Origin of the sequence: Streptomyces sp. NPDC091289, from assembly GCF_044757365.1 — a bacterium.
Taxonomy (GTDB): Bacteria; Actinomycetota; Actinomycetes; order Streptomycetales; family Streptomycetaceae; genus Streptomyces.
The window spans coordinates 1-56,255 of sequence record NZ_JBIVUT010000028.1 but is presented as its reverse complement, the minus strand read 5'-3'; the positions used below and the strand labels follow the sequence as shown (position 1 = coordinate 56,255).

Below are 56,255 nucleotides of genomic sequence, written 5' to 3'. Positions count from 1 at the left end.
CCCCGCTGTTCCACACCCACCGGTTCACGGTCGACGCCGAGCAGGTGACAGCGCTGCGCAGCCTTGCCGCACGTACCGGCTCCACCCTCCACGCCCCGGTGCTCACCGCCTACTACCGGGCGCTCGTAGCCGCCACCGGCCAGGCGGATCTGCTGCTCGGTCTCGCGGTGAGCGGCCGGGACCCTGCCCTGCCCGACGCGCACCGGGTGTTCGGTCCCTTCGCCACGGCCGTTCCCCTACGGCCGGCCGCTCCGGCGTCCGGCCGGACCGACGACGCGGGTTTCGAGGACGATGTGCGGCGCGTCGCGGCCGAGGCCGTCGCGGCGCAGACCCACGAGGGGGCCGTGCCGCTGCTGCCCAACGGGCTGCCCCTGACCTCGCAGTTCTTCTTCACCTATCTGGACTTCTCCGCCCTGGGCGCGGAGAGCGGCGGGGCGCTGACGGTCACCCGGGAGGACGGCGACAGCGCGTACACGCCGCCTCCGGCCGGTACGGATGTGTTCCTCGCGGCCCGTCCGGACGGCGGGCGGCTGCGGATCACCGTCCGTGCGGCGGCGAGGGCGTTCACCCCGGAGGAGCTGGCCGCGTTCGCGGACTCGGTACGCGAGGGTCTCGGGCGGGCGGCGGCCTCGACCGTGCCCGGTCCAGTGCCCAGTCCCGACCCCGTGCCCAGTCACGGTCGCGGTCCCGGCCGCCTCGACCGGCCGGGCGGCTCCGGCCATGACCAGCCGATGGACGCGGCGCTCGTCGGCTATCTGCCGTCCCCGGCCGACCTCGCCCGGCTGGCGGGCCTGCCGGAGGCGGCGCTGCCACGCGAGGAGTTGCGGACCCTGCTGTTCCCCGGCGGGCGGCCACGGCTCCTGGAGACGCTGCGTACGCCGCTGGGCCGTTCCGGGTTCGTGTGTGTCCCGCTGTTCGCGGACGAACTCGTCCCCGGTGACGGCCTCCTCGGGCACACCACGCGGGGAGTGGGACTCGCCTCGTCCCTCGGTGCGCGGACCGTGTCCCTGGCCGGAATGATCCCGTCGCTCACCGGTTACGGCTTCGACGTCCTGCGGGCCGTCGGCGGGACCGGATCCGGTCCCGCTGTGCCTGCCGTCACCACGGGCCACGCGGCGACCGTCGTGTCCGTCGTCAGGACCGTGCACGCCGCTCTCGACGCGACCGGGCAGGAACTGGGCTCTCTCACCGTCGCGTTCGTGGGGCTCGGCTCGATCGGCTGCTCATCGCTGGAGTTGCTGCTCACCCGGGCCCAGCGGCCGCCCGCCCGGCTGCTGCTCTGTGACGTGCCGGGCAGCGGGCCGCGCCTGAAGGAACTGGCCGAAAGCCTCCTGGAGCGCGGCCTCGCCGAGGTCGTGGAGGTGGTCGAGTCGCACCAGGGGCTGCCCGACGCCGTGTACGGGGCCCGGCTGATCGTCGCGGCGGTCAGCGGGGGCGGCACGCTCCTGGACGTCGACCGGCTCGCACCGGGCACGACGGTGGTCGACGACTCCTTCCCGCACTGCTTCGACACGTCTCGTGCCATCGGCCGGATGGACCGGGCGAAGGACGTCCTGATCGTCGGTGGCGGGCTGTTGAGTGCCGGCACCACGGAACGGCAGGTGGCCGAGGGGCTGCCGGCCGCCGCCGTGGCCGGATATCTCGCGCAGCCGATGGTGCCGGACACCCTCGCGTCCTGCCGGCTGGAGTCCTTGCTCCATGCCTCGGGGGCCGATGTGCCGCTCGTCCACGGTCCGGTCGACGCGGCCACGGGCCTGGCCCACTGGGAGGCGGCGGAGGCGGCCGGTGTCCGTGCCGCGCCCCTTCACCTCCTCACTCGCACCGTCGACCCGGACATGCTCGCGCGGCACCCCTGGAGTTCATGAGCGTCTCAGCGTCTCAGCGTCTCCTCGTGCCGGACGCGGGAGCTCACGGGCTGCCGGCCGCGTTGTCAGTGGTCGGGATTAGGTTCGTTGATGTCCCGCCGCGATGGCGTGGACATCCCCTTTCGCATGATGGGAGTTGGCGCGTTGTCGGTCTGGGAGAAGTCGAGTACCGCGCGGGTGGTGCCGCCCGCGCGGCCGCGGAAGCTGGCCAAGGTGCCGTTCGTCGAACTGGCCGACGGCCGGTTGCAGGGGGTCGTCTCCAGCGGATCGGACATCGGGCGGGTGTACGTGTCGTCCGTGGCGGCCCGGACGTACGCGTTCGCGTGCAGCACCAACAACAATCGGCCCTGCGGCGGTGCGCGCGGCACGTTCTGCAAGCACATCCAGGCGCTCGTCGGCGAGGCGGTCCTGCAGTACGGCGCGGAGCGCGTCGCCCGCTACCTCGCGGTGGACACCCCGGACGGAGAGCCCGACGCACAGACCCTCACCGCCGCCATGACTGCCGCGCGGCCGGAGCGGGGCGATTCCTCGGCGGCCGCACAGGTGTTCAGCCGCTTTCTGCGGCAGCTGGCCTATCTCGAGCTGGAGCCGGTCACCGCGCCGTTGCCCGAGATGCAGTGGTTCCCGCCGACGCGGGCGGTGGCCTGATGCGCGGCGACCTGCTGTCCGACCCGGTCGACGGACTCGACGAGGCACTCGCCGCCGTGGACGCCTTCGACGGGGCGCTGGTGGCCGGTCTGCTGCGGCCGGGGCCCGCCCAGGCGGCCGCGGTCGCCGGGCTCGCCGACGCCGTCGCCGGGACCCCGCTGGCCGCGCGGGTCGCGGAGGCAGCCGACAAAGCGAAGGCCGGAGCCGCCGGGGAGGATCACTTCGTGGCGCTCGCGGCCGCCCGCTGCGCACTGCTGGGCTCCGTGCACGACGCCTTGACGCACCGGATCGACGAGGCCGTCGGCCGGCCCACCGCCGAGCAGGAACAGGAGCAGGCGGAGGCGCAAGCCTCTCCCCCGGCGTCCGCCGTGCCGGAGCAGGGCACGAACCTCCTCGCGGCGGCCCGCAGTTGGCTGTGCGATCTCGCGCGCGGCGGCTGGCGGGGCATCGACCACGAGCTCGTCGCCGGGGCAGCGCCGGTGGTCTCCGCGATGCTGCCCGATCCGGGGCTGCGCCGCCGGGCGACGCTGCTCGACGGGTTCGCCGCCGAGCTCGCCGCGTCCTGTCCGGGGGCGACGCTGGAGCGTGTGCCGGTCCGCCGCTGGGCCGATCTGTGGTCGCGCGCCCTGCTGTTGACCGTGCCCGGCGCCGCCGGGGGGCCCGCGGTCGCCGCGGCGACCGGGCGTCTGCTGCCGCTCGGCGTCGATGTGCAGGAGCACGCGACGGCCGTGCAGGCGCAGGTCCACGCCGTGTTCGAGCCCGCGGACGGCGGGGCGCCGCGTCTGGTGCGCGCCGGGGTCGCGGCGCCCAAGCCCGACACGGTCGTCGGAGCGGGCCTGTGGCAGCTGCTGCGTCCCCGTACGGCTCTGCTCGGGGCGGTGAGCGAGGGCCGCTCGATGGAGCTGGACGCCATGCCGGTGACCGCCGAGGGGGATCTGCTCTGGGACGACGAGCGGGCCCGTTCGGGTGAGCCGGCCGACGCCTTCGCCACGGCGCGCGTGATACTGTCCGCCGCGACGGCCTCCCGTGTCGCGCCGCTGGACCGGCATCCGGTCCGGATCGCCGTTCCGGTGCTGCTGGAGGGTTACACCGCCCGGACCGAGGACGACCGCCTCACGTTCGACGTGGCCGGACAGCCCTTGGCCGTCGACACCGACCGGCTGCCCGCCGCCGGGCCGCTGACGCCCGAGGCGGTCGCGGCCTCCCACGCCTGTGTCGGGCTGCTGCGCTGGGATGCCGGGGAGTTCTTTCTCCAGCCGCTCGCGGTCGAGGCGACCGTGCGGAAGAAGGCCGTCGCCGTGCACGCCGGGGCATGGGCGGGCGGTACGACCGACAAGGCCGGTGTCCGGGCGGAGAAGGCCGCCACCGACGCCGTCGCCGTGCTGCGCGAGCGCGCCGGAAGGCTGTTGCGGAAATGACCGAGGACCTCACCGGGCTCACCCCCGGTCCCGCCGGGCCGCCGGAGCAGGCCGGGCCCGATCCGTACGACAACCGCCGTCAGGTGCTGTACTGGCGGCTCCTGGCCCGCCTCTTCGACGGTGAGGAGCAGCCCGCGCTGGAGTCGGCGAGCCTGGGGGTGGTCGAGGACATCGGTCTGCCGTCCGCGCTGCTGGATCCCGGGACTTCGCTCGACTCGGTCGTGCAGCGTCACCCGGAGCTGGCCGCCGAGTTCGACGGGCTGATGACACCGGAGGACGACGCGACCGGCGACCGTGACCGGGCGGCGGAGGTCCGGCGCGCCGCGCTGGTCTCGAAGGTGCTGCTGAATGTCTACGCGACCGGTTCGAGCACGGTGACCGCCGAGCAGCTGGCGCGCTGGCAGTCCGACGCGGGCTGGCTGGAGCGTGCGCTGGGCGGTCCGCCCGGCGGGCTCCGGGGCGGGCGGGCGGCGGGCGCGGGCCTGGACGCCGGTGGCCTCGGGCCCGAGCTGGCGGCGATCGAAGCGGACCTCGTGGGGCGCATGCGGCTGCGGGAGGTGTTGGCCGACCCGGCGCTGGCCGCGCGGCTGACGCCCAGCATGTCCCTGATCGAGCAGTTGCTGCGGGACAAGGGCAACCTGTCGGGTGTGGCCCTCGCCAACGCCAAGTCGCTCATCCGCCGTTACGTCGACGAGGTGGCCGAGGTCCTGCGTACGCAGGTGGAGAAAGCGACCGCCGGAGAGCTGGACCGTTCGGTGCCGCCCAAGCGCGTCTTCCGCAATCTCGACCTGGACCGCACGATCTGGAAGAACCTCACCAACTGGAGTCCGGAGGAGGAGCGGCTCTACGTCGATCGCCTCTACTACCGGCACACCGTCCGCAGGACGGCGCCGCAGCGGCTGATCGTCGTGGTGGACCAGTCCGGCTCCATGGTCGACTCGATGGTGAACTGCACCATCCTGGCCTCCATCTTCGCCGGGCTGCCGAAGGTCGACGTCCATCTGATCGCCTACGACACCCGCTCGATCGACCTCACACCATGGGTGCGCGACCCGTTCGACGTGCTGCTGCGCACGAATCTCGGCGGCGGGAACGACGGCCCCGTCGCGATGGCGATGGCCCGCCCGAAGATCGCCGAGCCGAAGAACACCGTCATGGTGTGGATCTCGGACTTCTACGAGTTCGACCGTTCCCAGCCACTGTTCGAAGGCATCGAGGCCGTTCACCGCTCGGGGGTGAAGTTCATTCCCGTCGGCTCGGTGACCAGCTCCGGACGGCAGGAGGTCAACCCCTGGTTCCGGGAGCGGTTCAAGGCCCTGGGCACGCCCGTGGTCTCCGGGCACATCGCCAAGCTCGTGCACGAACTCAAGACGTTCCTCACGTGAGCCCCGGGGACCCGGCGTCCCTGGGCTCCCTGGGCTCCCTGAGCCCTTTGACCTCCTTGACATTTTTCCCGCCTGTTCAGAAAGGCCCTCTCATGTCCGATGTGTTGCGTGCCCCCGCCGAGACCAAGTACGCCGAGGAGCTCGACTGGCTGGAGTCGATCGACGACAGCCCCAAGCCGTTCTCCTGGCGGCTCTCCCCGAAGATGGTCCGGCTGTTCGTCCTGGGGTCCGAGCGCGCCGACGGCCTGGACCGGGAGATCTCCCAGAAGTGGTTCGGTGACCGGAGCTTCGTCGAGCGCTCGATCGTCACCCTCGCCTCCGACCGCGGTCTGCTGCTGATAGGAGACCCCGGCACCGGCAAGAGCTGGCTGGCGGAGCTGCTGTCCGCCGCGATCTCCCGCAACTCCACGCTGGTGGTGCAGGGTACGGCCGGCACGACCGAGGACCACATCAAGTACTCCTGGAACGTGTCCATGGTCATCGCCAAGGGCCAGTCGCGTGAGTCGATGATCCCGTCGCCGATCATGACCGCGATGGAGACGGGCGCCATCGGCCGTTTCGAGGAACTGACCCGTTCCACCAGCGACGTCCAGGACGCGCTGATCTCGATTCTCTCGGAGAAGTACATCTCCGTCCCCGAGCTGCAGAGCGACGGTACGGACGGGGGCGACAACATCGTCTTCGCCAAGCCGGGCTTCTCGATCATCGCGACCGCCAACAGCCGTGACCGGGGCGTCAACGACCTGTCGTCCGCGCTGAAGCGCCGGTTCAACTTCGTACGCATCCCGGTCGTGACGAACAAGAAGAGCGAGGCGGAGATCGTCCGCTTCCGCACCGAGGAACTGCTGCGCCGCCACGCGATCGACCTGGACGTACCTCCGACGCTGCTCGACATCCTTCTCCGGAGCTTCGCCGATCTGCGGGCCTCGGCGGCCTCGGCGGGCAGCGACGACGAGAGGCTGGAGTCCGTGCTGTCGACGGCGGAGCAGATCGGTGTGCTGGAGGACGCCGTCCTGCACAGCAACTTCTTCGGCGAGAGCACGCTGACCGCCCGCACGCTCGGCTCCTCGCTCGTCGGCTCCCTCGCCCGGCGGGACCCCGAGGACCTGGCCATCTTCAACAAGTACCTGCACGGTGTCGTCGAGCCGCGCAGCAAGCAGGAGGGCGGCTCGTGGCCGGAGTTCCTGGACGGCGGCCGCGACACGATCGCCACGCTGTCATGAGCGGGTCCCCCACGGACGGCCCCGGGGAGAACGGCTCCGGAGAGAACGGCCCCGGGGAGGCGCCGTTCACCGCGCTGCGCGGGCAGTTGCACGAGGCCGCCACCGCCTTCGCCGGCGGGCCCGACGCGCTGGAGGGCATCCTCCTCGGCATGGTCGACGACGTCGACCGGGCGGTGCGCGAGCCGCTGGAGATCTTCCCGGTCTGCCACCACTCGCCCGCCTCCGCCCTCGCCATGGCCCGCCGGCTGCGCGAGAAGCAGCCCAAGGTCGTGTATCTGGAGCTGTGCGAGGACATGGCGCCGCTCCTCGGCGAGCTGCGCAACTGCCGCCTGCCGGTGGCCGTCCAGGCCTTCGCGAGCGACATCGACGGGTTCCCCGCCGAGTGGGCCCCGCTGTCGGTCGTGGCCCCGGTCACCGAGGCGTCCGCCGAGTATCAGGCCATCGCGTACGCCCTCGACACCCCGGGCGTCGAGCTGGTCCTCGTCGACCGGTCGTCCGACCACGTCTTCCAGTGGGACAGCCGCCACGGCGAGCGGGCCCCCGAGGAGGCGGCCGGTCCGGCGGCCGGGACGGCGGAGCCCGAGGCCGCGCTGCACGGTGAGGCGGTCGGCGTGGAGATCGGCGATCTGCGGCCCCGCTTCGCCGAGCTGGAGGAGCATCTGCTGCGCCACGGCAAGGTGCGGCACTGGTCGGAGTGGTGGCACCAGTACGTCGAGGTCCCGCTCGGCGACAGCGACCACGCCGCCTACCGCCAGGTCATGTTCCTCATCGGCAGCCTGTTCCGCCGGCTCGCCCCGGGCGACGGGGACCGGGTCCGGGTGGACGAGGAGCGCGAGCGATACATGTGGACCCGGATGCGCGAGCACCTGGCGTCGAGCGGGGCCGACCCGGAGGACTGCCTGTATGTGTGCGGCGCCTTCCACGCGGCCAGCCGGGTCGAGGAGTTCGGGGTGGCGGGCAGCGGGTCGTATGTGATCTCCCCGCGATCCGCCACCACCTGGCAGCACGGTCTGATCCCGTCCAGCCATGCGGCGATCGAGGCGCAGTTCGGGTTGGCTTCCGGCTCGGTGTCGATCGCCGCGACGCAGTGGGCGACGAACCTCAAGCGCACCCGGGTGCGGCCCTACCGGCTGGCCGGGCAGGACGGGGCGAAGAAGCCGCGCGCGGCGAAGAGGGCGGCCCCGGTCGTTTCCGCTCCCCCGGAGGAGGCCGCCACGGACCGGCTCTCCGGGTTCCTGCGACGGCCCCCCGTTCTCGACACGCTCGACGAGGCCGAGCTGCTGGGGTGGTCGGTGGACATCGTGCGCGCGGCACGGCGCAGCGGCTATCCGGCCTCCACCGCCGACGCCATCGCGGTGTTCGAGACGTCGATCCTGCTGGCCGGGATGCGGGACCGGGCCAAGCCGACGCCGTACGACTTCCAGGACGCGGCGATCACCTGCATCGAGAAGGACACGGTGCCGGGCCGGCGGGACGTGCGCCGTCTCGTCGAGATCATGATGGGCGGCGACCGGATCGGCCGGGTCGGCTACGACGCGCTGCCGCCGCTGGCCCGCGATGTGCACGACCGGCTCGCACCGCTGGAGTTGAGGCTCCAGCAGCGTGGTGTGCAGCGTGCGCTGCTGGACATGAACTCCCGCCCGGAGCTCGGGGCGTGCTCCGACGTCCTGTGGATGCTGCGCCGGCTGATGCCGCACGGCGCGGCCCGGCCGATCATGGGTGAGCGGAAGCTCGGCGAGCGTTCGATCCAGGAGTCCTGGGACCTGGCGCTGGGCACCCATCAGCGGGCGCTCATCGAGCTCGGTTACGAGGGGGTGAGCATCGAGCAGGTTCTGGAGCAGCGGCTGCGCCGCGATGCGTACGGGCCACGGGCGACGACGGCGGTCGTCCTCGCCGCCGTCGAGGACGCGACGCTGTATCTCCGCGGCCGCCGTCTCGCCGATGAGCTGGGCCACCGGGCCCTGGAGGTCCTGGCCGCCGAGCGCACCGTGGACGGGGCGCCGGAGGTGCTGCGGCGGGTGCGGGGGCTGCTGGCGTACTACCGCACCGGTGAGCCGGTGCTGCCGCCGTGGGTGGAGTCGTTCGTCAAGGCCGGTTACGCGCACTACTGCACCTTGCTGCCGACGGCGTTCACGGACGAGGACGTGACCGTGGGGCAGGTGGCGGCGATGCTGGGCTTCCTGTTCAGCATGGAGGGCCTGGCGCTGTCCCTGGGCTGCGACCGGGCCCAGCTGGAGCTGGCCGTCGCCCAGTCGCGCCCCACGGACCCGGAGCGGACGGCGCTCCTGTGGGCGGCGCAGGTGCAGCTCGGCGCCCTGTCCCGGGCCGAGCTGCGGGAGCGCTGCGGCGAGCTCCTGGCGAACCCGATGGTGGTGCCCGCCTATCCGCGTTATCTGAGCGGCTTCGTGCACGCGTTGGTGCCGGTGCCGGGGTTGGCGGACGTGGTGGTGGAGGCCGTGTCGAACGCGTTCGGGCGGCTGCCGGATCCGGTTCTGCTGCCGTGGCTGCCGACCCTGATCTCGACGCTGCGCGCCGGAGCGGCGGACCTGGCCCCGCTGTTGGTCCGTGAGGCGGGGCGGATCTTCCCGGCCCGGCTCGCCGCGCTGGACACGTGGGTACCGCCGTGGCGTGAGGTGCCGGAGGCGCATGCGCCGGCCACCGGCCGTGCGGAGGCGGCCGGCGGCGGGAGCCGTGGCGCCGCCCTGCTCTTCGCCCACCCGGGGACACTCGACGCGGTCGCGGAGCTGCTCGGCTGCGACGGCGTCTGGGCCACGCCCGACGCGGATGCCGCGGGTCCGGCGGGCGCGGTGCTGTCGGCCCGTCACCCGGACACCGCGATCGCGTGGGAGTCGCTGCTCATGAGGCCATGAATGACGTGAGGGATGTGTGCGGTGCCGGGAGTCCGATCGCCCCGGCACCGCGCCCGGCGGCACGAACCCTGCACCCGTCTGCTTGATATTGCTCGAAACGCTCGCCTAATATGCAGCTTCGAGCATTGACCGTCGAGAACGGGAACAGGGAGCGCAGATGACGCACGTGGCTCAGGAGCTGGCCAGCCAGCCCGACTGCTGGCAGGTGGCCGCCGGCATGGCGGACGGGCTCGCCCACCGGCTTCCGGCGGCCGGCGAGCGCATCGCCGTGGTCGGCTGCGGTACGTCGTACTTCATGGCCCAGGCCTACGCGGCTCTTCGGGAGGGCAGTGGCCAGGGCGAGACCGATGCCTTCGCCGCGTCGGAGTTCCCGGCAGGCCGCCCGTACGACCGGGTCCTGGCGCTGAGTCGCTCCGGCACCACGACGGAGGTGCTCGGACTCCTCGGGCAGATCGGTGACACGACGCGCCGCACGGTGGTCATCGGTGACCCCGACACCCCGATGGCGGCGATGGCCGACGACACGATCGTGCTGGAGTTCGCCGACGAGAAGTCCGTCGTGCAGACCCGCTTCGCGACCTCGGCGCTGACCCTGCTCCGCGCCCATCTGGGCCTGCACACCGACGCGGTCGTCGAGGACGCCCAGGTGGCGCTCGCCGAGCCGCTGCCCTCCGGTCTTGTGGAGTGCAGCCAGTTCACCTTCCTCGGCCAGGGGTGGAGCGTCGGGCTCGCCAACGAGGCGGCGCTGAAGATGCGCGAGGCCGCGCTCGCCTGGACCGAGGCGTACCCGGCGATGGAGTACCGGCACGGCCCGATCAGCATCTCCACCCGCTCCACCGCGACCTGGATGCTCGGCGAGGCCCCCTCCGGGCTGATGGACGAGGTGCACGCGACCGGCGCCCGCTGGGTGGCCGGCGGACTCGACCCGCTGGCGGAGCTGGTCCGGGTGCAGCGTCTGGCCCTGGCCATCGCGAACGCCCGCGGTCTCGACCCGGACCGGCCGCGCCACCTCACCCGCTCGGTCATCCTCAGCACCACGGCCTGACAGCCCGGCCACTCCACCCTCCCTTGCCTCTCTCCCGTCTCCCGCCGACGGTCCCTCATCCCGGAGTCGCCATGCCCATCGCCGCCACCGGCGATCTGATCGCCGAGGCCGCCGCGCGGCAGCGCGCGGTCGCCGCGTTCAACGTCATCACCCTCGAACACGCGGAAGCCATCGCCGAGGGCGCGGAGGCCGCGGGGTCGCCGGTGATCCTGCAGATCAGCGAGAACGCCGTCGCCTACCACCGGGGCCGGCCCCGTCCGCTCGCGCGCGCGGCGGCGGAGGTGGCGGACCAGGCCGCCGTGCCCGTGTCCCTGCACCTCGACCATGTGCAGTCGACCGAACTGCTGCACCGGGCGGCGGACTGCGGTTTCAGTTCGGCGATGTTCGACGCCGCCAAGCTGCCGTACGCGGAGAACCTGGCGGCCACCCGCGCCGCCGTCGTATGGGCGCACGAGCGGGGCCTGTGGCTGGAGGCCGAGCTCGGGCAGGTCGGCGGGAAGAACGGGGAGCCGGCGCTCGACGCCCATGCGCCCGGGGCCCGTACGGATCCCGACGAGGCCCGGTCGTTCGTGGCGGCCACCGGGGTCGACGCGCTGGCGGTGGCGGTCGGCACCTCGCACGCCATGACTTCGCGGGACGCCGTCATCGACCACGGTCTGCTGGGCAGGCTGCGGGAGGCCGTGCCGGTCCCGCTGGTGCTGCACGGTTCGTCCGGCGCCTCCGACGAGGAGCTGGCGCGCGCCGTGGCGGGCGGGATCCGCAAGGTCAACATCGGTACCGCGCTCAACATCGCGATGACCGGAGCGATACGGGAGCGGCTGGCCCAGGACGACCGGGGCGTGGACCCGCGCCGCTATCTGGCGGACGGGCGGGACGCGATGGCCCGCACGGTGGCCCGGATGATCTCGCTGCTGCCTTCGGGGAGGGCGCACGCCGCGTGACGAGCAGGAAGGTGAGATCCGCCCGGACCTGACGTCCGGGGGGGGCGGAGGTGATGGGCTCCGACGAGGGCACGGCCGGCACCCGGCGCGGCAAGGCCGACACCAGCGCCGCGGGCAGTCCGTCGCGAGCGAAGCGACTTCCGGCCCGGCAGCTTCCGGACGGGCGGTCTCCGGCCACAGTCGTACGAGAAGGGCGGCCGAGTCGGCGCAGGCGCGGCCGAGGGCTCCGGCGCCCTCCCCTCCTCGTCGGTGGGGGTATGGCCGAGGGCCGCCGCCACGGTGCGTGCCGCCTCCGGTCAGAGGGGTTCGGTGTCGACGAGGGCGCCGTCCCTGTCGAGGAGGACCGCGCGCGGCACGGTGGGTATCCGGCTGCCGTCGAGCGTCCAGTGCGAGTCGGGCGTACGGTCCAGGGCCGCGTACACCTGGGCGGCGACGTCCTCGTGCCGGACCGGGCGGGCGGGGCGGGCCCCGGCCGTGATGTCCGGGCCCGCGCAGGCCAGCCACGCGGTGCGTTCGGCCGGGCTGTCACCGCCGTGACCGCCTTCGTCGCGGTGTCCGTGGTCGGTGACGACGAGGACGGTCCAGGCCTCGGCCTCGTACGAGGGGCGTGAGCGCACGGCCGTCAGGAGCTCGCCCAGGCGGCGGTCGGCCGCCCGGATCGACGCCTCGTACGCGTCGCCGCAGCCGAGGTGGTGGGCCGTCTCGTCGGGGGCGCCGAGGTAGACGAAGGACGCCTCGGGGTCCTCGTGGGTGAGGACGCCCACCGCGTCGCGCACGGTCGAGGCGTCGGCCTCCTCCCAGGCGGCGGGGGTGTCGGCGGCCGGTGCGTGGTGGGTGAGCCGCGTGGGCCTGCGGAGCATCGGGCCGCCGTCGGCGACGGTGACCAGGGGTTCCCACGCGGCGGCCGCATAGGTGCGGCGGCCGTCCTGGCGGGCCAGGCGGGTCGTGAAGTCCGGGAAGACGCCCAGCCGGTGGCCGCTGAAGTCGTTGCTCCACACGGCGTGCTTGGTGACGCTCACACCCGTGAGGATCGTCGCCCAGCACGGCCCGGACATGGTCGGCGTGCCCTCCCCCACGGCCACCGGGGCCAGGAAGCCCGCGTCGGCCACCGTGTCGAGGTGCGGGGTGGGCACGCGGTTCAGGGTGTCGAGGCGCACTCCGTCGATGCCGACGACGAGCACCCGGCGGGCACGGGACATGGCGGGTCTCCCGGGAGGGGTACGAGGGGTGTACGGGTACGGGGTCAGGCCTGCTGGTGCAGGGTGCGGGGGTCCACGGCGTGGGCGAACGGCAGGCCGTGCGCGTAGCGTTCGAGCTCGTCGACGGCGGCGTCCGCGAGCCGGTGGAGTTCGCCGCCCTGGGACCCGGCGATGTGCGGGGTGAGCAGCACGTTCGGCAGGTCGTAGAGGGGCGAGTCGGCGGGCAGGACTTCCGGTTCGGTGTGGTCGAGCACGGCGTGCAGCCGTCCGGAGACCAGTTCCTTGACCAGCGCTGCGGTGTCCACCAGGGAGCCGCGCGCGGTGTTGACGAGGGTCGCCCCGTCCCGCATCAGGGCGAGGCGTCCGGCGTCGAACAGGTGCCGGGTCGCGGGGAGTTCGGGGGCGTGGATGCTCACGACGTCGCTCTCGGCCGCCAGGGCGTCGAGTTCGACCCGTTCCACGCCCAGGGTCCGGGCGCCGGCTTCGTCCAGGTACGGGTCGTGGACCAGGACGCGCAGATCGTAGGGGCGCAGCAGTTCGACGACGCGGCGTCCGATGCGGGAGGCGCCGACGATGCCCACGGTGCGGCGGTAGTTGCCGACGGCGGGGAACCGTTCGAGGAGGTTCACCCGGGTGCGTGCCGCGCGGTAGACGCGGGCGCTCTCCAGGATGTTCTTGTTGGCGAAGAGGATCGCCGCGACCGTGTATTCGGCGACCGGGAAGGCGTTGGCCGTCGCGGCGGTGCTGACGGTGATGCCGCGGTCCCAGACGTCCTGGGTGATGTGGTGCTTGACGGAGCCGGCGGCGTGGATGACGGCGCGCAGCCGGGGCATGGCGCTCAGGGCGGCCGGGCCGAGCGGCGGGCAGCCCCAGCCGGTGAACAGGACCTCGGCCTCGTGGAGCCCGGTGCGCTGGGCGGGGTCGTCGGCGTCGAAGTCGGTGACGAGGAGGCCGGGGACCAGGTCGGCGACGCGGGCGAGCCGGTCCAGGGCCTCGGGGGCCAGGATCGCCGCACGGGTCTCGCCGCTCATCGCCAGGACGGTGCGGGGTCGGGTCCGCTGGGGCGTGGCGGGGTGGCTCACTTGACGGCTCCTGCGGTGAGGCCCGAGCGCCAGAAGCGCTGGAGGCAGAGGAAGGCGACGATCAGGGGGACGACGGCGACGAGCGAGCCGATGATGACCAGCGGGTAGAGCTCCGGCTGCTGGTTGACGTTCTGGTTCCACATGTAGAGGCCCAGGTTGACCGGGTAGAGCTGGTCGTCGTTGAGCATCATGAGCGCGCCGTAGAAGTTGTTCCAGCTCGCGGTGAAGGAGAACAGGAAGATGGTCACGAAGCCGGGCGCGAGCATCGGCAGGGCGACCTTCGTGAAGGTCCGCACCTCGCCCGCCCCGTCCATCCGGGCCGCTTCCAGGACCTCGCCCGGCACGTACCCCTCGGAGAAGACGCGGGCGAGGTAGACGCCGAACGGGTTCACGAGGCTGGGGACGAGGACGGCCCAGTAGGTGTTGACGAGGCCCAGTTCGGAGGCCATCAGATAGAGCGGGAGCTGGACGACCGTGGAGGGGATGAGGACGCCGACGAGGACGACCCCGAACCACTTCTCCCGGCCGCGGAAGGCGTATTTGTCGAAGGCGTAGCCGCAGGCCACCGAGATGAGGGTGGAGAGCCCGGAGGCGACGACGGTGTACAGGAGGCTGTTGAGCAGCCAGCGGACGAACACCCCGTCGTTGTATTCGAGGAGGGCGGTCAGATTGGCCAGGAACCGGAAGTCGCCGAGGCTGAACGGGTTGGTGGCGAACAGGTCCCGGTAGCTCTTGGTGGAGGCGATGAGGAGCCAGGTCAGCGGCATCAGGGTGTAGACGGCGACGACGGCGAGCACGCCGTTCACCATGACGCGCGAGGTGAGGCTTCCGGTGCGGCCCCGGCATGCGGGCGGCCGTGGTGTGGTGCGGCGGTCGGCCCGGTCGGGTCGTGTGGTGGCGGCCGGTGCTTCGCGGTTGGCTGTCTGGATGCTCATGAGGCCTTCCACCGGTTGCCGAGCTTGGTGACGACGAAGGACAGCAGGCCGGCGAAGAGGGCGAGCAGGAGGGAACTCGCGGCGGCCAGGCCGTAGTCGTGGCCCTTGAAGGCCGCGGTGTAGATGAACATGGTCGGCGACCAGTCCTCGCCCATGGTGTTGGCGCGGAGCTGTACGAGCTTGGGGGCGTCGAAGAGCTGGATGGCGCCGACGCAGGTGAAGAGCAGGGTCAGGACGACGGTCGGCCGGATCATGGGGATCTTGACCTGGAGGGCGGTGCGCAGGGCTCCGGCTCCGTCGACGGTCGCGGCTTCCAGGACCTCGCGGGGCACGGCCTGGAGTCCGGCGTAGAAGATGATCATGTTGTAGCCGGTCCACTGCCAGGCGGAGATGTTGACGACCGAGAAGATCGCCTCGTCCTGGCCGAAGAAGTTCCAGTTCGCGCCGAGGGCGTCGAGGGCTTCGGTGACCGGGCTGAGGCCGGGTGTGTAGAGGTAGAGCCAGATCAGCGAGGCGATCAGGCCGGGCACCGCGTGCGGCAGGAAGTAGGCGATCTGGAAGAAGCGCCGGGCCCGGGCCATGGTCGAGTCGACGAGCAGGGCCAGGATGAGCGCGCCGCCGACCATCGCGGGGATGTAGAGCGCGCAGTAGAGGGCGATGTTGCCGAACGAGCGGAGGAACGCCTCGTTGCCGAGGGCTTCGGTGAAGTTGCCGAACCCGGCGAAGACGCGCTCGGTTCCGCCGAAGCCCAGGCCGGAGGACTCCTCGCGGTAGAGGCTCATCCAGGCCGCGTAGATCATCGGCAGGACGGTCACGGCGGTGAAGAGCGCGAAGAACGGCACCGTGAACAGGGCGAGGGCCCGGCGCTGTCCGCGTCGTGTGCCGGGGCCGCCCGGGGGTGCCGGGGTCGTGCCCGGCCGGGCGAGTGGGGCTGCCACCTGGTGCTCCTTCGGCGGGATGGGCTGGACGGGATGAGGAGACGGGCCGCCCGGAACGGTGTGCTCCAGGCGGCCGTACGGCTACTTGTCGAGCTTCAGACCGCGGTCGGTGACCGCGCTCTCGCCCTTCGCCTGGCCGGAGTTCAGCATCTTCGTGTGGTCGCCGCCCGCGGCCATCTGCGCCGAGGTCACCTGCTGCTGCACCGGGCCCCAGGTCCAGCCGGGCACGATGGTGTCGGCGGCCTCACCGGCCACGGCGTAGACGTCCTGGTCGCCGAAGTAGGAGTTGTCGAACTGCTTGGCCGCCACGGCGCGCATGCCCTCGTTGGCGGGCAGGGCGCTGCTGGGGGTCTTGAGTGAGCTGAGGCGGGCGGTCATGGCCTCGGGGTCGGTGGTGACCCACTTGATGAACTCGGCGGCGGCCTCGGTGTGTTCGCTGCCCTTGGGCACGATGTAGGAGGTTCCGCCGTACATGCCGGTGCTCGGCTTGCCGTCCCAGGTGGGCAGGGGCGCTATGCCCCACTTGCCCTTGGCGTCGGGGTAGCTGACGGGGAAGTTTCCGGCGCTCCAGGCGGCGCCGATGATGGTGGCCACCTTGCCGGTGGCGCGTTCCTTGTTCTCGCCCTCGCCCCAGAGCGGGGTCCTGGAGGCGAGACCGTCCGCGAGGAGGCCGTCCCAGTAGGCGGCGACCTTGCGGGAGGCCGGGTCGTCGATGTTCACCTTCCAGGCGTCGCCGCTGGTGCCGTACCACCGGGCGCCGGCCTGCCAGGCGAGACCGGAGAGCAGGGCGGGGTCGCCGCCGCCGAAGTTGGTGATGGTGACGCCGGGGTCGCCCTTGTGGATCTTCTCGGCGGCCGTACGGTACGCGGCCCAGGTCGTCGGCACCTCGACGCCGTACTTCTTGAACAGGTCCTTGCGGTAGAAGAGCTGGATCGGGGTGACGTCGAACGGCACCGCCCAGGTGGAGCCGCCGAGGTTGACCAGGGACTGGACGGCTTCGGGGAACTCCTTCTTCACCAGCTCGCCGGAGCTGGGGGTGAGGTCCTCCAGGTTGCCCTCGCTGGCGTACTCGGGCAGGGCGGAGTAGTCCATGGTGGCCACGTCGGGGGCGTTGCCGCCCTTGACCGCGTTGGAGAGCTTGGTGACGCCCTCGGGGCCCGCGGGGACCATCGAGAACTTCACCTTGATGTCGGTGTGCGCCTTGTTGAACGCGTCGGCCGTTTCCTTGGCGCCCGCGGTGGCCGACCAGAAGGTGAGGGTGACGGGCTTGCCGTCCCCGGGGCCCGAGGCGTCCGATCCCGATCCGCCGCAGGCGGTGACGAGCAGGGCGAGTGAAGCGGCGGACGCCGCCAGGGCGAGGCGGGACGTGCGGGCGATACAGGGCATGGGCCGGCTCCTACGGGACCTCGAACTGCGGGAGATGAGGTGAACGGCACACATCATTTTGCGCAGAACCGATCGCCGTCAAGAGCAAACGACCAAATCAATCGAATCGATCACGAGTGACTCGCCCGGGCGTCCGTGCGGCCCGTCGAAGCCCGGGAACGCGAAAAGCCGCGCCCTGGGGGCCTGTTGGCCCGGGGCACGGCTCGCGGCGTCGCTCTTCCTGAGCCAGTGGCTCGTCCTGGGTCAGGAGGCGGCAGCGGCCGCCCCGCAGGAGACGCGGATCCGCAGCGTGGGCAGGATGTCCAGGTGCCGGCGGGCGACGGAACCCCCGCCCGCCGCACCTGCGCCTGCGCCCGCGCCAGGACCCGCATCCGTCGCGCCGGGTTCGGCCACGCCGAGACGGGACAGCAGGAGCCGGGCGGCGGCGGCCCCCACGGCGTGTTTGTCCGGGGCCACGGCGGTGAGCGGCAGATCGGCGAGCGAGGCGACCTCGTCGTCGTACGCGATCACCGCGAGGTCCTCGGGCACCCGTACTCCTCTGGCCTGGAGCCGGGGGATGAGGACGATCGCGTCCGCGTCGCTGTGCACGATCGCGGCGGTCACGTCACCGCTCGCCACGCCCTCGCAGAGATACTCCAGCGTCCGCTCGAAACGATCGGCCTCCGACCGCGACGGGGCGTCGTCCAGCGGCGAGGCCGACACCGGGGTCAGCCCCAGCGCCTCCACGGCGGCCCGGTAGCCGACCCGGAGCCGGGGAGCGGTCGGGCTGTCCTGCACGGCGAGCGCGATCGCCCGGTGCCCGAGCCCGGCCAGGTGCGCCACCGCTTCGGCGGCGCCGTGCGCATGGTCCGAGCGCACCCGGTCCAGGCGCGCCGCCGGATGGCCGAGGGGCGCCGAGCGTTCCACCAGGACGACCGGGGTCTCCTGCTCGACCGTCCACAGCCCTTCGCCCTGCTCCGGGCAGCCGCGCTCCCAGCTCGGCGTGAGCAGGAGCCCGTCGGCGCCGGTGGACAGCAGCCGGCGGGTCTGGGCGGCGTCCTCGTCGGGGAGGTAGCGGGAGAGCCCGATCGTCAGCCGGGCGCCCGCCGCCTCGACCGTCCGCCGGGCGCCGCGCACGACATCCGCGTAGTAGTACTCGGTGGTCGGCACCACCATGCCCACCACCAGCCCTTCGGCGGGGGGCGCGGCGGCGGGTGCGGGCCGGGACTGCCCGGCGGGCCACACCACCGCGCCGTGCAGCCGATCCACCAGCCCCTGGGCGGCCAGGGCCTCGACGTCCCGGCGCAGGGTGACGGCGGACATGCCGAGCTCCTCGGCCAGTTCGGCGACGCGCAGGCTGCCGCGCTCGCGGACGAGTTCGAGCACCCGCTCGTGGCGCTGATCGACGTGCAGTCGCATGGATCCCCCTGGGCTCGGAGACAGCTGGGCCGGGCCTGGCTGGCCTGCCCCAACCATATCGATCACATGCGCTCGAAACGATCCGAGCAGGTTTTTGCCCCGGTGCGACGGGCGCGCGCCGGTTCGCACCCGGCAGCGTCATACACGCCCCAAGAAACGATCGATACGATCAATTCGGCCAAAGTCATTGAGCGAGTCGTCCGGCGGCTGCTAGAAAGTGCCCGCCCGCTCAGAACAGTCGGATCCCGGGTTCAGTTCAGCGCCCCACGCGCGCCGGGTTCCCGCCGGAGACACCTCACCGACCCGGAGCTCTCCCATGACTTCTGCCTGGTCCCGCCGTACCTTCCTGGCCACCTCCGCGGCGCTCACCGCCGCGGGTGGCGGCGCACTGACGCTCGCCGCGCCCGGCGCGGCCACGGCAGTCGCCGCCGCCGAGGACGATCCGTACGCCGCGCTCCGCGCCACCTGGAGTGCGCTGATCCTCGGCGAGGGGTTCAGCCCGACCGCCGAACCCTTCAGGAGCCGGCTGGCCGACCTCGGCGCGAAGGCCTCGCAGTGGCTGGATTCCATGGCCCCGGCACAGGGCTCGCTCTGGCCCGACGCCGTGTTCGCGGATCCGGACCCGGACACGGACCCTGAGTCGTACGTTCTCTCGGGGCTGATGGCCGACAGTTTCACCCGGCTGAACACCATGGCCCAGGCCTACCGCCAGCAGGGCACCGGCCTGACCGGGAACACCGGACTGCGCGATGCGGTGCTCACCGGCCTGGAACATCTCAACACCCAGGTCTACAACGACGGGCAGACCCGATACGGCAACTGGTACAGCTGGCAGATCGGCGCGCCACAGGCCCTGCTGGACGTGTGCGTGCTGATGTACGACGCCCTCACCCCGGAGCAGCTGACGCGCTACTGCGCCGCCGTCGACCATTTCGTACCGGACTCCGCCGTTGCCTCGTACACCGGGACCAGCACCGGGGCGAACCGGGTCGACCTGTGCCGGGTGCTGGCGCTGCGCGGGGTCGTCGGAGCGAACGCGGCGAAGATCGCGCTGGCCCGGGACGCCCTCTCCCCCGTCTTCCCGCTGGTGGACAAGGGTGATGGGCTGTACGCCGACGGCTCGTTCATCCAGCACACCACCGTGCCGTACACCGGCAGCTACGGATCGGTGATGCTCGGCGGGCTCGGGCTGCTGTTCGCGCTGCTGAAGGGGACCACATGGGAGGTCGCCGACCCGAAGCGGCAGGTGGTGTTCGACGCGGTGGAGAACGCCTGGGCCCCGTTCCTCTTCAACGGCCTCGTGATGGATTCCGTCGCGGGGCGCGCCATCAGCCGGGGCGAGGTCGACGACCACCGGCGCGGGCACCCGATCCTCGCCTCCATCGTGCTGCTCGGGCGCGGCGCGTCGGACGCCGAGAACGCGCGGTGGCGGGCGCTCGTCAAGGGCTGGGCGCAGCGCGACTACTACAGCCCGCCGCTGAGCAATCCCTCGCTCGGCCTCACCGCGCTGGCCCGGATCAAGAGCGTCCTGGACGACACCTCGCTCACCCCGGTCCCCGAGCCGGACGGCCATCGGCTGTTCCCCGACATGGCGCGGGCCACGCACCGCCGCCCGGGCTGGGCGGCGTCGCTGAGCATGGCCGACCGGCGGATCACCTATTACGAGGTCGGCAACGGCGAGAATCTGCGCGGCTGGCACACCGGTTCGGGGATGCTCTCCTGGTGGGGCGACACCTTCGCCAACGGCCAGTACAGCGACGCCTTCTGGCCCACCGTCGATCCGTACCGGCTGCCCGGCACCACGGCCTCGCGCAAGGTGCTCGCCGACGGGGCGGGCGGCGACTGGGGTGTTTCGCTCCCCGATGTGAACTGGGTCGGCGGGGTCACCGACAAGAAGCGCGCCACGGTGGGGCAGTACCTCAAGGGGCTGTCCAGCACGCTGATGGCGAAGAAGTCGTGGTTCTTCCTCGACGACACCGTCGTGTGCCTGGGCGCGGGCATCCACGGCCGCGACGGCGCCGCTGTGGAGACCACCGTCGACAACCGCAACCTCGGGCCGACGGGCAACGCCCCGTTCACCGTCGACGGCTCGGCCAAACCCCTGACGCTGCCGTGGTCGGCGACGCTCACCGACGCGTCCTGGGCGCATCTCGCCGGGCACGGCGGTTACGTCTTCCCCGGCGGGGCGACCGTGAAGGCGCTGCGGGAGAACCGGACGGGGAGCTGGCGCGACATCAACACCGCGGGCTCCACGGATCCGGTCTCCCGGAAGTACCTCACGCTCTGGTTCGACCACGGCCAGGACCCGTCGGACGCCACGTACGCGTACCAGCTCCTGCCGGGCGCGTCCGAACAGCGCACGGCGGCGCGGGCGGCGGACAACGGCTGGCTGCGGGTGCTCGCCAACACGGATGATCAGCAGGGGGTGGCGGTGGACTCGCTCGGGCTGACCGCCGTCAACTTCTGGTTCGGCGGGAGCGTCGGGCCGCTGGTGGCCGATGCACCGTGCTCCGTGATGGTCACCGAGCACGCCGACGGGACGGCGACGGTGTGCGTGAGCGACCCGATGCGGATGCGGACGAGCCTGACCCTCACCTGGAACCGGGCCGTCGCCTCGGTCGTGTCGAAGCCGGCGACGGTGACGTCGGCGACCGCGGGGGCGTCGTTGCGCCTCGTCTTCGGCGATCTGTCCGGGACGCGCGGGGCGACGCAGACGATCAAGGTGCGGCTGTCCTGAACCGCGTCGGCGGACGGGAGTTCACGACGGTGGGTTCAGGTGCTCCTCGATCCAGCGGACGCCGAAGTCCACCGCGGGTCCGGCGTCGAACAGACAACTCCTGGCCGCCCCGACGAAACCCTCCCGCCCGATGCCGGCGGCGAGCATGCTCCCGACGATCGCCGCGAAGGGGTCCTGCCCCTCGGGCACGACCGGGGAGTAGTCGAACGCGCCGTGCTCGGAGTCGATGTCCCGGAAGGTGCGCCAGACCCGCTCGCCCGCCACCCGGATGGGCTGTTCGTACGTCACGAACCGTTTGCCGGGGGCCTGGGCGAGCGCCTCGGCGTGGTGCAGGAGCGTCATCGTCTCCAGGGGCGCGCCGAGGAGGAGCACCCGGCCGCCGAGGGCCACCAGGCGCGCCAGCGGGCTGCCGGGGCCGTGCGGATCGTCCCAGGGATGGGCGTCCACCAGCTCGGCGGCCGAGGCGCCGAGCGCCGCGATGCTCACGTCGGGGTGACGGCTGCGTACGGCCCCGGGCCGGTGGCGCAGGGCTTCCGGAAGGCGTCCGTTGGTGTGCTCGGCCTCGCTCAGTTCCGGGTCGTACGCGGGGTGGTGGGCGCGCAGGGCCTCCTGCCAGGCACGGGGCCAGGTGGTGAAGTCGTAGGGCGGGGCGTCGTTCCAGCCGCAGGTGACCACCAGGGTGCCGGTGGGTCCCACCACGTCCAGCAGGGCGTCGATGACGGTCCGGGGGCCGCCGGGGACGTAGCCGATCGCGGACAGTCGCGTATGGAACATCACGGTGTCGCCCGGCGCGAGGCCGAGGCCGGTCAGATCGTCCCGGATCCGTTCCCGGGTCACCGGGCCGCCGGAGTGTCGGAGCAGTTCCGTCTCGTCCATGCCTCACCACCCTAGAGGCCCGGAGGAAACCCGCCCGCCCGGTCGGGCGCGGGCCGGTCATACTGTCGGCCGGGCGCATGGACCGGGAAAGCCGAGGAACATCATCATGACGAACGACGACCGGGTCGGGCCTCCTCTGCTGGGGAGCGAGCGGGAGACGCTGCGGGCCTTCCTCGACTACCACCGGGAGACCCTGGCCATGAAGTGCGCGGGGCTGAACGACGAGGAGTTGCGCGAGCGGTCGATGCCGCCGTCGGCCTTGTCGCTGCTGGCTCTGGTGCGGCACCTCGCGGAGGTGGAACGCACCTGGTTCCGGCGGGTGTTCGAGGACGGTGCCGCCCCGATGGTGTGGTCGGAGAAGCTCTACGACTTCCAGGCGGCGTACGACGCGAGCGCCTCGACCCGGGCCGAGGCGTTCGCCGCCTGGGAGGCGGAGGTGGAGACCTCGCGCCGGATCGAGCGGGAGGCGGCTTCGCTGGACCTGGTGGGGCATCAGCCTCGGTGGGAGAAGGACGTCTCGCTGCGGATGGTCATGGTGCACGTCCTGCTGGAGTACGGGCGCCACAACGGTCACGCGGATCTGCTGCGGGAAGGGGTGGACGGGACGGTCGGTGCGTGAGACCGCGGCCCGGGGCCGGTCCCGCCGGTCCCGTACGCCCTTCGACGGCGGCGGGCGCGCTCGTAGACTCGGCTCCATGACTCAGCAGCCGATCTCTCCCGCTCTCGTCTCCGCGTTCGCGCCCGGCGGCACCCTGCGTGCCTCGATCAACCTGGGCAATCCGATCCTGGCCCACCGGGATCCGGCGAGCGGCGAGCCGGCCGGGGTCTCCGTCGACCTCGCGCGGGAGTTCGGGCGGCGGCTCGGGGTCCCCGTCGAGCCGGTGGCCTTCGAGAGGGCCGCGCTGTCGGTCGACGCGGTGCGGGCCGGGCGCGCGGACATCGGATTCTTCGCGGTCGACCCCGCCCGGGGCGAGGGGCTGCGGTTCACCGCCCCCTATGTCCTCATCGAGGGCAGCTATCTCGTGCCGGAACCGTCCTCGGTCTCGGAGAACGGCCAGGTGGACCGCGAGGGCACCCGGATCTCGGTCGGGGCCGGGTCGGCGTACGACCTCTTCCTCACCCGTGAGATCCACCGGGCCGAGATCGTCCGGCTGGAGGGCGCCCCTCGCGCGCTCGCGGCCCTCCGGTCGGGCGAGGTCGACGTGGCGGCCGGGATCCGGCAGTTGCTGGAGGCCGAGGCGGCGCGGGCCGGGGGCGTGCGGGTGCTGCCGGGGCGGTTCATGGTGATCCAGCAGGCGATGGGGGTGCCGTCCGGGCGCGGGGAGGCGGCGCGGGAGTCGCTGGCGTCGTTCGTGGAGGAGATGAAGGCGGGCGGTTTCGTCGCGGACGCCCTGAAGCGTCACGGCGTCGAGGGCGCGATCGTGGCGCCCGCCGCGTGAACTTCCTCCGGGCACCCGCCGGTTGAACCCCCCGTGATCCCGGGCCGGATGACTTCATCCCCGGTCCTGCCCCGCCCAGGCGATCTCGGTGGACGCCAGGTAGGCGAGACCGCGCTGTTCCCAGAGCCGGCCGTGGTGGGCGAGGCGGGTGCGGTGGTCGTCCCAGTCCGGGGCGCGGCCGGTCCAGGCCGCCGCGGCGACGGAGGGCAGGCGGGGCAGCAGCAGGGTCGTCACGTCGTCGAGGGACTTCACGGATTCGGCGAAGACGGTGGCCTCCACCCCGGCGACCTGATCCTCGGGGATGCCGTGGGAGGCCGGGTCCCAGCGTGCGGTGTGTTCGACGCCGAGGGGGCGGTAGGTGGCGAACCCCAGACGGGCGGCGGTGGACGCCTGGGCGGGCGGGACGATCTCCGGGGCGTAGGAGCGGTCCAGGTAGAGGTGGGACTGCGGGGAGAGCAGGACGCGGCCGCCGCCGTCGAGGATCCGGGCGAGGTCGTGGTCGCTGGGCGCGAAGAAGGACTTGAGCGCCGCGATGAACTCCGGGGTCTGGCCCGCCGCGAGGAGTTCGGGGCGGGCTGCCAGCTCCTCGGAGGTGTCGGGCAGGTCCATCATCGGGACGTCGACCCAGAACTGGGCGATGTCCTCGGGTCCGATCCCGGCCCGGGAGGATTCCTGCCAGCCGACCGGGCGCTTGCCCGATTCCCTTACCCGTGCGCGCAGTTCGCGGATCGACCGGGCGAAGCTCTCCTCGGTCACGCCGACCGCCTCGTCGCCGCCGATGTGGACGAAGGGGCCGTCGGTCAGCCGGCACACGTCCGCGAGGATCGTGGCGACGGTCTTCCCGGTCTCCGGGTCCGTGAGGTCCAGCGGCGGGACGAACGGGTAGCGGCCGGTCAGTCCCTCGGGTGCGGGGGCGGCCGGGAGTCCGGGCAGGGCCTCGCGGAGGGTGGCGCAGTGGCCGGGGAGGTCGATCTCGGGGACGACGGTGACGAAGCGTTCGGCGGCGTAGGCCTGGAGTGCGCGGTAGTCGTCGGCGGTGTAGAAGGCGCGTGACGTGCCGTCCGGGGCGGGGGCCGTGAGCTCGGGGACGCCGGGGATCTCCAGGCGCCAGCCCTCGTTGTCGGTCAGATGCAGATGGAGGACGTTCAGCTTGTAGAGCGCGGCGAGGTCGATGACGGTGCGCAGTTCGCCGGGGGTGAGGTGGCCGCGGGCGGGGTCGACGAGGAGTCCGCGCCAGGCGTGGTGCGGGGCGTCGGTCAGTTCCTGGGCGGGCACGTGGTCGCCCGAGGTGGCGAGCAGATGGAGCGCCGTGGTGGCGGCGCGGAACACTCCGGTGGGCGTGGCGGCCCGGCAGGTGATGCCGAAAGGGCCGACCGTCAGGCGGTGGGACTCGTCGACGGGGGCGGTTCCCCCGGCCGGAGGGATGCCCACGGGGGTGCGGGCGTCCGGGACCGCCTCGTCGTCGAGGGCGAGTACGAGGGTGGCGGCGTCCGGGTCGGGCCCGGCCCCCAGCGGCTGGAGGCGGTCGCCGAGGTGGGGTACCAGCAGGGCGTGGACCGTGGCGGCGAGGCTCTTCAGGCCCGCGTCGGCCGGCTCGACCCGCCAGGCGCCCCTGGTGCTCGGGCCTGCGGTCGCGGCGTTCCTGGTCGTCTGCCGGGGCTGGGGAATGACGGCGTTCATGGTCTCCTCCACGGGCTGCTGTGCCGGTACGGGGCCGGGTTCCCGGCCTGTGCGGAGGGCCGGGCCCTGGGTTCCCGGCCCGTGCGGTCGGCCGCGCCCCGGTGCCCGGCCGACCGGGAGGCCCGGGTCCTCGTCAGGTCGGAGCCGGGCCTCCCGGAGCGGTGGGTTCCGGCGGGCCTCGGGGGCTGCCGCCTCTTCCTGCCGGGCCGGATGCACCTGTACGCTAACACGAAAACCGATCAATGAACGCTTTTCGTGGAGCGCTTCGGCGGCCGTCCGCCCTCGTGCGCTCCTCGGCGGAAGGAGCTCCTCCATGACACCCCCGACCGGCCCCCGACTCACCCTGCCGGAGGGCTTCCTCCTGGGCGCCTCCACCTCCGCCCACCAGGTCGAGGGGAACAACGTCGGCAGCGACTGGTGGGCCGTCGAGAACCGGCCCGGCACCTTCGTCGCCGAGCGCAGCGGGGACGCGGCCGACAGCTTCCACCGCTGGCCCGAGGACATGGACCTGCTGCGTGAACTCGGTTTCAACGCCTACCGGTTCAGCGTCGAGTGGGCCCGTATCGAGCCCGAGCGGGGCCATGTCTCACGGGCGGCGGTCGCGCACTACCGCGCCATGGTCCTCGGAGCCCTGGAGCGCGGCCTGACGCCGGTGGTGACGCTGCATCACTTCACCTCCCCGCAGTGGTTCAGCGCACGCGGCGGCTGGGCGTCGCCCGAGGCGGCCGGCCTCTTCGCCGCGTACGCCTCCGTCGCCGCGGAGATCCTCTCGGCGGGCGTACGGCATGTGGCCACGATCAACGAGCCGAACATGATCGCGCTGATGCACACGATGATCCGGCGGCTGAACTCCGGGGAGCAGACCGGGTCCGGGGCCGCCGCTTTCGACCCGAGCACGGTGGAGCCCGACGCGGAGGTCACCCAATCCCTGATCCGGGCCCACCGGGCGGCGTACGAGGTGCTGAAGGCGGCCGACCCGGGGCTCCGGGTGGGGTGGACCGTCGCCAACCAGGTCTACCGGGCCGAACCCGGTGCGGCCGAGGTCGCCGAGGCGCACGCGCACCCCCGGGAGGACGTGTTCCTGGAGGCCGCCCGCGAGGACGACTGGATCGGCGTCCAGGCCTACACCCGGCACCGGATCGGCCCGGACGGCCCGCTGCCGGTGGAGCCGGGCGCCGAGACCACGCTGACCGGCTGGGAGTACTACCCCGAGGCGCTGGGCCTCGCGATCAGGCACACCGCCGCCGTGGTCGGCCCGCACGTTCCCGTACTGGTCACCGAGAACGGCATCGCGACCGGGGACGACGAGCGGCGCGTCGCGTACACGACGGAGGCGCTGGCGAGCCTGGCCTCGGCCCTGCGCGACGGGATCGACGTACGCGGGTATCTGCACTGGAGCGCCCTGGACAACTACGAGTGGGGGTCCTACCGGCCGACCTTCGGGCTCATCGCGGTCGATCCCCGCACCTTCGCCCGGACGCCCAAGCCCTCCGCCCGCTGGCTCGGTGCGCTGGCCCGGGCCGGGGAGATCCCGGACGGGGCTCCGGCGGCCGTGCCCGCCGGTGTCCGCAGCGCCGGTTAGGCTTCCGGGCATGGCAAAACGGGGCCCGTACGAAAAGGGCGAGGCGAAGCGCACGGAGATCCTGCAGGCGGCACTGGAGATCTTCGCCGCCGAGGGATACCGCGGCACGTCGCTGCGCAAGGTGGCCGCCAAGTGCAGTCTCAGCCTGCCCGGTCTGATGCACTACTTCAGCTCCAAGGAGGACCTGCTCACCCAGGTGCTCCGGATGCGTGACGAGACGGCGCGGGTGCGGCAGAGCGAGCGCTCCAGCCCGGAGAGCTACCGCGAGATCATCCGGGAGAGCGCGAAGACACCGGGCCTGGTGGAGCTGTTCGTCTCGATGGCGGCGGCGGCCGGCGATCCGGAGCACCCGGCGCACGCGCACTTCGCGGAGCGCTACCCGGTGCTGCGCGAGCGCGTCGCCGCGTATCTGCGTGAGCGGATGGACGAGGGCCGGATGACGACGCGGATCCCCGCCGAACGGCTGGCGGTCCTCCTGCTCGCGGTGGCCGACGGCATCCAGTTGCAGTGGCTGATCGACCGGTCGACGGACATGGAGCAGCCGATCGACGACATCATGCGGCTGCTCTCCCTCGAACCGGGGAGCGGGGCGGACCGCACGGAGGACTGACCGCCCGGCACGCGCGCCGACGGGCGCGTACGGCGGTCTCCCCGCCGTACGCGCCCGTCTGCGGTCTCACAGGCGAACGCCCCGTCACCCCCGCTGCCGCGCCCCTGAGTCCGTGGTCCGCTCCGCCGCCCGCTCGGCCAGGGCCACGACGTCCTCGGGCCGGACGGGGCTCTGGGGGAACTCGGCGATCACGTCGAGCGGCGTCCCGGCGAGGAAGCGGCGGATCGCCGGATTCTCCATCGCGCCCGGCCCCCCTCCGGTGGCGGCACGCCCCTCGGCGAAGGCCTTCATCAGCAGGGGACCGCCGGCCGGGTGGGCCAGCCACTCGGCGACGGTGTTGCGGCCGCTGAGGGTGAGGTGGGAGGGGTCGCCCTGCACCGGGAGCACGGCGGACTGCCGGATGTCACGGGAGGAGGCTCCGGCCTCGATGCCCCAGTCGCCGCCCTCGACGCGCCGGCCACCCTCCCGCTCGCTGTAGTGGGCGAGGTCGTCGCGGGAGACGTGGACGACGACCTCGCGGCTCTCGCCGGGCGCGAGGGTCACGGACGTGAAGCCGCGCAGTTCCCTCGGGGGGCGGGCGACCGGGGAGCCGGCGGGGCCGGTGCTGTAGACCTGGACGACTTCCCGCCCGGCGCGCGTCCCGGTGTTGGCGACGGTGAGGGCCACCGCGAAGCGGGCCCCGTCCTCGTCCGGGGTGACGCGCAGCCCGCTGTACGCGAACGTGGTGTACGACAGCCCGTGGCCGAAGGGGAAGGCGACCTCGCGGGCGGCGGCGTCGTATCCCCGGTACCCGACGAAAACGCCCTCGCCGTAACGGACATGGCCTTCCTCGCCGGGGAACGACAGGTGGCTGGGCGAGTCCTCCAGGCGCAGCGGGACCGTCTCGGCGAGCTTGCCGGAGGGGTTGACCTGGCCGAACAGCACCCGGGCCAGTGCGCCGCCGCCCGCCTGACCGAGCAGCCAGCCCTCGACGACTGCGGGCACGGTGCGGTGCCAGGGGTCGGTGCGGACCACTCCCCCGTTGGACAGGACGACGGCGACGCGCGGGTTGGCCGCCACGACGGCGTCGAGCAGCCGCAGTTGGGCCTCGGGCAGGTCGATGTGGTCCCGGTCGAAGCCCTCGGACTCGTCGTGGACGGAGAGGCCGAGGAAGAGCAGGACGGTGTCGGAGGCGGCGGCGAGCCGGACCGCCGTCCCGGCGAGCGAGGCGTCCCCCTCCAGCGCCTCCTCCGCCTCCTCTCCCCCGGCCCCGTCCCCCGCCGGTCCGGCGCCCGGGAGGGTGTAGCCGGGGGCGAAGTCGACCCGGGCCCCGTCGGCGTGGGCGCGCAGTGCCTCCAGGGGTGTGTCGAGCCGGGTGGGCGTGACCTGGGAGCTTCCGGCGCCCTGATAGCGAGGTGTACGGGCGAGTTCGCCGATGACCGCGACGCTTCCGGCGGCCGGGTCCAGCGGCAGCAGGCCGTCGTCGTTCTTGAGGAGGACGACGCACCGTTCGGCGGCCTGTCCGGCGAGGCGGTGGTGGTCCTCGACGGACATCCGGGGTTCGGGGCGGTCCGCGTCGGCGGTGCGCCGGGCGAAGCGGACGAGGCGTTCCACGGAGGTGTCCAGCACGGCTTCGTCGAGGGATCCGTCGGTGACCGCGGCGATGACCTCACGGTCGGTACGCCCCTGGGTGCCGGGCATCTGGAGGTCGAGGCCGGCGCGGAGGGCGGCGACCCGGTCGCGTACGGCTCCCCAGTCGGACATCACGATGCCGTCGAAGCCCCACTCGGTGCGCAGGATGCCGGTGAGCAGACGGGTGTTCTCCGAGAGGGTGACGCCGTTGACCGCGTTGTAGGAGGACATGACGGACCAGGGCCGGTCGCGGCGGACGATGCGTTCGAAGGCGCGGAGGTAGATCTCGCGCAGCGGGCGTTCGTCGATGTCGGCGCTGACCCGCATCCGGTCGGTCTCCTGGTTGTTGGCCGCGTAGTGCTTGAGGGCCGCGCCGACACCCGACTCCTGGAGTCCGCGGACCATGGCGCCGCCGAGCTCGGCGGTGAGCAGCGGGTCCTCGGAGAAGTACTCGAAGTTGCGGCCGCACAGCGGGGACCGCTTGATGTTGATGCCCGGACCGAGCAGGACGCGGATGCCGTGGGCGGTGGCCTCGTCGGCGAGTGCTCCGGCGACGCGGTGGGCGAGTTCCGGGTCCCAGCCGCTGCCGAACGCCACGGCGGGCGGGTAGCAGGTGGCGGGTGCCGCGCTGTGCAGGTCGACCTGTCCGCCGTCGCCCGCCTCCTTCGGCAGGCGCAGCCCGTGGGGCCCGTCGGAGAGGGTGACGGCGGGGACGCCCACCCGGACGAGGGCCGTGGTGACGAAGTCCCCGTCACCGCTGGTCAGGGACGCCTTCTCGGCGAGGGTCGGCCGGGGGGAGGACGGTTCCCCGGCCGGGGGCGGTGAGGTCTGATCGTTCGTCATTCGGCGCACCTGTCGGATCGGTGGTGGGGCGGGCGAGCCGGGAAGGCCGCCACGACGCAAAAACCGTAAGTTGATCGGTTTTGGGTGTCAAGGGGCCCGCCGGCCCCGACACCCCCACCCTCGCGCCCCACACCCACCACTCGCCGACGCGGCCGGAACGAGTGGTGCGCGATCCCTTGACGATCAGAAACCGTTCATCGTACGGTTTTCGCTCTCCGGTCGATCCGGTCGTGCCGGTCCGAACCGATCCCCATCACCGTGGCGACCGGGCCCCGAGTGCCGTGCGTTCCACCGCTTTCCCCCTGCTCATCCAGCTCACCCAGCTCATCCGCCGACGAGACGAGGACTGGCCATGCCCCCTCCCAGCAGGCGCTCCGCATCCGCTCCCGCCCGCCACCGCCCCCTCACCGTGGCCCTGGCCCTGGCGAGCGCCACCGCCCTGCTCTCCGGCACCACGGCCACCGCGGCTCCGCCGCCCGCCCCGGCGCACAGCGGCGGCCCGGTCGACTACGTGGCGCTCGGCGACTCCTTCAGCTCGGGGGCGGGCATCCCCGAGCAGACGGACGAGGCGTGCGGGCGCTCCTCGCGGAACTACCCGGCCCTCGTGGCGGCCTCGCTCGCGGCCGCCACGTTCACCGACGCCACCTGTGCGGGGGCCGACACCGGTCACATGACCGCTCCTCAGGGTGCGGCGGCTCCCCAGCTCGACGCCCTGCGGCCGGACACGACACTGGTCACCCTCGGCATCGGCGGCAACGACCTCGACCTGGCGGGCGTCCTCACCCGGTGCGTCCTGCTCGGGAAGCTCGCGCCCCTCGGCGCACCGTGCAAACGGAGTTACACGCTTCTGGGGACCGACGAGATCGGCGCCCGGATCGACGCCACCGCGCCGAAGGTGGCGGCGGTGCTCGCCGAGATCCACGGACGGTCGCCGAAGGCCCGGGTCCTGGTCGTGGGTTACCCGGCGATCGTCCCCGACGACGGCACGTCCTGCCGGGCCGCGGTCCCGCTCGCCGAGGGCGACTTCGCCTGGTTCCGGGACAAGCAGAAGCAGCTCAACTCGATGCTGGCCCAGCAGGCCGGAGCCGGACGCGACACCTATGTCGACGCGTACGCGCCCTCGGTCGGCCACGACGCGTGCAAACCGCAGGGCGTGCGCTGGATCGAGCCCGAACAGACCACGGAGGCGGCCGGGTTCCACCCGAACGCCGCCGGACACCGGAGTACGGCCGATGCGGCACTCGCGACGCTCACCCGCTGACGCCGGGCCCCGCCGCCCCGCCGCTCCTCTCCGTACCGTCGGCCGGCAGCAGTCCGAGGCGGTCCAGGAAGTCACGCACCAGCGCCTCCATCGGCACCGCACCGGGCTCCAGCAGCCACTGGGTCTGGAGGCCGTCCATCAGTGCCAGCAGCTGACCCGCCGCCACGGCCGGATCCACGTCGCCGTGGCGTCCGGACTCGTCCTGGAACGCCCGGACGAGTTCGGTCAGCTCCGCCCGCAGCAGCCGGTAGCGGCGCGTGAAGTACCGGTGCGCGGGGTGGGCCGGGTCGGTGGCCTCGGCGGACAGCTTCGCGTACAGCGCGACGAGACCGGGCGTACGGCTGTTCCGGGCCACCACCGCGACCAGCAGGCGCAGCCGGTCGCCCGGGTCCGGGGCGGGGGCGCCGGGCTCGACGATGCCGGGGAACAGCTCCCGGGCGTCGATCAGGTCGCGCCGCTCCAGCACCTCGATGAGCAGGGACTCCTTGCCCGGGAAGTGGTGCAGCAGTCCGGCGTGGGTCAGCCCGGCGTGGGCGGCGATGTCGCGCAGCGAGACCGCGTGGAAGCCGGACCGGGAGAACAGCTCGGTCGCGGCGTCGAGGATGCGGGCGCGGGTGCGCTCCCCCTTCGACGGCCGGTGCGCCTCGCGATCGGCCGGGCGGTACGTGGCGTGCGCGGGTCCCTCGCTCAACGCGGCGGCCTCCTGTGCTCGTCGGGTACGGACCGCCGGCCAACAGCCCCGGGCAGAGCCCCGAACAGGGCTGCGGGCAGCGCGCCGGACAGCGCGCCGGACAGCGCGCCACAGAACTTACCAGCTGGTTGATTTTCGCAGCAGAAAAACCTACCAAGTGGTTAATTCCGCAGGTAGGCTCACCGCCACTCTTCCCCGGGATGCCCATCCCCGGCCCTCCAGACGGAGCGAACCCCATGAGCAGAACCACGCGGAACGGAGCCCTGGCGGCCTCCCTGGCGGCCGTCCTCACCCTCGCCGGATGCGCGGACACGGGTGTGCGGGGCGCCGGATCGCAGCTGAGCATCGCGACGCTGAGCTATCCGCAGAGTCTCGACCCCGCCCAGGCGGTCGGCAGCTCCCTGCCGTTCTTCCAGGCCGCCTACGACACACTGCTCAAGCGGGAACCGGATGGCGCCTTCAGCCCGATGCTCGCCACGAAGTGGGCATATGACGCCGGGGGCACCGAGCTGGCCCTCACCCTGCGCGAGGACGTGACGTTCGCCGACGGGACCGCGTTCGACGCGGCCGCGGTCAAGGCGAACCTGGAGCGCTTCAAGAAGGGCGGCGGCGCCGATGCGAAGTGGCTGAACGGCCTCACGTCGGTGGAGGTCCTCGACGCCACGCACGTCACGCTGAAGCTGGCCGAGCCCGACCCGGCGATGCTCCTCTACCTGAGCGACGCGGCCGGCCTGATGGCGAACCCCGCCGCGTTCGCCAAGGGCGACAGCCTCAAGACGACGCCCGACGGCACTGGCCCCTACCGCCTCGTGAAGGCGAGGACGACCATCGGGACCAAGTGGGTCTACGAGCGCAACACCGGCTACTGGGGCGAGGAACTCCCCTACAAGGACCTCTCGATCAGCTTCTTCGACAACGAGACGGCGATCGTCAACGGCATCCGCACCGGTCAGGTGAACGCGGCCCTGCTGCAGAACGCCGACCAGCAGATCAGCGTCGAGTCGGACCCCCGGGTGAAGACGACGCGGCAGGAGTTCGACTTCCAGGGGCTGCTGCTGTTCGACCGGGACGGGAAGCTGACCCCCGCGCTCAAGGACCCTCGCGTACGTCAGGCCCTCAACCACGCGGTCGACCGGAAGACCATGCTCGCCACCATCCGGCAGAACCGCGGCGCCGCCACCGGCCAGGTCTTCGGGCCGGACACCGAGGGCTACGAAGCGAAGCTGGACGCGTACTACACGCACGACCCCGCGAAGGCCAAGGGGCTGCTGAAGGCGGCGGGTTACCCCAAGGGGTTCACGATCAAGCTGCCCCGGATCTCCGCGATCGTCAACGACGCCCTCGCCGCGTCGCTCGCCACCGACTTCAAGGCCGTCGGGGTCACGCTGACGTGGGACGACCTCGACGGGGGCTCGGCGGTCCAGAAGGTGTTCACCGACCGCGCCTACTCCGGCATGGTCATGAACATGGGCCAGGCCTCGTCCGACTGGATCGTCGTCAACGAGCTGGTCACACCCGGCGCGTTCAACATGTTCGGCACGACCGACGCCACGGTCCAGAAGCTGATCCCGCGCATCCGCGGCGGCTCCGGCGACGAGGCGAAGCAGGCGGCACGGGAGCTCAACCGCCACCTCGTCGAGGACGGCTGGTTCCTCCCCTTCTACCGGATGTCGTATCTGCACGTCTCGGACGGCACGGTGAGGATCACCCCGCAGTCCGGCATGGCCGTCCCCTCGATCTACAACTACGCCCCCGCCGGCTGAGCCCGCCCGGATCCCGAGTGCCCGACAGATCCGGATCCAGAGTGCCCGACAGATACCGAGTGCCATGCTGAACTTCATCGCCCGCAGGATCGCGGCCGGAGCCCTACTCCTGGTCGTCATCTCCCTCCTCTCCTACCTGCTGCTGTCGATCCCCGACCTGGACGTGGGACGGCAGCTCCTCGGCCAGGGCGCCGACCAGGCCTCCGTCGACGCGAAGAACGCCGCGCTCGGACTGGACCGGCCGGTCCTCGCGCAGTACGCGGACTGGCTGGCCCACGCCGTACGGGGCGATCTCGGCACCTCCTGGTTCACCAGCGAGGATGTCGCCACCACGGTCTCGGCCCGGCTGCCGGTCACCGCGAGCCTGATGGTGGGCGTCACCCTCGTCGCCACCGTCGTGTCGTTCCTGCTCGGCGTGTGGGCGGGCGTCCGGCGCGGAGCCGTCGACCGGTTCGTCCAGGTCCTGGGTGTCGTGGGTTACGCCCTGCCGGGGTTCCTGGTGACCCTGGTGATCGTGCTGGTCTTCGCGGTCCACCTGAACTGGTTCCCGGCCATCGGCTACACCCCGTTCGCCGCGTCGCCCTCCGGTTGGCTGTCCACGATCGCCCTGCCCGTGCTGTCGCTGTCCATCGCCTCCGTGGCGGGCGTCTCCCAGCAGGTGCGCGGCGCGGTCATCGACGTCCTGCGCCAGGACTACGTCCGTACGCTGCGGGCCCGCGGGCTGCCCATGTCGCGGATCGTGTTCCGGCACGTCCTGCGCAACGCGTCAGCTCCGGCGCTGTCCGTGCTCGGGATGCAGTTCGTCGGACTGCTCGGCGGGGCCGTGCTCGTGGAGCAGATCTTCGGTCTGCCCGGCATCGGCAGCATGACCGTCACGTACACCACGCGCGGCGACATCCCCGTGATCATGGCGCTGGTCATGCTCACGGTCGTCGGAGTGGTCCTGATCAACCTCCTGGTCGATGTCATGATCGGCTGGCTCAACCCGAAGGCGAGGGTCGCATGAGCGACAACCTCCCGACCGGATCGGCGGGCCCCGCCCGGGGCAAAGCGGCACGCAGGCTCCTGCGCAACCCGCTGGGCGCGGTCTCGGCCGGCGTGCTGCTGCTCCTCGTCGTCGCGGTGCTGCTGGCGCCGCTGCTCGCCCCCCAGGCTCCCGACGTCTCCTCGCTGGGCGACGCGTTCGCCGGGCCCGACGGCGCGCACCCGCTGGGGATGGACTCGGCGGGGCGCGACATCCTCTCCCGGATCCTGTACGGCGGGCGCAACACGCTCGGCGGGGCGCTGATCGCCCTCGCGGTGGCTCTCGCGCTCGGGGTGCCGTCCGGTCTGTACGCCGGGTACTACGGCGGCCGGTTCGACTCGGTGGCCAACTGGGGCGTGAACCTCGTCATGGCGCTGCCCGCCATGGTGGTGCTGCTCGCCTCGCGGGCCATCCTCGGGCCCAACGTATGGGTGCTGATGATCGTGCTGGGCGTGCTCGCCGCGCCGAGCTTCTTCCGCCTGGTGCGGGGCATCGTGGCCAACGTCCGCAAGGAGCTGTACGTGGACGCCGCCAAGGTGTCCGGGCTGTCCGACACCAGGATCGTGACGCGGCACATCCTCATCGTGGTGCGCGGTCCCGTCATCATCCAGGTGGCTCTGGTGGCCGGTATCGCCATCGGTCTCCAGGCGGGTCTGGAGTTCCTGGGCGTCGGCAGCGGTTCGTCCGCCACCTGGGGGGCGATGCTGAACGAGGCGTTCCAGAACATCCAGCGGGCTCCGCTGCTCATGCTCTGGCCCGGGCTGGCCCTCGGCCTCACCAACGGTGCCCTCGTCCTCCTGGCGGGCGCGCTGCGCGATGTACTGGAGGAGCGCGGCGGCGGCGGACAGGACGGCGGACGCGGTGCGCGCCGTGCGAAGGGGGCGCGGGTTCCGCCGGTGCCGCCGGTGCCGTCGATCCCGGCGGGGAGCGGCGCGCGGAGCCCTCTGCTGTCGGTGCGGGGACTCACGGTCGGGTACGGAAAGCCGGACGGCACGCGGAAGCAGGTCGTCCACGGGGTCGACCTCGACGTACACCCCGGGGAGATCGTCGGTCTGGTCGGCGAGTCGGGATCGGGCAAGACCCAGACCGCGTTCTCGGTCCTCGGGATCCTCCCCGAGGGAGGGCGGATCGGGGCGGGCAGCATCACCGTCGCGGGGCGCGAGGTGGCCGGCCTGCCGGAGCGCGTCCACCGCTCCCTGCGGGGCGGGACGGTGGCGTACGTTCCGCAGGAGCCGATGAGCAATCTCGACCCGGCCTTCACCATCGGCAGCCAGCTCATGGAACCGATCCGGCAGGTGCTGGGACTCTCCCGCAAGGAGGCCGCCGCCCGCGCGCTGAATCTGCTGCGGCTGGTGGAGATTCCCGCCCCCGAGCGGGCGATGCGGCTGTATCCGCACGAGATATCGGGTGGCATGGCCCAGCGGGTCCTGATCGCCGGGGCGATGTCCTGCGACCCGGAACTGCTCATCGCCGACGAGCCGACCACCGCGCTGGACGTCCTGGTCCAGGCGGAGATCCTGGACCTGCTGCGCCGACTCCAGCGGGACCGCGGACTGGGAGTCCTCCTGGTCACCCACAACCTCGGCGTCGTCGCGGACCTCTGCGACCGGGTCGCGGTGATGAGCGACGGCCGGATCGTGGAGACCGGCACGGCCGAACAGATCGTCCGTTCCCCCCGGGACCCCTACACCCGGTCCCTGCTCGACGCGGTCCTGGACGACGCGCCGGCCCGGGAACCGTGGCAGCCGCGCGAGACGAGGAGCACCGCCGTATGACCAGCACCGTGGTCGGCGACACCACCGCCGAGGGGCCCGACGGCCTGCCGGACGCCCTGCTGCGCGTCCGCGACCTGCGCGTCTCCTACCCCGGCAGGGGCCGCCGCGCACCCCGCGCCGAGATCCTCAAAGGGGTCTCCCTCGACATCCGGCCGGGCGAGACCCTCGGCCTGGTGGGCGAGTCCGGTTCGGGCAAGACGACGATCGGCCGGGCGGTGCTCGGGCTCGCCCCCGTGCGGTCGGGCCACATCACCTTCGCGGGCGAGCGGATCGAGCGGGCCGGGGCCGCCCGCCGGCGGGCGCTCAGCCGCGACCTCCAGGTGGTGTTCCAGGACCCGTACACCTCGCTCAACCCGTCCCGTACGGTCGGGGACACCCTCGGCGAACCGCTGCTGGGCCACGGCGCCGGCGCGAAGGAGGCGCGGGCCCGGATCACCGAACTGCTCGACCGGGTACGGCTGCCGGCCGATTCGGCGGACCGGCTGCCCCGGGAGTTCTCCGGCGGGCAGCGCCAACGCGTCGCCATCGCCCGGGCGCTGGCCCTGCGGCCCCGGCTGGTGATCTGCGACGAGCCGGTGTCCGCACTGGACCTGACCACCCAGCGGACGGTGCTCGAACTGCTCCTGGAGATCCAGGAGGAGTCCGGTGTCGCCTATCTCTTCGTCACGCACGACCTGGGGGTGGTCCGCTTCATGAGCCACCGGGTGGCGGTCATCCGGGGCGGCGAACTCGTCGAGACGGGGGACGCCCGACGCGTCACCTCCGAACCCCGGCACCCCTATACCCGTGCGCTGACGCTCGCCGCGCCCGTCGCGGACGTCGCGGAGCAGCGACGGCGGAGGGCGGCGGCGCAGGCGGCGACGTCGGCCTGACCGGCCGGGCGACGGCCGGGCGACCGGCGGGTCAGCGGCGGCGGGTCAGGACACGGGTGGTGCTGCCGTCGTCCTCCGCGATGTCCCTCACGTACTCGAAGCCGATCCTGTGCAGCAGCGTCAACGAGGCCTCGTTCGCGGCGGCGACGGTGGCGTGGACCTCGTCCAGTCCGAGCGTGCCGAAGCCGTGGGCGACGACGGCCTGTGCCAGTTCGGTGCCCAGGCCGGTCCCCCACGCCGTGGGCGCCAGGGCGTAGATGATCTCGTGACCGTCGACGATGTCGGTCCGCTTGATCTCGGCGTGCCCGACGAGGATCCCGTCGCGGCGGACGGCCCAGACGGCGAACAGGTCCTGGGCGTAGACCTTGGTGAAGACCCGCCCGAACACGGCCCGGTCCTCCGCCTCGGATGAAGGGCCGTCACCCATCCATCGCGACACCCTGGTGTCCTGGAACAGGGCGACGAAGCCCTCTTCGTCCTCGGGGACGTACGGCTCCAGCAGGAGCCTTTCGGTGCGCAGAGTCGGTGTCACGGCTCGTGACGCTACCCGGGCGGCGACAGCGCGGGCAACCAGCTTTCCCCGCGCCCCGGTCAGCGGGAGGGCGGGGAGTCGGCCGCCGGGTTCTCGCGCAGCAGCCGCAGGGCTTTCTCGCGCAGTCGCTGCCGGTGCTCGGGGTCGGTGGCCCGGTCTGCGGCGCGGCCCAGTTCCTCGGCGCGTTCACGGGTGCGGCGGGCTCGCTCCACCGGGCTGTCGTACAGGTTCATGGGGGTGTCCTCCGTCGTGGGTCCTCCGTCGGCGACCGGCGTAGCGTGCGCGACAAGACATCCCCTAGCGTCACCGGAGTCGGCCCCGCGCGCATTTCGTGCGGCTACGTTCGGTGACGGCGGGCGGCACGGGGAACCTCACGTCAGTCGGCGGTGTGGTCGGGATGCCCCTCGGTCCGCCGTTCCGCCTTCATCCGGGCCTCGTAGAGGTGGTCGCGGCCCTCGGCGAGCTCCTGTCTGATCTGCTGCTCGATCGCCCGGAACACGTCGTAGTAGGTGGCGTTGTACTCCTCGACGATCTGGAACGTCCAGTGCCCGGGGATGACGTTGCGGCCGAGGATCTCCCGTTCGACCTGCTCGGCCCGGTGTCCGTGCCCGGCGGCGCGGAGCAGTCTTACGGCGTCGTCGAGGGCGAGGTCGGCACTCCCGGTGAGCTGATGGAAGTCGTAGAGCGCGCCGCGGGCACGCTCGGCGGTCTCCAACGCCTTCGACAGGGCCCCGAGAGCCTCGACGGTCGCGTCGGTGACGCCTTCGGGTCGCCGATGCCGCGGATCGGGCGGCGGGGCTCCGGGGTTCATGGGACTCCTTGTCCGCGTGGACGGCCGTTCGTATCCACTCGTATCCACCTTGCTGGCCCGGGCCTCGTCGCACCCGCCGAGTACATCCGGAACGACCAATCACCGACTTCCGCCTTCCCTAACCTTCCCTATCATTGCGCATCTGATACTCAACAGGGATGTTTGGCGTAGGATGAGGACCCATGGGGAATGACGAGCGGGAGCTCTACTCGGTCGGCGAGGTGGCCGAGCTGCTGGGCCTGCATGTGCGGACCGTCCGGAACTACGTCCGCGACGGGCGGCTCAAGGCCGTCCGGATCGGCAAGCAGTACCGGATCGGCAAGGCGGATCTCGCGGCTCTGACCGGCCGGCCGGCCGACGACACGGCGCCGGGGCCGGTACCGGCGGCGGGACATGTCGAGGTGTCCAGCATCGTGCAGATCGACGCGCTCGGCCCGGACGCCGCGCACCGGCTCAGCACGTACATCACGGCGAGCGCGCAGTCCGCGCGGGACACGCCGGACCCTCTGCGCATCCAGACGGTCTACGACAAGGAGCGAACCCGGATGAAGATCGTCATTCTCGGCGGAGCCGCCGCCACCGCCGATCTGCTGCACCTGATCGACGGCCTACTGGGCCCGGACAGCGGCCTGTTCACCCCCTCGGCCGCTAGCGGGCAGGAGGCCGACCGTGCCTGACGTCGTCGAGCACCACGGCGTTCCGGTCCTGGTGTGCGCCGCCGACGGTGCGACCATCGCCACCGTTCAGGACGCGCTCGACCAACTGATCGGCGCCGCCTTCCAGGGCGCCGAGATCGTCGCGGTGCCGTCCACGCGACTGGACGACCGCTTCTTCGACCTGAGCACCGGCTTCGCGGGAGAAGTCCTGCAGAAGTTCGCGAACTACCGGCTGCGCCTGGTCGTCGTCGGGGACATCGGCCGCCATCTGGCGGCCAGTTCCGCCCTCCCCGACCTCGTCCGCGAGGCCAACCGGGGGCGGGACATCTGGTTCCTCCCGGACCTGGACGCCCTCGTCGACCGCCTGGCCCCGGGCGCGGCGGGCCGGACGGCCGACTGAGTCCGACGCGGGGCGGTACGCGTTCGGTTGCCGGTCGGCCGACGCGTGACGCACGGCATGCCCCCTGCCTGGACTCCCGTCATGAGGCCCACGTACAAAGGGACGATGCCCGAAGATCTTTCCGCTCAGGAATCCCCGCTGCTCCGGAGTCTGCGCAGCGCTGTGGCCGCCGCTCCCGACGACGTACCGCTTCGCCTGCACCTGGCCGAGCTGCTCCTCGCCTCCGGTGCGCACGAGGCCGCCGTCTCCGAGGCGGCGGTGGCCCTGCAGCACGCGCCGGGGGACGCCGCCGTGCGGGAGCTGATGATGCGGGCGATGGGCGGACCCGCGCCCGGCCCGGAGGTGGATCCGCCCGCCCCGGAGGTGGATCCGCCCGCCCCGGGGTTCAACTGGCGGGCCGCCGAGGAGGAGGTCGACGGCATCGTCGAACCGCGCTTCGTGGAGTCCGCGTTGACCGTGGACGGAAGCGGCGATGCCGGGGACGCCGACGCCTACGACGTGACCGGCCCCGGGACGGTGCGCCTCGCCGACGTCGGCGGGATGCGCGAGGTCAAGGACCGCCTCGAAGCCGCGTTCCTGGCTCCGATGCGCAATCCCGAACTGCGCAGGCTCTACGGCAAGAGCCTGCGCGGCGGACTGCTCCTGTACGGTCCGCCCGGCTGCGGCAAGACCTTCATCGCGCGGGCCGTCGCCGGTGAACTCGGCGCGAGTTTCCTGTCGGTGTCCGTCAACGACGTCCTCGACATGTGGATCGGCAACTCCGAGCGCAACATGCACGAGGTCTTCAGCACCGCCCGGCGCAAAGCGCCCTGCGTCGTGTTCCTCGACGAGCTGGACGCGCTCGGCGGGAAGCGGAGCCGCACGCAGAACAGCGGGATGCGCAACACCGTCAACCAGCTCCTGACCGAGCTCGACGGCATCGACTCCGCCGCCAACGAGGGCGTGTTCGTCCTCGCCGCGACCAACGTCCCCTGGGACGTGGACATCGCCCTGCGCCGCCCGGGTCGGCTCGACCGCACGCTGCTCGTCCTGCCGCCGGACGCCGGGGCCCGGGAGGCGATCCTCCGCTACCATCTGCGCGAACGCCCGGTCGAGGGCGTCGACCTGGGCCGCGTCGTCAAGGCGACGGACGGGCTCTCGGGCGCCGACCTCGCCCATGTCTGCGAGTCGGCGGCGGAGACCGCGCTGCTGGACTCCGCCAGGACCGGGACCATCCGCATGATCGGCACGCCGGACCTGCTGGCCGCGGCGAAGGTCGTGGTGCCGTCGAGCGAGCCGTGGTTCGCCGCGGCCCGGAACGTGGCGATGTTCGCGAACGAGGGCGGGATGTACGACGACCTCGTGACCTATCTGAAGAAGAGGCGGAAGCTGTGACGACGGCCCAGGCGGAACTGCAACGGGCCAGGGCCCTCCACGAGATCGGCCGCTACGAGGACGCGGCGGCCCTCTTGACCGAGCTTCTCGCACACGACCCCGACCACACCCACGCCTGGGTCGCCCTGGCCCGCACCCATCTGAAGCGGCAGCGGTTCAAGGAGGCGCTCGAAGCGACCGACCAGGCGCTGGAGCGCCATCCCGAGTACGTCGACGCGCTCCTCGTGCGGTCCGATGCGGTCCGGTTCACACCCGGTGGAATCGCCGCGGCCGAGGCGGCCCTGCGCGAGGCGGTCCGGATCAGCCCGGAGTTCTGGCTCGGTTACGCGATGCTCGCCGATGTCGTGTTCCGGCGGTCGCTGGTCCGGTTCGCGCAGGAGTCCGGGAAGAGGGAGCTGGCGCGCGAGGACATGCCCACCCTGGCCCGGGAAGGCGCGGCCCTGGCCCGGGAGGCGATCCGGCTGGGCCCGGAGGAGGTCTACGCGTACGAGATCGCCCTGTTCATCGCACAGATGTCACGGGCCGAAGAGGACGCGGACGAGTTCGAGCGCGCGATCCTCCGGATCGACCCCACTCATCGCGAGGCGTTGGCCAGGCAGACCGCGAAGGCGGCCGAGCCCGACAAGAGCCTCCCGCGCCGGGCGACCGAACTGTACGCCGACGCGCTCGCCGTGGCGCCCGAGGACGCCTCGCTGCGCAGCGGCCTGGACAAGGCCACGTTCCGCCTGCTGCGCGGCACCCGCTGGCTCGCCATCGCCTGCGTCGTCGCCGCGGGAGTGACGATCGACCTGTTCGCCACGGCCGACGACCCGGTCCAGCGCGAACTGCCCCTGCCGCTGGGCCAGCGGATCTGGCTGCTGTGCTGCATGGCGGCGATCTGGGGTTTCGGCGCCTGGCGCACGTACCGCAGACTCCGCACCGGCGTGCGGTTGAACGTGCGTTCCCTGATCCGCCGCGACGTGTGGGCCCGCGTCGTCGTCGGTCAGGCGTCCTTCACGACGCTCTGCGCGCTGCTCATCACCCAGGTCCCGTGGACCGACCGCTCCTGGCCGCAGATCCTGTTCTGGTCGGGCCTGGTGGTGCCGTGGCTCACGATCTCCTACGACCACCGCAGGACACGGTGAGGGCGGACGGCCCCCGGAGACCCGGCACCCCGTGTGACACTCGCCACTCCCCATTGCTTTGCGCTCCCTTTACTATCTATGAGGCGGGTTCACACCCGTCTCCCACCGTCGATCCCGACGACCCGAACAGAGAAGGAGCTGCGCACCGCAATGGGTGAGCCTCCCAGTACGAACCGTGTCATCCCCGAACCCGCGCACCAGGGGACGGAGGTGACACGGTGAGCGAAGTGATCCTGCTCCTCCTCGCGCTCGCGCTGACACTCGCATGTGCGGTGTTCGTCGCGGCCGAGTTCTCGCTGACGACCATCGAGCGCAGCGAGCTCGAGCGTGCCGCCAAGGCCGGGGAACGCGGTGCCGAGAGCGCGCTCAAAGCCGCCAAGCGGCTGACGTTCCAGCTCTCCGGCGCCCAGCTCGGCATCACCGTGACCTCCCTGGTCATCGGCATGCTGGCCGAGCCGTCCCTCGCGGTGCTGCTGCGCGGCCCGCTCGCCGACGTCGGGCTTCCGGCCGGGGCCGTGTCCACGGTCGCCACACTCCTCGGCGTGGCCGCCTCCACCGTGGTCCTCATGGTCATCGGTGAGCTGGTCCCGAAGAACTGGGCGATCTCCAGCCCGCTCACGGTCGCCAAGGTCGTCTCGACCCCGCAGCGGGCGTTCACGGCCGCTTTCGCCCCGCTGATCCGGCACCTCAACAACACCGCGAACCGTGCCGTACGGCGGCTGGGTCTGGAGCCGGCCGAGGAGCTGGCCTCCGCCCGTACGCCGCAGGAGCTGATCGCTCTCGCCCAGCACTCCGCACGCGAGGGCGCCATCGAGCAGGACTCGGCCGAGCTGTTCGTCCGCACCCTGCACCTGGCGGAGCTGTCCGCCGAGAACGTGATGACGCCGCGGGTCGACGTCCGGGCGCTGGAGGCGCACGCCACCGCGGCCGACGCCGCCAACCTCACGCTGGCCACCGGTCTGTCCCGCTTCCCGGTCTACCGCGACAGCCTGGACGAGGTCATCGGCACGGTCCACATCCGCGACATCCTCGCCCTGGACGAGTCCGAGCGGTCCCGGACCCCGGTCACGGCACTGGCCACCGAGCCGCTCCTGGTCCCCGACTCGCTGCCCGTGGACCGGCTGCTCGCGCAGTTGCGCAAGCACCGGACGATGGCGGTGGTGATCGACGAGTACGGCGGCACGGCAGGAGTCGCCACCGTCGAGGACATCGTCGAGGAGGTCGTCGGCGAGGTCCGCGACGAGCACGACCCCCATGAGCGCCCCGACCTCGCACCGGCCGAGCCGCTCGGTGACGGGCGCCCGGTCTGGGAGGCCGAGGGCAGTATCCGGCTGGACCAGCTCGACCGCATCGGCTTCCGCGCGCCGGAAGGCCCGTACGAGACGCTCGCCGGTCTGCTCGCCAACCAGCTGGCCCGCATCCCGGTCCGTACGGACCGGGTGGAGGTCGACGGCTGGCAGTTCGACGTGCTCGACATCGAGCACCACCGGGCCGACCGGGTCCGGATCAGCGCGCCCGCACCGGCGCCGGCCCTCGTGGAGGAGGACGCCCGATGACCGCCATCCAGCTCGCCATCGGCGCGCTCACCCTGCTCACCAACGCGTTCTTCGTGGGCGCGGAGTTCGCCCTCATCTCGGTCCGCCGCAGTCAGATCGAGCCGCAGGCCATGCGGGGCAGCCGACGCGCCAAGAGCGCCCTGTGGGGGCTCGAACACCTGTCGGCCGCCATGGCCACCGCCCAGCTCGGCATCACCATCTCCTCCCTGGTGCTGGGCGCTGTCGCGGAACCGGCCATCGCCCATCTGCTGGAGCCGCCGTTCGACGCGGTCGGCGTGCCGGAGGCGCTGGTCCACCCGATCGCCTTCGTGATCGCGCTGACGCTGGCGACGTATCTGCACATGCTCATCGGCGAGATGATCCCGAAGAACATCGCGCTGGCCGCTCCCGTCGCCACCGCACTGGCGCTGGGGCCGTCCCTGGTGGGCCTGACGCGGGCGCTGCGTCCGGTCATCTTCGGCATCAACGCCTTCGCCAACATGCTGCTGCGGATGCTGAAGGTCGACCCCAAGGACGAGGTCGCCTCGGTGTTCACCGACGACGAGCTCGTCCGGCTGGTGAAGGACTCCAGCGACGCCGGGCTCCTCGCCCCGGCCGACGGGGAGCGGCTGCGGGACGCGCTGGAGCTCGGTACCCGGCCGGTCGGCGAGGTGATGGTCCCGCTGAACCGGACCGTCACCGTCGACCTGGGCATCACTCCGCAGGGGCTGGAGCGGGCCGCGGTGGCCTCCGGCTTCTCCCGGCTGCCGGTCACCGGACCCGACGACGGGCTGCTGGGCTACTTCCACATCAAGGACGCCCTCGGCGTCGCGGAGCGCACCGAGGCACTGCCCACGAGCTCCCTCCACCCCGTCATCCGGGTCGAGATCGACACCCCGCTCGACGACGCCCTCACCACGATGCGTGCCGCCGGTACGCATCTCGCGGCGGTCGCCGGGGACAAGGGCACGGTCATCGGCTTCGTGACGATGGAGGACGTACTGGACGAGCTGGTGGGGGCCGCCGCGGTCTGACCGGCCCGGCGGTGAACACCACCGCGACAAGCGGAAGGAGAGGCGGCCCGTCGCACGACGGGCCGCCTCTCGCCGTTCCCGGCCAACGGCCCTGCCGGACCGGCCCGAACGCGTAAGCTCGGCGGATGGCCAAGTACTTCGACGTGCACCCCGCGAATCCCCAGCCCCGCACCATCGGCACGGTGGTCGACAGCATCCGGTCCGGTGCGCTCGTCGCGTACCCGACGGACTCGTGCTACGCACTGGGCTGCCAGTTGGGCAACCGTGACGCCCTCGGCCGGATCCGGTCGATCCGGAACCTCGACGACAAGCACCACTTCACTCTGGTGTGCCACGACTTCGCGCAGCTGGCGCAGTTCGTGCGCGTGGACAACGACGTGTTCCGGGCGGTCAAGGCGGCGACGCCCGGCAGCTACACGTTCATCCTCCCGGCGACGAAGGAGGTTCCCCGCCAGTTGCTGCATCCGAAGAAGAAGACGGTCGGCGTGCGCATCCCCGACCACGTCGTGACCCAGGCGCTGGTCGCCGAGCTCGGCGAACCGCTGCTCTCCAGCACTCTGCTGCTGCCGGACGAGGAGGAACCGCTGACGCAGGGCTGGGAGATCAAGGAGCGGCTCGACCACGAGGTGGACGCCGTCATCGACTCCGGCGACTGCGGCACCGAGCCGACCACCGTCATCGACTTCTCCGGCGACGAGCCCGAGATCGTACGCCGCGGAGCCGGGGACACGTCCCGCTTCGAGTGATCCGGGGCGACAGCCGGGCAGACTGGCGGGCGTGACAGGTGAGCGACTGCGGTTCGACGGCTGGATCGCCGGTGCGGGGACCTCCTCGGGCACCCGGCTGGTGGTCGGACACTGGCCGCGGTCGCCGTTCGGGGCGTTCAGCGACGTCATGGTCGAGCATCCCGACGGCGAACGGGTCCTGCTGGCCCCGACCCGGCGGATCGCGGACTTCGTCGCCGCGACCTACCGCTTCGACCGGGTCGAGGTGGTGCCCGTGACCGTGGCCGTCTCCGGCGACACCTGGCTCGTCGAGGCGGGGCCGCTGCGCCTCCGGCTGCGGACCGGACGTCGGTCCGCCCTCGGTCTGCTGCTGTCCGCCGTACCGGCCCCGCTCGCCCGCAGCCCGCTCTGGGCCGCGCTGTGCGACGTACCGGCCCGGTCGCTGATGCCCGGCGTGCGCACCCTGGGCCGCGCGGGCCCGGGTCGCCGGGAGTGGTACGGGGCGCGAGGCCTGTGGCCGGTCGTGGCCGCGGACGCCGTGCTGGACGGGGTGGGCCTGGGCATGCTCGCGCCGCTCGATCCGCCGGTCGCCTTCGGGTTCGGCTCCGCCCCCCGCAGCCCTTCCCTGGTGCGCGTCACCACAACGGTGGAACTCGGGGCCGCCGGGCGATGAGGGCCTTCGCGGCCCCCGCGCGGGCGCGGGAGCCTTTCCCGGACCGGTTGCTGTTCGCTCGCGGATGGGGCCGGCCGGGGATGCGAGGGGGCGGGGTGCGTCGCAGGGTGGACCCATGGCAAATCCCCCGATCGTCATCCACCGTCCGACCCCCTCGGGCGGCCGCCGGGTGACCGTGCACTACGAAGGCCGGGACGAGATACTCGGGCTGGCCCACAGCGACCACGACGTCATCGTGTTCCTGAGCGAGGCCGGCCTCGAAGAAGCGGACCGGATCCTCGACAACCCGGTCTGGGTGGAATGGCGGGGCGGACGGGCCCACCTCTACGAGGCGGCCTGAGAGGCCTCGCCACCCGCACCGCGCAGGCCGTCCAGGATGACCGAAACCGTCTCCTCCGGCGTCTGACCGGATGTGTCCAGCCACCGGCCGATGCGGGGCGTCCCGCTCCGCAGATACGCGTCGAACGCCTCGACCGTCCACTCCCCGTACCCCGTCTTCCCCCGCGCCTCCTCCCTCTCGCGCACGGTCTCCGGCGAGGGGGCGAGCACGATGACGTGGAGCGGGCGGGTGCGGACCCTGCCGACGTAACGGGGCAGGTCCTCACCGAGGACGATGTCCTGGACGACGGCCGTCCAGCCGTCCCGCGCATAGGCGTCGGCCACCTGGGCCGAGATCCGCTGGCGCAGGTCGAGCTGGCTGCGGGCCTCCTCCGCCTCGTCGGGTGTCATCTCCGCGCGGCCGGAGACGATCATGCGGCGGAAGACGTCGCCGCGCACATGGACCGCTCGCGGCAGGCTCTCCGCCAGGAGCTGGGCGACGGTGGACTTCCCCGCGGCCATCACGCCGGTGATCAGAACGACGCAAGGGCCCGGGTCGACGGCCGTCATGCCGTGCCCGCAGGGGTGGATTCCGGGCTCCCGAACAGTTCGCGGACCTCGTCGACGTCGGTATCGCGCAGTGCGTCGTCCAGCAGGATCCAGCGGGTGATGCCCACGGATTCCAGGAACGGCAGATCGTGGCTGGCCATGACGAGCGCGCCCTCGTAGGACTCCAGGGCGCTCGTCAGCTGCCGCACGCTCGCCAGGTCGAGGTTGTTCGTCGGCTCGTCCAGCAGGAGCAGCTGCGGGGCGGGGGCGGCGAGCATCGTCGCCGCGAGCGCGGCCCGGAAGCGTTCGCCGCCCGAGAGGGTGCCCGCCGGCTGCTCCGCACGGGCCCCCTTGAAGAGGAACCGGGCGAGCTGGGAGCGGATCTGGTTGTCGGTGGTGCCCGGGGCGGTGCGGGCGACGTTGTCGGCGACGCTCAGCGCGTCGTCGAGGACGTCCAGCCGCTGCGGGAGGAATTTCAGCGGCACCGCCGCCGTGGCCTCTCCGGTGCTCGGCGCGAGCTCCCCGGTGAGCGTGCGCAGCAGCGTCGTCTTGCCGGCCCCGTTGCGGCCGACCAGGGCGATGCGTTCGGGTCCCTTCACCTGGAGGCTGCCCTCGCGCAGCCGCCCGTAGGGGAGGCTCAGGTCCCGTACGGTCAGGACGGTGCGGCCCGCGGGTACGGCGGTGTGGGGCAGGCTCACCTTGATCTCGGCGTCCCGGCGGATGGCTTCGGCGGCTTCCTCCCTGCGCTCACGGGCTTCGTCGAGACGGTCCTCGTGCAGCCCGCGCAGCCGGTCCCCGGACTCCTGGGCCGAGCGCTTGCGTTCCCCGGCGACGATGCGCGGGGCCTTCCGCTGGCCGTCCAACTTCTTGTCGTGGCGCTGGCGGCGGGCGACCTTGATCCGGGTCTCCTCCAGTTCGCGCTGCTGTCGGCGTACGTCGGCGTCGGCGGCGCGCAGCATCCGCCCGGCGGCCTCCTGCTGGGTGGCGAGGGCCTCCTGGTACGCGGACCAGCCGCCCCCGTACCAGCTCACCGAGCCCGATCGCAGTTCGGCGATGCGGTCGACCCGCTCCAGCAGGTCCCGGTCGTGGCTGACGACGATCAGGATGCCGGTGCGCCAGGAGTCGACGGCGTCGTAGAGCCTGCGGCGGGCGAACAGGTCCAGGTTGTTGGTCGGCTCGTCGAGGAGGAGAACGTCCGGGCGTTCCAGGAGCAGTGCGGCCAGCCGCAGCAGGACGGTCTCCCCGCCGGACAACTGCCCGACGGTGCGGTCCAGTTCGACGGCGCCGAGCCCGAGGGAGCCGAGGGTGGCCAGGGCACGTTCCTCGACGTCCCAGTCGTCGCCGACCGTCTCGAAGTGCTCCTCCCGTACGTCTCCGGACTCGATGGCGCGCAGGGCGGCCCGCCGCTCGGCGATGCCGAGGGCCGCGTCGACGCGCAGGGCGGTGTCCAGGGTGAGGTTCTGGGGCAGATAGGCGAGGTTTCCGCCGACGGTGACGGACCCCGCCGAGGGGCGCAGGAGCCCGGCGAACAGGCGCAGCAGAGTCGACTTGCCGGCTCCGTTGGCGCCGGCAAGTCCGGTGCGGCCCCGGGGGACGGTGAGGGAGAGCCCGTCGAAGAGGTTCGTGCCGTCGGGCCACCGGAAGGTGAGGTTGGAGGCGGCGACGGAGGCGCTGGGCGCGGTGGGATGGCTCATGTGGTTCTCGCAGTCGGAAGCGGAGGGAGCGGGGGGGCTTCGTATGCGAACAGCACGCGGCGACCCGGCCGAGGGCCGGAAAGGGTGGGAAGAACAGTCCTGCGAAGTGGAGGGACGGCTCAGCACCGAGGTCGCATCCACGCGGAAGTCACGGGCGGCAGATGTATGCCGACAGCGTCGTGACCGTGTACGGGCCAGGGCCGTACCGCGCGATGATCGCGGACCTCAGATGCGCAACGTCCACCTCTATCGGAGACAACAGGACCCGTTCAGGTTAGCGGAGGATCTTGCCGCGCGTCGAGGGGATTGTTCACAGAGCGCTCTGCCGGGAGGCGACCGGGGCCTCGGCGGGGGCAGTCTCGGCGGTCGTGTCCGCCGGGCCGCGCTGTCCGGGCAGCCGGACGCCGGGCGGCACGACGGGTGACCGGCGGACGGCGAGGGTGCCGAGGACGGCGGCGAGCCCGGCGAGGGCGAATCCGTACGGCGGGGTGGCGCCCATCGGGTGGGTCTCGTACACCAGCGCGGCCGAGAGCACGATCAGTACGGCCGAGAGGCGGCCGTACTGTTCGGTCGCGGCGACGACGGCCATGCCCCACAACAGATACCAGGGCTGGACCATGGGTGAGAGGGCCACCAGGGCGAGCAGGGAGAGGCCGAGTGCGTGGGCGGGTGTCACTCCGCCGCGCATCGCGCGCCGGGCCAGTACGAGGATCAGGCCGAGCGCGACCGCCAGGCCCAGTGTCTGGACGGCGGACTTGACCGGCTCCGCGTCGACGTCCAGGAGCAGGTGGGCCAGCTCTCCGAGTCCGAGGCCGATGTCGCTGGTGACCGAGAGCGCGGTGTGGATGTTCGCGGCGACGCCCTGGGTGTGGAGCCAGCCGAATCCGGTACCGCTGATCAGCGTCGCCCCTCCGGCGACCGCGCAGGCGATCAGACCGGGCGCGAGCAGTCCCTTGGCCCAGCGACGCCACTGGGGGCCGGTCGCGGACGCGTGTACGAGGACCCCGATGAACAGGAGCGTCACGGCCGCCGGTGACTTCACCATGATGGCGAGGCCGACCAGGGCGCTGCCCACGATCCATCTGCCGCGCAGGGCGAGCACCAGGCCGGCGAGCATCAGGCCGATCATCAGCCCGTCGTTGTGCATGCCGCCGACCACATGGATCAGCAGCAGCGGGTTGAGGGCTCCCAGCCACAGGGCGCGGCTCTCGCTGTGGCCGTGTTCGCGCGCCAGGCGGCACAGGGCCCAGACGATCAGGGCCAGGGAGACGAGCGCGACGATCCGCATCGCCAGGACGGCGGGGACGATCGTGCCGCCGGTGGTCCGGGCGACGGCCGCGGAGATCAGCAGGAAGAGCGGTCCGTAGGGGGCGGGGGTGTCGCGCCAGTGGTTGCCGACGCTCGCGGCGGCGTCGCCGCCGATCCCGCCCGGGTCCAGGGCGGAGGGGCCGACGGTGTAGACGTCGTGCCCTTCGACGACCATCGATCCCTGGGCGATGTAGCTGTAGACGTCGGCGCTGTAGAGCGGGGGCGCGAGCAGGAACGGGGCGGTCCACCAGGCGAGGGTGACGAGGGTGTCGCGGACGGTGGAGGCGGTCTTGCCGTACTGCCACCAGGCCACGACGAGCACGGTCAGTCCGGCATAGGCGAGGACGGCGGCGGCCGCCTTCGTGACGGACCCGTGGTCGACCCACAGGCCCCAGGGGTCATGGACCGGCAGCTTTCCGGCGAACCACCCACCGGCGACGACCGCCAGGGATCCTGCCGCACCCAGCCGACGGTGCCCGACCGCGCTCAAAGCCCACATGACCGGCCAACCTATCGGACGGCCGGGCCCGGACCGCAGCCGCTCCCCCGGCCGGCCGGACGCCCGGAGGAGGTCCGGGCGCCCGTGGCGTTCAGCCGGCGAGCGACTGCGTGAGAGCGGTGAGGCCGTCCGCGTAGATGCCGTGGAAGAGAGCGGCGGCCTCGTCGTCGCCGATCCCGTCCGGGGTGAAGCTGCCGGACCACTCGACGCGCGCCCGGTCCGGCGTCGAGCCCTCGTACACGGCGATCGTGGACAGGTAGCCCGTGACCGGGAACGGGGCGCGGAGGATGGAGTAGCTGTAGCTGCGCGCCGCGTTGTCGAAGGCTTCGAGGCGCTCGACGATGACACCGCCCTCCTCGTTGACGAGGGTGCGGACGCGGCCGCCCTCGCTCAGTGCGCTGGTCGGGATGTACGGGAGCCAGTCGGGCAGCGAGTCGAAGCCGCCGATGAGCTGCCAGACGCGGTCGGCGGATACGGGGAGTTCGGTGGAGGCGGTGGTGCTGGTCATGGGAGGACGTCCTTGACGTTGTACGGGTGCGGGTGCGGGTGGTTCAGGCGGTGGGGACGGGGGCGTCGGCGGAGATCAGCTTCTCCTCGCGCAGGGCCGCCCAGAAGGCTGCGGGGATCTTCTCGTCGAGGGCGGCGAGGTCCTCGGCGATACGGCTGGGCCGGGTGGCGCCGGGGATCGCCGCCGCCGTGGCCGGATGCGCCAGGGCGAACTGGAGCGCGGCGGCCTTAATGCCGATGCCGTGCTGTTCGGCGAGCGCCTTGACGCGCTCCACCTTGGCGACGATGTGCGCGGGTGCCTTCTGGTATTCGAAGTGCGCGCCGCCGGCGAGGATGCCGGAGCTGTACGGTCCGCCGACGACGAGGTCGACGTCGTGCTCGGCGGCCGCCGGGAGGAGCCGCTGCAGTGCGCGGTCGTGGTCGAGGAGGGTGTAGCGGCCGGCGAGGAGGAACGCGTCGGGGCGCGGCTCGTCGAGGTCGAGGGTGAGTTCGAGCGGCTCGACCTTGTTGACGCCGAGGCCCCAGGCCTTGATGACGCCTTCCTCGCGCAGCCGGGTCAGGACCCGGAAGGCGCCGGTGCGGGCGCTCTCGTAGGCCGCGAGCCACGCGTCGCCGTAGAAGTCCTGGGCGACGTCGTGGACCCAGACGATGTCCAGGCGGTCGGTGCGCAGCCGCTTCAGGCTGTCCTCGATGGAGCGCAGGGTGGCGTCCGCGCTGTAGTCGTTGATCATCTTGTTGGGGCGGCCGTGCTCGAAGAGCCCGCCCTTCTCGCCGAGGTCGCGGGAGGCGGGGTCCTCGGCCTCGTCCAGGATGACCCGGCCGACCTTGGTGCTGAGGACGTAGGCGTCGCGCGGGTGCTGGGCGAGGACGTCGCCGAGCCGGATCTCGGAGAGGCCGGCGCCGTAGAAGGGGGCGGTGTCGAAGTAGCGGATGCCCTGGTCCCAGGCGGCCTGCACGGTGGCGGCGGCCTCGTCGTCGGGGATCGCCCGGAACATGTTGCCGAGCGGTGCGGTGCCGAAGCCGAGGCGGCCGGGGAGGAGGTGGGTGATGCTCACGAATGCGTCCTTGATCTCTGCGAATGTCCGCGAATGTCCGCGAATGTCCGCGAAGGAGCCGACCTCTGAAGCGGCATTGATCCGGAGATGACCCCATTGCGCACGCTCTGTCGGCCTTACGCATTCGAGGTTAGGATCGAGCATTGAGACTGTCCAAGACTTGTTTGGGCTGACTTGAGTCTCCGAAGGTCTTACGAGGATGTGCCATGCTCGATCTCCGCCAGCTCCGCTATTTCGTCGCCGTCGCCGAGACGGAACACGTCGGCCGCGCGGCCGAACAGCTCCACATCTCCCAGTCGCCGCTCAGCCGGCAGATCGCCCAGTTGGAGAAGGAGCTCGGCCTGGTCCTGTTCGAGCGGGACCGGCAGCGGATCCGCCTGACGTCCGACGGCCGTGTCTTCCTCGCCGAGGCCCGGGCCCTGCTGACCCACGCCGCCCGGCTGGAGAACCTGGGGCGCCGGCTCGGGCGGGGCGAGGAGGGCGGGCTCTGCGTCGGCTATGTACCGGACGCCATGCACACGGGCCTCCTGCCCGCCGCTCTGCGCACGCTGCGCCTGGAGCGGCCGGGGATCCATGTGGCGCTGTACGGGCAGCAGAGCGCGGAGCAGTTCGAGGGGCTGCGGCAGCGCAGCCTGGACATCGCGCTGGTCCAGGAACCCCCGGCCGAGGACGACCCGGATCTGCGTTCGGCGCTGCTGCTGGAGGACCCGCTGCTGCTCGTGCTGCCCGCCGGTCATCCGCTGGCGGACCAGGCGGGCCTCGCACCGGAGGACCTGGACGGGCAGCCGTGGATCGCGGTGGAGAGCAGCCGGGATCCGGCCTGGCGCGACGCTTTCGTCGCCTCGTGCGTGGCGGCGGGCTTCACCCCGGACATCACGTTGGACGCGGCCGAACCTCTCACCGCGCTGGGTCTCGTCGCCTCCGGGTTCGGCCTGGCGCTGGTGCAGCGGAGCATGGTGCGGGGCACGGCGCCCGGTGTGGCCGTACGCGAACTGCCCTGGCACAGCGGGTCCGCGCGGCTGTGGGCGGCCTGGCACCGCGTCGATCTGCGGCCGGTGGTGGGGGCCTTCCGTGCCACGGTGCTGGGCGCGGCACCCGCGTAAACCTGTTGGCGGGAGTATCGGGGCGTGTCAGGCTTCACCCGTAACCAAGGGGCGTAGCTCAGCGGCCAGAGCGGCGGTCTCCAAAACCGTATGTCGCAGGTTCGATTCCTGCCGCCCTTGCCATCATCGCCCGGCCCGCGTCACCGCCCGGCCTCCGTCATCGCACGTCTCCGCGCCAGTCCCACTGGTGGCTGTCCGGCGACCGCGGCCCGTACTCGGCACGTCCGCCCGGACCGTAGGCGCCGATCTCGGTGACCAGCCCGACGCCGTCGCGCAGATCCGCGTCGCCCCACCCGGTGACGTCGAGCAGCAGCCCGTCGAGCGGGCCGCCGACCAGCTCGCGGTAGTCGTGACCCGGCCTCGGCCCCGGGTGGGGGTCGTCGTGGTCGGTGCCGTACACCCGTCGCTGCCTCATCAGCTCGTCCATGCGGGCAGCATCCCACCGGGCACTGACAACGGCTCGGCACGAGGGTCCATCCGGCCACCGCCCGCCGCCCGCCCACCGGTAAATCGGCGCGCGCCCGCCCGTCGCCTGTGGCACGCTCCACCGATGACTCCCCCACCGCGCCTGATCCCGTTGCTGGACCAGTTCGACTTCGCCTCCGAGCGGCTCCTCGGCCGTCTGGCCGGACCCGTCATGGACAGCGGCAACGGCGTCGATATCGGCGTCACCCCGCTCGGCGACGACGAGCACCTCTGGGAACCCGTGCCCGACTGCTGGTCCGTACGCCGCCGCGACGACGGCCCCGGGGCACGGGCGACCGTTCTGGCGGGGGCCGGGGACTGGGGCCGGGACGCGGCGGACTCCCCGCATCCGTTCCCTCCGCCGTTCACCACCATCGCGTGGCGTCTGAGCCATCTCGCCGAGATGCTGACCCTCCGCGCCGACCACATGCATGGCAGCAGATCGCTCACGCGCGACGGCTACCGCACTCCGGGGGACGCGGCCGGGGCGGTGGCCGCCTTCGAAACCGCGTCCGCCGCCTGGCGCGAAGCCCTGCTCACCGCCGACGACGCGGCCCTGGACACCGTCGGGTACAGCACGTATCCGAACGGCAGCGACGCCGAGGATCTCTTTGTCGACATCGTCTGGTGGGTCAATCAGGAGGTGCTGCACCACGGCGCCGAGATCGCCCTGCTCCGCGATCTGTACCGCGCCCGGCCCTCCTGAGCGGCGCGCGGTCGCCGCTCAGGGGCGCTCGCCATATGATTCAGGGACTTAACGCACCGCGGAGCGGCACATGAACCGGCGTCGGACTCCCCGCTCAGCTAGCGCCGAAGACCTCCTCAACACCCTGCAGAACCTCACGGCCCGCGCTCGGCGCGAAGTGGAGTTCCACCAGGCCAGGGTGGAACTGGCGCAGGCACTCCAGCGCGACATGCTTCCGGCGACCCTGCCCGCGCTCCCCGGTCTCCAGTCCGCGGCGCGCTACGCGCCCGCCCGCCACGGTCTGGACATCGGCGGCGACTGGTACGACGGTTTCACGCTCGCGGACGGGGCTCTCGGCTTCGCCATCGGCGACGTACAGGGTCATGACGTCGAGGCGGCCGCCTTCATGGGGCAGGTCCGCATCGCGATGCGGGCCATCGCGGGCACGGCGTCCGATCCGGGCGAGGTGCTGGGCAGGACGAACGATCTACTGCTGTCCGTGGACTCGGGGCTCTTCGCGACCTGCACGTTCATGCGGCTGGACCCGACGACCTGGGAGCTGCACAGCGCGCGGGCCGGGCATGTGGCGTGCGTGTGGGCCACCACGGAGGGCCGCTCCGGCGTCACGGAGGACCCGGGCGGCATGCCGCTGGGCATCGAGCCGGGCGAGGGCTACCCCGTCACCCGGCGCACCCTGGACTCCGACGGGGCGATCGTGCTGCTCACCGACGGGGTCGTCGAGGGACCGTCGCTGCTGATCGAGGACGGTCTCGAGCGGGTACGGCAGCTGGTCGCCGCGCACGTCGGGGCGAGCGCGGCTCAGCTGGCCGACGAAGTCCTGGGCGCGGCGGAGCTGACCGGCCACGAGGACGACGCCGCCGTACTGGTCCTGCGGCATGCCGCCGCCCGGCGCGGGCCGCGCTGACGCCGGACCGTACCGCGCGTGTCACCTGCCGACTCCCGCCGCGGTCGGTGTCTGATGAGTGGTGTGATCCGCAGCAAGGAAGCCAGACGTCGGGCCGTGTACGTGGCGCAGGTCCTGGGCGTGGCCGGCGCCTACTACCTGTCGGGACGGATCGGGCTGATGCGCCAGGTCGTCGTGGACGGCGCGGTCGTGACGCCGCTGTGGCCGCCCACCGGCATCGCCCTGGCCGCGCTGCTGTGCCTGGGTGTCCGGGTCTGGCCGGGCATCGCGCTGGGCACGCTGGTCACGGTCTCCGAGATCGGCGACGCGTTCACGGTGAGCCGGCTGGCCATCATGCTCGGCAACACGGTCGCCCCGCTCGCTTCGTACGCCCTGTTGCGGAAGGTGGGTTTCCGCAGAGAGCTGGTCCGGCTGCGGGACGGGGTCTGTCTGGTCTTCCTCGGCGCGTTCGCGGGGATGCTGATCAGCGCCACCGCCGGAAGTTTCACGCTGCTGCTCGACGGCAAGGTCCCGCCGGGGCGCTTCTGGCTGGTCTGGTCGTCCTGGTGGGCGGGGGACGCGATGGGGGTCCTGGTGGTCACCCCCGTACTGCTGGTTCTGCGCGGGGTGCGGTGGCCCCGCCCGACCGACCGGTGGCTGGAGGCCTCGGTCCTCGCGATCGTCGTGGTCGTGTCGTCGTTGATCGCCACGCGCAGCTCGCTGTCGGTGATCTACCTCGTGTTCCCGGTGATCATTTGGTCGGCCCTGCGCTTCCAGTTGCCCGGCAGCGCGCCGTGCGCCCTGGTCGTCTCGGTGCTCGCCATTCTCGCGGGTACGGATGCCCTGGGGCCGTTCGCCGGGCACAGCCTGATGCAGATCATGGCCAATCTCTCGCTGCTCAACGGAAGCGTCGCGCTCACCGCCCTGCTGCTCGGGGCCATCGTCGCGGAGCACAAGAACATCCGCCGAGAGACGGAGAACGCCGTCGAGGAACTGGAAGCCCTGGTGGAACAGCTCGCTCCGCTGTCGGGGCCGGCCACGGCACGGTACGAGGACAGACCGCGGCGGCACGGCCCACTCGACGGCGGTCCCCACCCGGATCCGGACCCGGGCTAAAGCGTGTTGCAGAAGGCTGGCGTCGGGCAGGTCAAGCCGGGTTCTGTGCCCTTGTAGATCATGTGGCCAGGGCGTGGTTGTGGAGTGTGGC

The 56,255-nt window shown here is 72.2% G+C and carries 50 protein-coding genes, 1 tRNA gene and 1 pseudogene (1 of these 52 running past the window's edge); 32 read left to right on the top strand and 20 right to left on the bottom strand.

Features of this window, described 5'->3' with window-relative positions; genetic code table 11:
* The 8 genes from ACIQPT_RS31460 to ACIQPT_RS31425 all read left to right on the top strand — a co-directional run.
* Positions 1–1,865, top strand: partial view of an amino acid adenylation domain-containing protein gene (locus ACIQPT_RS31460; RefSeq protein ID WP_401160815.1) — the final stretch only. Its footprint begins 10,711 nt before the window's first position; 1,865 of the gene's 12,576 nt are visible here — the last part of the coding sequence; the start codon falls outside the window, past its left edge; its stop codon occupies positions 1,863–1,865.
* Between the two features lie 129 nt (positions 1,866–1,994).
* A complete protein-coding gene (locus tag ACIQPT_RS31455; RefSeq protein ID WP_401160925.1) occupies positions 1,995–2,513 on the top strand; it encodes a hypothetical protein in 519 nt (172 codons plus the stop codon).
* Positions 2,483–3,931, top strand: a complete 1,449-nt coding sequence (locus ACIQPT_RS31450; RefSeq protein WP_401160813.1) for a hypothetical protein — start codon at positions 2,483–2,485, stop codon at positions 3,929–3,931. The genes ACIQPT_RS31455 and ACIQPT_RS31450 overlap by 31 nt, the downstream gene beginning before the upstream one ends.
* Entirely contained in the window at positions 3,928–5,316 is a 1,389-nt protein-coding gene (locus tag ACIQPT_RS31445; protein ID WP_401160812.1) for a VWA domain-containing protein, read from the top strand. The genes ACIQPT_RS31450 and ACIQPT_RS31445 overlap by 4 nt, the downstream gene beginning before the upstream one ends.
* A 92-nt stretch (positions 5,317–5,408) precedes the next feature.
* The gene (locus tag ACIQPT_RS31440; protein WP_401160810.1) at positions 5,409–6,539 is read left to right on the top strand and encodes an AAA family ATPase; all 1,131 of its coding nucleotides are present in this window, start codon (positions 5,409–5,411) and stop codon (positions 6,537–6,539) included.
* A complete protein-coding gene (locus tag ACIQPT_RS31435; RefSeq protein WP_401160808.1) occupies positions 6,536–9,409 on the top strand; it encodes a hypothetical protein in 2,874 nt (957 codons plus the stop codon). Before ACIQPT_RS31440 ends, ACIQPT_RS31435 begins: the two co-directional genes overlap by 4 nt.
* Positions 9,410–9,566: 157 nt before the next feature.
* A complete protein-coding gene (locus ACIQPT_RS31430; RefSeq protein WP_401160807.1) occupies positions 9,567–10,454 on the top strand; it encodes an SIS domain-containing protein in 888 nt (295 codons plus the stop codon).
* 71 nt (positions 10,455–10,525) lie between these two features.
* On the top strand, positions 10,526–11,395 hold the full coding sequence (locus tag ACIQPT_RS31425; RefSeq protein WP_401160805.1) for a ketose-bisphosphate aldolase: 870 nt from the start codon (positions 10,526–10,528) through the stop codon (positions 11,393–11,395).
* A 296-nt stretch (positions 11,396–11,691) separates the two neighbouring features.
* Here the strand turns inward: ACIQPT_RS31425 and ACIQPT_RS31420 are convergent, their stop codons facing one another.
* The 6 genes from ACIQPT_RS31420 to ACIQPT_RS31395 form a co-directional block, all read right to left on the bottom strand.
* The gene (locus ACIQPT_RS31420; protein ID WP_401160803.1) at positions 11,692–12,594 is read right to left on the bottom strand and encodes an alkaline phosphatase family protein; all 903 of its coding nucleotides are present in this window, start codon (positions 12,592–12,594) and stop codon (positions 11,692–11,694) included.
* 44 nt (positions 12,595–12,638) lie between these two features.
* Positions 12,639–13,676, bottom strand: a complete 1,038-nt coding sequence (locus ACIQPT_RS31415) for a hydroxyacid dehydrogenase (RefSeq protein WP_401160801.1) — start codon at positions 13,674–13,676, stop codon at positions 12,639–12,641.
* Entirely contained in the window at positions 13,673–14,611 is a 939-nt protein-coding gene (locus ACIQPT_RS31410) for a carbohydrate ABC transporter permease (protein ID WP_401160799.1), read from the bottom strand. The genes ACIQPT_RS31415 and ACIQPT_RS31410 overlap by 4 nt, the downstream gene beginning before the upstream one ends.
* The gene (locus tag ACIQPT_RS31405; protein ID WP_401160797.1) at positions 14,608–15,549 is read right to left on the bottom strand and encodes a carbohydrate ABC transporter permease; all 942 of its coding nucleotides are present in this window, start codon (positions 15,547–15,549) and stop codon (positions 14,608–14,610) included. Before ACIQPT_RS31405 ends, ACIQPT_RS31410 begins: the two co-directional genes overlap by 4 nt.
* A gap of 81 nt (positions 15,550–15,630) precedes the next feature.
* Positions 15,631–16,935: an ABC transporter substrate-binding protein gene (locus ACIQPT_RS31400; protein ID WP_401160795.1), complete on the bottom strand. Its 1,305-nt coding sequence runs from the start codon at positions 16,933–16,935 to the stop codon at positions 15,631–15,633.
* 243 nt (positions 16,936–17,178) lie between these two features.
* Positions 17,179–18,333: a substrate-binding domain-containing protein gene (locus ACIQPT_RS31395; RefSeq protein WP_401160793.1), complete on the bottom strand. Its 1,155-nt coding sequence runs from the start codon at positions 18,331–18,333 to the stop codon at positions 17,179–17,181.
* A gap of 316 nt (positions 18,334–18,649) precedes the next feature.
* Here ACIQPT_RS31395 and ACIQPT_RS31390 point away from each other — a divergent pair, with 316 nt between their 5' ends.
* Positions 18,650–21,070: a polysaccharide lyase 8 family protein gene (locus tag ACIQPT_RS31390; RefSeq protein ID WP_401160792.1), complete on the top strand. Its 2,421-nt coding sequence runs from the start codon at positions 18,650–18,652 to the stop codon at positions 21,068–21,070.
* 21 nt (positions 21,071–21,091) lie between these two features.
* On the opposite strand, the gene aac(3) is transcribed toward ACIQPT_RS31390, so the two are convergent.
* Positions 21,092–21,946 (bottom strand): aminoglycoside 3-N-acetyltransferase, encoded by an 855-nt coding sequence (gene aac(3) / locus ACIQPT_RS31385; RefSeq protein ID WP_401160791.1) that lies wholly within the window; start codon positions 21,944–21,946, stop codon positions 21,092–21,094.
* Between the two features lie 106 nt (positions 21,947–22,052).
* On the opposite strand from aac(3), the gene ACIQPT_RS31380 reads away from it, so the two are divergent.
* Positions 22,053–22,565, top strand: coding sequence for a DinB family protein (locus ACIQPT_RS31380; protein ID WP_401160789.1), 513 nt, complete (start codon positions 22,053–22,055; stop codon positions 22,563–22,565).
* A 76-nt stretch (positions 22,566–22,641) separates the two neighbouring features.
* Entirely contained in the window at positions 22,642–23,385 is a 744-nt protein-coding gene (locus tag ACIQPT_RS31375; protein WP_401160787.1) for a transporter substrate-binding domain-containing protein, read from the top strand.
* Positions 23,386–23,439: 54 nt separating this feature from the next.
* Here ACIQPT_RS31375 and ACIQPT_RS31370 read toward each other — a convergent pair whose 3' ends face one another.
* Positions 23,440–25,065 (bottom strand): family 20 glycosylhydrolase, encoded by a 1,626-nt coding sequence (locus tag ACIQPT_RS31370; protein WP_401160786.1) that lies wholly within the window; start codon positions 25,063–25,065, stop codon positions 23,440–23,442.
* A gap of 313 nt (positions 25,066–25,378) precedes the next feature.
* Between ACIQPT_RS31370 and ACIQPT_RS31365 the strand changes: the two genes are divergently transcribed.
* Both ACIQPT_RS31365 and ACIQPT_RS31360 read left to right on the top strand, forming a co-directional pair.
* On the top strand, positions 25,379–26,647 hold the full coding sequence (locus ACIQPT_RS31365; protein ID WP_401160784.1) for a glycoside hydrolase family 1 protein: 1,269 nt from the start codon (positions 25,379–25,381) through the stop codon (positions 26,645–26,647).
* Between the two features lie 10 nt (positions 26,648–26,657).
* Entirely contained in the window at positions 26,658–27,257 is a 600-nt protein-coding gene (locus ACIQPT_RS31360) for a TetR/AcrR family transcriptional regulator (protein WP_401160782.1), read from the top strand.
* 84 nt (positions 27,258–27,341) lie between these two features.
* On the opposite strand, the gene ACIQPT_RS31355 is transcribed toward ACIQPT_RS31360, so the two are convergent.
* Complete coding sequence (locus tag ACIQPT_RS31355; RefSeq protein ID WP_401160781.1) at positions 27,342–29,711, bottom strand: glycoside hydrolase family 3 C-terminal domain-containing protein; 2,370 nt, start codon at positions 29,709–29,711, stop codon at positions 27,342–27,344.
* A 352-nt stretch (positions 29,712–30,063) separates the two neighbouring features.
* On the opposite strand from ACIQPT_RS31355, the gene ACIQPT_RS31350 reads away from it, so the two are divergent.
* Complete coding sequence (locus ACIQPT_RS31350; RefSeq protein ID WP_401160779.1) at positions 30,064–30,972, top strand: SGNH/GDSL hydrolase family protein; 909 nt, start codon at positions 30,064–30,066, stop codon at positions 30,970–30,972.
* Here the strand turns inward: ACIQPT_RS31350 and ACIQPT_RS31345 are convergent.
* On the bottom strand, positions 30,962–31,663 hold the full coding sequence (locus ACIQPT_RS31345) for a TetR/AcrR family transcriptional regulator (protein ID WP_401160777.1): 702 nt from the start codon (positions 31,661–31,663) through the stop codon (positions 30,962–30,964). The two genes, ACIQPT_RS31350 and ACIQPT_RS31345, sit on opposite strands and share 11 nt — an antisense overlap.
* Positions 31,664–31,899: 236 nt before the next feature.
* On the opposite strand from ACIQPT_RS31345, the gene ACIQPT_RS31340 reads away from it, so the two are divergent.
* The 4 genes from ACIQPT_RS31340 to ACIQPT_RS31325 all read left to right on the top strand — a co-directional run bounded on the left by ACIQPT_RS31340 (position 31,900) and on the right by ACIQPT_RS31325 (position 37,097).
* On the top strand, positions 31,900–33,426 hold the full coding sequence (locus ACIQPT_RS31340; RefSeq protein ID WP_401160775.1) for an ABC transporter substrate-binding protein: 1,527 nt from the start codon (positions 31,900–31,902) through the stop codon (positions 33,424–33,426).
* 64 nt (positions 33,427–33,490) lie between these two features.
* Positions 33,491–34,432, top strand: a complete 942-nt coding sequence (locus ACIQPT_RS31335; RefSeq protein WP_401160773.1) for an ABC transporter permease — start codon at positions 33,491–33,493, stop codon at positions 34,430–34,432.
* Positions 34,429–36,225 (top strand): dipeptide/oligopeptide/nickel ABC transporter permease/ATP-binding protein, encoded by a 1,797-nt coding sequence (locus ACIQPT_RS31330; RefSeq protein ID WP_401160772.1) that lies wholly within the window; start codon positions 34,429–34,431, stop codon positions 36,223–36,225. The genes ACIQPT_RS31335 and ACIQPT_RS31330 overlap by 4 nt, the downstream gene beginning before the upstream one ends.
* Positions 36,222–37,097, top strand: coding sequence for an ABC transporter ATP-binding protein (locus ACIQPT_RS31325; protein WP_401160770.1), 876 nt, complete (start codon positions 36,222–36,224; stop codon positions 37,095–37,097). The genes ACIQPT_RS31330 and ACIQPT_RS31325 overlap by 4 nt, the downstream gene beginning before the upstream one ends.
* 31 nt (positions 37,098–37,128) lie before the next feature.
* Here ACIQPT_RS31325 and ACIQPT_RS31320 read toward each other — a convergent pair whose 3' ends face one another.
* The 3 genes from ACIQPT_RS31320 to ACIQPT_RS31310 all read right to left on the bottom strand — a co-directional run bounded on the left by ACIQPT_RS31320 (position 37,129) and on the right by ACIQPT_RS31310 (position 38,440).
* Positions 37,129–37,629, bottom strand: coding sequence for a GNAT family N-acetyltransferase (locus tag ACIQPT_RS31320; protein ID WP_401160768.1), 501 nt, complete (start codon positions 37,627–37,629; stop codon positions 37,129–37,131).
* Positions 37,630–37,688: 59 nt separating this feature from the next.
* Positions 37,689–37,862: a DUF6381 family protein gene (locus tag ACIQPT_RS31315; protein WP_401160766.1), complete on the bottom strand. Its 174-nt coding sequence runs from the start codon at positions 37,860–37,862 to the stop codon at positions 37,689–37,691.
* A 143-nt stretch (positions 37,863–38,005) separates the two neighbouring features.
* Positions 38,006–38,440 (bottom strand): hypothetical protein, encoded by a 435-nt coding sequence (locus ACIQPT_RS31310; protein ID WP_401160765.1) that lies wholly within the window; start codon positions 38,438–38,440, stop codon positions 38,006–38,008.
* A gap of 182 nt (positions 38,441–38,622) precedes the next feature.
* Here ACIQPT_RS31310 and ACIQPT_RS31305 point away from each other — a divergent pair, with 182 nt between their 5' ends.
* The 9 genes from ACIQPT_RS31305 (at position 38,623) to ACIQPT_RS31265 (ending at position 46,301) form a co-directional block, all read left to right on the top strand.
* Entirely contained in the window at positions 38,623–39,117 is a 495-nt protein-coding gene (locus ACIQPT_RS31305) for a helix-turn-helix domain-containing protein (protein ID WP_401160763.1), read from the top strand.
* Positions 39,110–39,496, top strand: coding sequence for a DUF4180 domain-containing protein (locus tag ACIQPT_RS31300; protein WP_401160761.1), 387 nt, complete (start codon positions 39,110–39,112; stop codon positions 39,494–39,496). The genes ACIQPT_RS31305 and ACIQPT_RS31300 overlap by 8 nt, the downstream gene beginning before the upstream one ends.
* 105 nt (positions 39,497–39,601) lie before the next feature.
* Positions 39,602–40,870, top strand: coding sequence for an ATP-binding protein (locus ACIQPT_RS31295; protein WP_401160759.1), 1,269 nt, complete (start codon positions 39,602–39,604; stop codon positions 40,868–40,870).
* Complete coding sequence (locus ACIQPT_RS31290) at positions 40,867–41,994, top strand: tetratricopeptide repeat protein (protein WP_401160757.1); 1,128 nt, start codon at positions 40,867–40,869, stop codon at positions 41,992–41,994. The genes ACIQPT_RS31295 and ACIQPT_RS31290 overlap by 4 nt, the downstream gene beginning before the upstream one ends.
* 218 nt (positions 41,995–42,212) lie before the next feature.
* A complete protein-coding gene (locus ACIQPT_RS31285) occupies positions 42,213–43,550 on the top strand; it encodes a hemolysin family protein (protein ID WP_401160755.1) in 1,338 nt (445 codons plus the stop codon).
* On the top strand, positions 43,547–44,563 hold the full coding sequence (locus ACIQPT_RS31280) for a hemolysin family protein (protein ID WP_401160754.1): 1,017 nt from the start codon (positions 43,547–43,549) through the stop codon (positions 44,561–44,563). Before ACIQPT_RS31285 ends, ACIQPT_RS31280 begins: the two co-directional genes overlap by 4 nt.
* A 125-nt stretch (positions 44,564–44,688) precedes the next feature.
* Positions 44,689–45,309: an L-threonylcarbamoyladenylate synthase gene (locus ACIQPT_RS31275; RefSeq protein ID WP_164613948.1), complete on the top strand. Its 621-nt coding sequence runs from the start codon at positions 44,689–44,691 to the stop codon at positions 45,307–45,309.
* A 31-nt stretch (positions 45,310–45,340) separates the two neighbouring features.
* A complete protein-coding gene (locus tag ACIQPT_RS31270; protein WP_401160752.1) occupies positions 45,341–45,961 on the top strand; it encodes a hypothetical protein in 621 nt (206 codons plus the stop codon).
* A gap of 115 nt (positions 45,962–46,076) precedes the next feature.
* Entirely contained in the window at positions 46,077–46,301 is a 225-nt protein-coding gene (locus ACIQPT_RS31265) for a hypothetical protein (protein WP_103531095.1), read from the top strand.
* On the opposite strand, the gene ACIQPT_RS31260 is transcribed toward ACIQPT_RS31265, so the two are convergent.
* The 6 genes and pseudogenes from ACIQPT_RS31260 to ACIQPT_RS31235 all read right to left on the bottom strand — a co-directional run bounded on the left by ACIQPT_RS31260 (position 46,286) and on the right by ACIQPT_RS31235 (position 51,891).
* Positions 46,286–46,849, bottom strand: a complete 564-nt coding sequence (locus ACIQPT_RS31260) for an AAA family ATPase (protein ID WP_401160750.1) — start codon at positions 46,847–46,849, stop codon at positions 46,286–46,288. The two genes, ACIQPT_RS31265 and ACIQPT_RS31260, sit on opposite strands and share 16 nt — an antisense overlap.
* Positions 46,846–47,787 carry an ATP-binding cassette domain-containing protein gene (locus tag ACIQPT_RS31255; protein ID WP_401160923.1) on the bottom strand — a complete coding sequence of 314 codons (942 nt, stop codon included), beginning with the start codon at positions 47,785–47,787 and terminating at the stop codon, positions 46,846–46,848. Before ACIQPT_RS31255 ends, ACIQPT_RS31260 begins: the two co-directional genes overlap by 4 nt.
* 183 nt (positions 47,788–47,970) lie before the next feature.
* A pseudogene (locus tag ACIQPT_RS31250) lies at positions 47,971–48,522 on the bottom strand (ATP-binding cassette domain-containing protein); the annotation flags it as partial.
* Positions 48,523–48,832: 310 nt separating this feature from the next.
* Complete coding sequence (gene mptB / locus ACIQPT_RS31245; RefSeq protein WP_401160749.1) at positions 48,833–50,329, bottom strand: polyprenol phosphomannose-dependent alpha 1,6 mannosyltransferase MptB; 1,497 nt, start codon at positions 50,327–50,329, stop codon at positions 48,833–48,835.
* A 91-nt stretch (positions 50,330–50,420) separates the two neighbouring features.
* Positions 50,421–50,837 (bottom strand): SRPBCC family protein, encoded by a 417-nt coding sequence (locus tag ACIQPT_RS31240; protein ID WP_401160747.1) that lies wholly within the window; start codon positions 50,835–50,837, stop codon positions 50,421–50,423.
* Between the two features lie 43 nt (positions 50,838–50,880).
* Positions 50,881–51,891, bottom strand: coding sequence for an aldo/keto reductase (locus ACIQPT_RS31235; RefSeq protein ID WP_401160745.1), 1,011 nt, complete (start codon positions 51,889–51,891; stop codon positions 50,881–50,883).
* Between the two features lie 206 nt (positions 51,892–52,097).
* On the opposite strand from ACIQPT_RS31235, the gene ACIQPT_RS31230 reads away from it, so the two are divergent.
* Together ACIQPT_RS31230 and ACIQPT_RS31225 are read left to right on the top strand one after the other, a co-directional pair.
* Positions 52,098–52,994: a LysR substrate-binding domain-containing protein gene (locus ACIQPT_RS31230; RefSeq protein ID WP_401160743.1), complete on the top strand. Its 897-nt coding sequence runs from the start codon at positions 52,098–52,100 to the stop codon at positions 52,992–52,994.
* 47 nt (positions 52,995–53,041) lie between these two features.
* Positions 53,042–53,117, top strand: a tRNA-Trp gene (locus tag ACIQPT_RS31225).
* A gap of 34 nt (positions 53,118–53,151) precedes the next feature.
* On the opposite strand, the gene ACIQPT_RS31220 is transcribed toward ACIQPT_RS31225, so the two are convergent.
* On the bottom strand, positions 53,152–53,421 hold the full coding sequence (locus ACIQPT_RS31220) for a hypothetical protein (protein WP_030591879.1): 270 nt from the start codon (positions 53,419–53,421) through the stop codon (positions 53,152–53,154).
* A 123-nt stretch (positions 53,422–53,544) separates the two neighbouring features.
* On the opposite strand from ACIQPT_RS31220, the gene ACIQPT_RS31215 reads away from it, so the two are divergent.
* The 3 genes from ACIQPT_RS31215 (at position 53,545) to ACIQPT_RS31205 (ending at position 56,164) form a co-directional block, all read left to right on the top strand.
* Positions 53,545–54,165: a DinB family protein gene (locus ACIQPT_RS31215; protein WP_401160741.1), complete on the top strand. Its 621-nt coding sequence runs from the start codon at positions 53,545–53,547 to the stop codon at positions 54,163–54,165.
* Between the two features lie 70 nt (positions 54,166–54,235).
* Complete coding sequence (locus tag ACIQPT_RS31210) at positions 54,236–55,069, top strand: PP2C family protein-serine/threonine phosphatase (protein ID WP_401160739.1); 834 nt, start codon at positions 54,236–54,238, stop codon at positions 55,067–55,069.
* 63 nt (positions 55,070–55,132) lie between these two features.
* A complete protein-coding gene (locus ACIQPT_RS31205) occupies positions 55,133–56,164 on the top strand; it encodes an MASE1 domain-containing protein (RefSeq protein WP_401160737.1) in 1,032 nt (343 codons plus the stop codon).
* Positions 56,165–56,255: the final 91 nt, after the last annotated feature.

Coding starts and splice junctions, on each gene's coding strand:
- ACIQPT_RS31455 (WP_401160925.1), top strand. CDS start 1,995: ATGGGAGTTGGCGCGTTGTCGGTCTGGGAGAAGTCGAGTACCGCGCGG.
- ACIQPT_RS31445 (WP_401160812.1), top strand. CDS start 3,928: ATGACCGAGGACCTCACCGGGCTCACCCCCGGTCCCGCCGGGCCGCCG.
- ACIQPT_RS31440 (WP_401160810.1), top strand. CDS start 5,409: ATGTCCGATGTGTTGCGTGCCCCCGCCGAGACCAAGTACGCCGAGGAG.
- ACIQPT_RS31435 (WP_401160808.1), top strand. CDS start 6,536: ATGAGCGGGTCCCCCACGGACGGCCCCGGGGAGAACGGCTCCGGAGAG.
- ACIQPT_RS31430 (WP_401160807.1), top strand. CDS start 9,567: ATGACGCACGTGGCTCAGGAGCTGGCCAGCCAGCCCGACTGCTGGCAG.
- ACIQPT_RS31425 (WP_401160805.1), top strand. CDS start 10,526: ATGCCCATCGCCGCCACCGGCGATCTGATCGCCGAGGCCGCCGCGCGG.
- ACIQPT_RS31420 (WP_401160803.1), bottom strand. CDS start 12,594: ATGTCCCGTGCCCGCCGGGTGCTCGTCGTCGGCATCGACGGAGTGCGC.
- ACIQPT_RS31410 (WP_401160799.1), bottom strand. CDS start 14,611: ATGAGCATCCAGACAGCCAACCGCGAAGCACCGGCCGCCACCACACGA.
- ACIQPT_RS31400 (WP_401160795.1), bottom strand. CDS start 16,935: ATGCCCTGTATCGCCCGCACGTCCCGCCTCGCCCTGGCGGCGTCCGCC.
- ACIQPT_RS31395 (WP_401160793.1), bottom strand. CDS start 18,333: ATGCGACTGCACGTCGATCAGCGCCACGAGCGGGTGCTCGAACTCGTC.
- ACIQPT_RS31390 (WP_401160792.1), top strand. CDS start 18,650: ATGACTTCTGCCTGGTCCCGCCGTACCTTCCTGGCCACCTCCGCGGCG.
- ACIQPT_RS31380 (WP_401160789.1), top strand. CDS start 22,053: ATGACGAACGACGACCGGGTCGGGCCTCCTCTGCTGGGGAGCGAGCGG.
- ACIQPT_RS31375 (WP_401160787.1), top strand. CDS start 22,642: ATGACTCAGCAGCCGATCTCTCCCGCTCTCGTCTCCGCGTTCGCGCCC.
- ACIQPT_RS31370 (WP_401160786.1), bottom strand. CDS start 25,065: ATGAACGCCGTCATTCCCCAGCCCCGGCAGACGACCAGGAACGCCGCG.
- ACIQPT_RS31365 (WP_401160784.1), top strand. CDS start 25,379: ATGACACCCCCGACCGGCCCCCGACTCACCCTGCCGGAGGGCTTCCTC.
- ACIQPT_RS31360 (WP_401160782.1), top strand. CDS start 26,658: ATGGCAAAACGGGGCCCGTACGAAAAGGGCGAGGCGAAGCGCACGGAG.
- ACIQPT_RS31355 (WP_401160781.1), bottom strand. CDS start 29,711: ATGACGAACGATCAGACCTCACCGCCCCCGGCCGGGGAACCGTCCTCC.
- ACIQPT_RS31350 (WP_401160779.1), top strand. CDS start 30,064: ATGCCCCCTCCCAGCAGGCGCTCCGCATCCGCTCCCGCCCGCCACCGC.
- ACIQPT_RS31340 (WP_401160775.1), top strand. CDS start 31,900: ATGAGCAGAACCACGCGGAACGGAGCCCTGGCGGCCTCCCTGGCGGCC.
- ACIQPT_RS31335 (WP_401160773.1), top strand. CDS start 33,491: ATGCTGAACTTCATCGCCCGCAGGATCGCGGCCGGAGCCCTACTCCTG.
- ACIQPT_RS31330 (WP_401160772.1), top strand. CDS start 34,429: ATGAGCGACAACCTCCCGACCGGATCGGCGGGCCCCGCCCGGGGCAAA.
- ACIQPT_RS31325 (WP_401160770.1), top strand. CDS start 36,222: ATGACCAGCACCGTGGTCGGCGACACCACCGCCGAGGGGCCCGACGGC.
- ACIQPT_RS31315 (WP_401160766.1), bottom strand. CDS start 37,862: ATGAACCTGTACGACAGCCCGGTGGAGCGAGCCCGCCGCACCCGTGAA.
- ACIQPT_RS31310 (WP_401160765.1), bottom strand. CDS start 38,440: ATGAACCCCGGAGCCCCGCCGCCCGATCCGCGGCATCGGCGACCCGAA.
- ACIQPT_RS31305 (WP_401160763.1), top strand. CDS start 38,623: ATGGGGAATGACGAGCGGGAGCTCTACTCGGTCGGCGAGGTGGCCGAG.
- ACIQPT_RS31295 (WP_401160759.1), top strand. CDS start 39,602: ATGCCCGAAGATCTTTCCGCTCAGGAATCCCCGCTGCTCCGGAGTCTG.
- ACIQPT_RS31280 (WP_401160754.1), top strand. CDS start 43,547: ATGACCGCCATCCAGCTCGCCATCGGCGCGCTCACCCTGCTCACCAAC.
- ACIQPT_RS31275 (WP_164613948.1), top strand. CDS start 44,689: ATGGCCAAGTACTTCGACGTGCACCCCGCGAATCCCCAGCCCCGCACC.
- ACIQPT_RS31265 (WP_103531095.1), top strand. CDS start 46,077: ATGGCAAATCCCCCGATCGTCATCCACCGTCCGACCCCCTCGGGCGGC.
- ACIQPT_RS31260 (WP_401160750.1), bottom strand. CDS start 46,849: ATGACGGCCGTCGACCCGGGCCCTTGCGTCGTTCTGATCACCGGCGTG.
- ACIQPT_RS31255 (WP_401160923.1), bottom strand. CDS start 47,787: ATGCTGCGCGCCGCCGACGCCGACGTACGCCGACAGCAGCGCGAACTG.
- mptB (WP_401160749.1), bottom strand. CDS start 50,329: ATGTGGGCTTTGAGCGCGGTCGGGCACCGTCGGCTGGGTGCGGCAGGA.
- ACIQPT_RS31240 (WP_401160747.1), bottom strand. CDS start 50,837: ATGACCAGCACCACCGCCTCCACCGAACTCCCCGTATCCGCCGACCGC.
- ACIQPT_RS31230 (WP_401160743.1), top strand. CDS start 52,098: ATGCTCGATCTCCGCCAGCTCCGCTATTTCGTCGCCGTCGCCGAGACG.
- ACIQPT_RS31220 (WP_030591879.1), bottom strand. CDS start 53,421: ATGGACGAGCTGATGAGGCAGCGACGGGTGTACGGCACCGACCACGAC.
- ACIQPT_RS31215 (WP_401160741.1), top strand. CDS start 53,545: ATGACTCCCCCACCGCGCCTGATCCCGTTGCTGGACCAGTTCGACTTC.
- ACIQPT_RS31210 (WP_401160739.1), top strand. CDS start 54,236: ATGAACCGGCGTCGGACTCCCCGCTCAGCTAGCGCCGAAGACCTCCTC.